The organism is Haloferula luteola, assembly GCF_014201715.1.
Taxonomy (GTDB): domain Bacteria; phylum Verrucomicrobiota; class Verrucomicrobiia; order Verrucomicrobiales; family Akkermansiaceae; genus Haloferula; species Haloferula luteola.
Genome location: NZ_JACHFD010000019.1, coordinates 1 through 56,091, shown reverse-complemented (window position 1 = coordinate 56,091; position 56,091 = coordinate 1). Strand labels below are relative to the sequence as shown.

Sequence of the window (56,091 nt, the reverse complement as noted above, 5' to 3'; positions counted from 1 at the left end):
CGGATGAACTTTGTTGCTCGCTGCGTGATCCGTTGGACGCAGCGCAGCAAGGGCTGGATCGCGCCCAATCCAGCAGCACGCAGGCTGCGGTCGCGCTTGGCCAGTTCGTCGGCGCGGCGGCACTTCTCTGCGACGTTGTCGATGCAGGCCTTGTCGCGGATTTCTTCTTCGAGCAGCAGCGTCAGGGTGTGTGTCAGGCACCGAACACGCGCTGGCACGGACTTGGTGTTGGCGGTCGTCGCCCACGCCTCGGGCTCGTGCAGCTTGCCCTTGAACTGGTCGAAGACTTTCTCGATGCCTCAGAGTCAGTCTGAAAAAAAGTCATACGGCGACTCTGGCGAGCATTCGTCTGGTCATTGACAGATAGATGAGTGCTTCGGAGCGCTCGATTTTCACCACGTGGCCGCGGATCAAACGGTGGGATTGGACCAATCACCCGAAGGTTCGCTCCACGATCCAGCGTTTCGGCAGGACTTTGAAGCCCTTCACGTCGTCCCCTCGCTTCGCGATTTCGAGGTCAATCTGAGGGTGCCTCTTGAGCCGGGCGACTTCGCCCACCAGTTGGCCGGCGTAGCCTCCGTCGGCCCAGATCAGTTTGAGCCAGCCATAAGCGGTGGTGAGGATCGCCATCAGCAAACGGGCTCCGTTCCGGTCCTGCACGTCGGCGGGAGTCACCTTTAGGGAATGGATGAAACCGAGGGTGTCTACCAGGACGTGTCTCTTTCTTCCTGTGATCTTCTTACCCGCATCAAAGCCACGAATTCCGGGCTGGATAGGTGTCCGAACGCTTTGGCTATCGAGGATCGCAGCAGTCGAGGCTTTTTTTACGACTTTGAGCCGGGCCAGATCCCGGACGGCGTGATGGATCCGCTCTCAGTGGACCTGTTTGGCCCACAAGCGGGAGTAGTGGTGGCAGGTCTTCCAAGGGGGGTAGGTCGTGCTGCATTATGCGCCACGCGCCGCCGGTCTGAACGATGTAGAAAATGCCGTTGAGGATGCTGCGCCGCGAGTGCTCCCGCGGACGACCCCGAAATCCCATCGGGCAATCAGGATGAAGCGGGCGGATGATCTCCCACTCAGTATCGGTCAAGCGGCTCGGATACTCGCGCATCCCGAGCTTTTCCAATGCCTAACAAAATTAGTACAGATTAAGGTCCGCGGGGTGACGATTCTTCAGGCCGCCTCTCAGTGAACTTTGGAGAGCAGTGCGATGACGCTGGGCCGAACCTTGCGCGGAAAATTGATCAGATAGACGTAGGTTTTGCCTCTCTCTTTGGGAAGACAATCCGCCTCATTTTGCGGCCGGCGAAGTCGGTGACGTCTTCGTCGGCGCGCACGCCCCAGTTGGCCGGGTCGGTCGCATCGACGGAGTGGGTGGTTTCCACCCGCCCTTGGGCGCGCCCTGACGCACCACGGCGAGGTTCTGTCGTCTGAGCGCGCGCATGTTGTGCTCTTGGCGGCAGGCGTCCTGGTCCCTGACGCAGAGATGGTTGGCGGTGTGACTGCTGAGGTTGAACCTATAGATGTGGCCGACAGGGAAGCGGCGCCCGTCGAACTGACGCGGATCGTGCGCGGCGGAGGGCGATGAAATGGCCGTCGCCGGTGTTGAGCTGGAAGTCGGCCAGCTCGGGGAAGGCCTTGAAAGGATCCGGCATGCGAGCGTCGGCGCGCTTGCGCAAGGAATCGAGGACATCAGCGAGCGATGGAGAAGAGATCGCCGTGGAAGTTCAGGTGTCCAGCGGGGAGTGGGGTTGAGATTGCGGGAACCATCGGGAAATTGCTATGGGCGGTGCCATGCCCCAGCCGCTGCCGAATCTGCATCACCTTGAGTTGTTTTACCACGTGGCGAAGTCGGGCGGAATCACGGCGGCGGTGAGGCAGATGCCGTACGGAATTCAGCAGCCGGCGGTCAGTGGGCAAATCTCGCAGTTGGAAAAAGAATTGGGAGTGCGCTTATTTCAGCGGCGACCATTTCAGCTGACGCCCGCGGGCCAGGAATTGTTTGAGTTTGCGGCGCCGTTTTTTGGCGGGCTGGCTGGGGTGGCGGAACGAGTGGCAGGGAAGGCCTCGCGGCATTTGCGGTTGGCTGCTCCCGCCACGGTGGTGCGTGAGCACTTGCCGGCGGTTCTTTCCGAAGTTCGGGCTGCTTGCCCGGAGCTTGAGCTGACGGTGCTGGATGCCGGGCAACAGGCCGTGTTGGAGTTGTTGGAGCGGGAGGAACTTGATCTGGCGGTGACGGAGTTGGAAGGTCGGCCTCCCGTTGGCAGTCAATGTGAGGTGTTTCTCTCATTGCCCTTGGTCTTGCTATTGCCTCCGGGTTGTCCCGTTCCTCAAGGGGGCTTGTCGGCACTCGTGGCCAGCCAACCTTTGATTCGGACGCCGGATGAGACGGCGCTGTCGCGGTCCTTTGCCAGAGGATTGGCCAAGGTGGGATGCCATTGGCCGGCACGGATTTCGGTGAACACGATGGAGCTGGTCCAGGCGTATGTGGCGGGTGGCTTCGGGGTGGGGTTGGGGGTGAATTTGCCCGGTGCCGAATTGCCCGAGGGAGTGACGATGTTTCCGCTGCCTGATTTCCCCGAATTGAAGATTGCCGCATTGTGGCGGGGCAAGCCGGGACCGATCGCGAAGGCGGTGTTGGAAGGATTGCGTCGGCGGGCGGAGGCGCTCTCCGGAAGTTGATGGAACTCACGCGATTGCGGGATCGTCAGATGAAGAAGGGGTGGTAGTTTCCGCCTTGTTCCCCGGATTCCCTCCTAGGAGGCGATTTCTCCCCACCCATCTCCCCCTTCGTCACATGACTGCCGCATGCCACGCGCGGCGGATGCCGTCTCCCCGAGGGATGTCCCTCGTCGAGCTCACCGTCGTTATGCTTGTTTTGCTTTCGATGCTCTCCATCATGATGTTTGGAGCGCGTGGATGGATTTTGGGAACGGATCGTGCCTGTTGCATTCTTGATCTTTCGAACATCCAGAAAAGCGTCCGGTCGTATCAAAACCTCTATGGATATGCTCCCGGCGATCTCGCTCCGATCGAAGGTCAGACGCGCTCAATCTCTGAGCACTTGTATGCGCGGGAGTTCATATCGGAGCACTTGTATGAACTGCTGACCGGAGGAGGGGCATGCCCGACTGGAGGTCTCTACGAAGTGGCGGTGCCGACAGTGTTTCCGGCGGATGGAGCGTTGTTTGCGCAATGCAGCCTGGCGGATTCGGAGGATCATGTTCCGCCGCCGTTGCGAGGGGGGAGTTGGTAAATGCCTGAGAATTTCGCAATTCGCGGCTTGCACGAAGGGCAGGAAAGCCCTCAGGGTCCGCCTCCGCCGCGGCGCCAAGCCTGATTTTTGAACCGGCGGCTTTTCTTCTTATGGACACGCCTCCATTTTCCGAGCTGGGCTTGCCGGCTCCTCTTCTCGCTGCTGTCGAGTCCCTCGGATTTGAACGGCCTTCGCCCATTCAGGCTTTGTCGATTCCTCCCGCTTTGACGGGCAGCGATCTCGTCGGCTTGTCGCAAACGGGTTCGGGCAAGACGGCGGCCTTTACGCTGCCAGTATTGGCGCGGATCAATCTGCAAGAGCTGTCGCCGCAGGCGATCGTGCTTTGCCCCACCCGTGAGCTGGCTCACCAAGTGTGTGAAGAGGTTCACCGCTTGGGTTCAGAAATGCGCGGTCTGCGGGCGGTACCTGTTTATGGCGGTGCTCCGATCGATCGGCAGTTCCGGGCGTTGCGTCAGGGTGCCCATGTGGTGGTTGGAACTCCCGGGCGAGTGCTTGATCACCTGAGGAGGGGCTCCCTCGATCCACGCGGAATTCGCATGGTGGTATTGGATGAGGCGGATCGGATGCTGGATATGGGCTTCCGCGAAGACATGGAGACGCTCTTGGCGGACATGCCGGAGGATCGGCAGACCTTGTTTTTCTCGGCGACGATGAATCGTCAGGTGCGGTCGTTGATCGACCGCTTCGGACGGGAACCGGAGACGGTTCAGATCGAACAGCAGGCAAAGACTGTGTCGACGATCGACCAGTGTGCCTATGAGGTTCGCGAACGTTCGAAGGTCGAGGTGGTGTCGCGCCTGCTCGATATCGAACCGGCTCGGCTCTCGATCATTTTCTGCAATACCAAGCGTTCGGTCGATGAGTGCACCGAGGCATTGTTGGCGCGCGGCTATGCCGTGGATCGCCTGCATGGCGATATCACCCAGCAAATGCGCGAGCGCGTGCTGAAGCGATTCCGTGATGGGATCGTGGAGGTTCTGGTCGCTACCGACGTGGCGGCCCGCGGGTTGGACATTGATGAGATCGATTTGGTGATCAATTACGATCTCCCGCAAGATCCCGAGGATTACGTGCACCGGATTGGCCGGACAGGGCGGGCCGGGCGAAGTGGCCGGGCGGTATCGTTCGTATTTGGGCGGGAGCTCCACCGCTTGGAGATGATCGAGCGGTACACCCGCCATCCTGTGCGCCGCGAGCGGGTACCTTCCCAAGAAGTGGTGGAAGGGCGTTTGGCGGATCGTCTCTTTGAGCAACTGAAGGATCGGCTGGGTGCCGCCGATTTCCCGTCCTTTGAACAACAGCTGGATCGGCTTTTGGAGCAGGGCTTTACTCCAACGGATGTGGTCAGTGCTTTGTTCGCGATGTTGCGCGAAGAAGGGGGAAGAGAGTTCAGCGAGATTCAGGAGGACCGTGAGGATCCTGCCGACCGTCGTCAGCGTCGGGACCGACGTGAGCCAAGAGAGCCGCGGGAACCCCGTCAGCGGCGGGAGCGGTCGGCTGGGCCGCCTGTGGATGGCGATATGGTGCCATTGTTCTGTTCTCTAGGGAAACGCTCGGGAGTCCGCGTGGGCGACCTGATTGGCATGTTTTACAATGAAGCTGGATTGCCCCAGGGGGCGATTGGCCATGTGAAGTTGTTCGACAAGCACTGTCGGATCGACGTCGCCGAAGAGTTCGCGGGGCAATTGATTGAGATGGCAGGCCGCATGAATCTTCGAGGAAAGCGTTTCGTTCTCGACTACGATCGCGGCCCGGGTGGGCAACGTTGAGTTTCGCTCGAATTTGGCGTGCCTGCGGGGCTGGGAATCGGCCTCAGCGGGCGAGCGGGCGACCGGAGAGTTCGCGCCACCAGGAGCGGACTGCGGTCCACCCGCGGGACCAAGCGGGGTCGCGCACCGCATGGAGTTCTAGGGCATCGGCCACATGATTCTCCTGTCCTCGGTAGCGAGGCAGGAGGAGTAAGGTGCGGCTTTCTTGCCCGTCATTATCGAGGGTGAGGAGAACGGGCATGAGCAGGCCCTTTGCCAGCTCGTGTCGTCCAGAGGGGAGGGCAACACACTTTTCGGGGCCGAGGAAGCCACGGCGGGTGCGGAATTCGAGTTGTCCTGTGGATGATTTGACCACGCGTCCACCGATACGACTCGGGAGCCCCGCGATCTTGCGCAGCAGAAATGCGTGTGGCTGGGAGGGCTCGGCTCGGCGTCGACTGTGGGAAGACCACACCAGATCCCCTGCGAGCCGGGTGCCGAAGATCATGAGCCGGATGGCAGAGGGAGCGAACCACAGGGCGGCGAGTAGAATGCCGCAGCAGACCAGAAGGCCAAGCCAAGGAGCGATCGCGTAGGCGATTGCGACCAGTGCCAGAGCGGTGGTACGCGCGAGTTTCAGGAGAGTATCGACGGATGAAAAGGGGGAGAGAAGGATCAGGACGTTGACCGTGTGGCTGCAAACCCACACGAGAGCAAAGGCAATCACGGCGGCGGGGACGGTCACCCAAGCTGGATCCAAGGCGGCGACAAGAGGCCAGCCCAAGGTGGCGGTAGGGACTTCGACAGGGCCCTGAGCCCGCGCCATTTCGGCGGCGACGAGAGGGACAAAGGCCGCGCTGGCAACCAAGGCGCTGGCTTTGTTCTCGAAAAGCTCGGCCAGATCGAAGGGCTTTTTGAGGATTCCGGGAACAGCCGTGCCGAGGGCGTCCTTGAGAAAGCAGAGCGAGAGGATGACGAAGCCACTGCACCAGGCCCAGGGCTGGCAGTACCAGGCGAGATCCGCACGCTGGTCAGGTGGTGTTTGGTAGTAGGTCCAACTCCCGACGGCAGAGACGCCAAGCAATGGAGAAATGGCGACGCCTGTGATTTCGGTGATGCCTTGTGCCAAGCTGACACCTGGAGGGCGTGGGTCGGCTTTCTCCTCGGCTGCGGAAAGGGGAAGAAGCAGGACCGCAAGAGACACCAAAAGCAGGCACCATCGTTTCATCGTGGCGGAGGCTAGCATACTCAGGGGAGGGATGGGATGCTATAAACTCCTCCAACAGTTGGAATCGTCAAAAGCGGGGCGAAAGAGGCAGGGTTCCGCCATGTTTTTGGAAACCTTTCAACTCGGCAAGATCGATGAGCTGATGCATGCTTCCCAGTGGTCCCGACCGGCCCGCAATGGGGATGGTTCGACATGGGCATATCGGGCCGTGGGGGAGGGGTTGCGCGGTCGAAATGAACGAGTCCAACCCGGCTTGCCGACGAACGCATGGAAGGGAAAGCGGCGTGATCGGTGTGCCGATATTCCTAAGGAACAGTCAGCGATGGAGTTCCCAGCATGGGATCGAAATTCGAATTCTCCCTGAAGGATCTGAGGCTCGGAGATTCCCCCCCTATGGTCTTTAAGAAAACCCATTGATGAGTATCGAACGATTGGAAAAATGGCTGAATGATCGCGGCTTCTCACCGGAGTTGCGCGAGGAACGGCTGGATCAAGTGATCGGTGCCTACGGGGCCCCGGGTCGGCATTATCATAACTTCGACCATCTGCGATCGTCGGTGAAATGCCTTGATCGGTCTTTTGGAGGGGACTGGCGAATCGAGGGTGCCGTCTGGTTCCATGATGTGGTCTATGACGTCCATGCCAGTGACAACGAACTGCGAAGTGCGGAATGGTTTGATGCGCACATTGCGCCTCAACTGCCGAGGGATGAAGCGTGGGTCATCCGAAATCTGATCCTCGTGACCGACATCCGCCGTGGACCGGGGAAGGATCCGCTGGAACAGCGCATGGTGGACATCGATTTGGCGATTCTCAGCGAAGGGCGATCCCGATATGACGATTATCGGAGACAGATTCGGAGAGAGTATGCCCACGTGTCGGCGGCGGATTTCTGTGAGGGCAGAGGTCGGATTTTAGAGCAATGCCTGCGAGGACCGATTTATCGAACTCCGGTGTTTCAAGCGCGGGAAGCGATGGCGTGCTGGAATCTGCGGCGCGAGTTGCGCGACCTGGAACACGGTATGATTCTGGATTGAGGAGGAGGGCGAGGGGAGGCTCACCGAGGGTCACTCGCCCAGGGCTGCCCGGAGGTCGTTGGCCGCTCCTGCATGGGAGGGGGCATCGGCGGCCGAGGTCGCGGGTTCCCGGGCCCTTTTTTCGAGGGGGGTGATTTCCGCCAAATGCTGGCCCTCCGGAGCAGCTTGCAAATCTTCAAATCGGCGGGCGGTGGTGAGCACGCGGGATTCGTAGGAGCCCACGGCGGCATTGTAGTGGGAGACGGCGGCGTCGAGAGATTTGCCCAATTTGGCGAAATGCTCGCTGAGTTTCGCGAGCCGGTCGTGCAGAGTTTGGCCAAGTTTCCAAATCACTTTCGCGTTGTCGGACAGGGCGACTTGGCGCCAGCCGTAGGCAACAGCGCGCAAGAGAGCGATGAGGGTGGTGGGTGTGGCGAGGATGATGTGATTTTCGACGCCGCGTTCGATGAGGCCTGGGTCGCTGGCAAGGGCTGCGGAGAAGAAGGCCTCGCTGGGGAGAAAGAGGACCGTAAATTCGGGCGCTTGCTCGAATTGGGCCGTGTATTTCTTGGATGCGAGCTGCCCGATGTGGGAGCGCACCTGTCGGGCGTGGCGGGTCAGAGCTTCCTCGCGCTGGGTCTCATCCTGAGCTTCCATGGCATCGAGGTAGGCGTCCATGGGGGTTTTGGCGTCGACAACGATGCTGCGTTCTCCGGGGAGGCGGACGACGAGGTCGGGGCGCAGTTGGCGGCCTTCGTCGTTGGTGGTGCTGGCTTGGATTTGAAAATCGCAATGCTCTTGCATGCCGGCCATTTCCACGACTCGGCGCAGTTGCATTTCCCCCCACTGACCGCGTCCGCTGGGTTGGCGCAGGGCTTTTACCAGTTGAGCCGTTTCGCGTTGCAGTCCGAGCTGGGTTTCCGACAAGGCTTGGACCTGGGTCCTCAGCTCGGCGTAGGCACCTTCTCGGGCGAGTTCGATTTCGCGGACGCGGCCCTGAAATTGGTTGAGGGATTCGGCGACCGGCTGGACGAGCTTCGCGATGGCTTCGCGACGTTTTTCCAAATCTCCCCGAGCGACTTCTTGTTGAGCCCCAAGGGATTGCTTGGCGAGGTGGAGGAATTGCTCGGTCGTCGAACGCAGTGCGTCGGCGGAGAGTGCCTTGAAGGTGTGGGAAAGGCGATTTTCGGCGCGTTCGAGCAGGGCTTGTTTTTCCTGCGCCGAACGAACTTCACCTTCAAGTCGAGTGCGCGCCTCGGTGAGCTGGGTCCGCAAGGTGCGCTCCTCACGGTCTCTTTCTTCGATGCCGGAAGTGAGGCGGGCGAGGGAGGCTTCGAGTTCCGCAGTGCGCCGGACTTCCGCTTTCACTTGTTCCTCCAGGCGGGTGCGACGCGGTCGGAGGGCCAGAAAGGTGATCAACCCACCGAGGGTGACGCCTCCTGCGGCGCTGAGAATCCAAGGGAGGAAGGGCTCGAGATTTTCGGGAAGGGCGGCGATCATGATTGTTCCTTGCGGACTCGGCGGTCCGAGCCATCGTGGCGCTGCCCACGCGGCCATCCCGACTAACCTTCAGGGCCGCTCGACGCAAATCTAACCAATTACCACCATGTCACACTCCCTTCCGGAACTTGGCTATGCCTACGACGCGCTGGAACCCCACATCGACGCGCGCACCATGGAGATTCACTACAGCAAGCACCACAATGCCTACGTGACCAACTTGAATGCTGCGCTTGAGGGCACGGGTCTCGAAGACAAAAGCCTGTGCGAACTGGTCGGCGATCTTTCTGTCGTGCCGGAGGACAAGCGCACGGCGGTCCGCAACAACGGCGGTGGTCATGCCAACCACTCGCTTTTCTGGAAGGTGATCGCCCCGGGGGGTGCCTCGTCCCCTTCTGGCGATCTTGCCGCAGCGATCGATGCGGCTTTCGGTTCGTTCGATGCCTTCAAGGAAGCCTTCGGCAAGGCCGCGGCGACGCGATTCGGTTCCGGCTGGGCCTGGCTGGTCAAAAAGGACGACGGTTCGGTGGCCGTCTGCTCGACTGCCAACCAAGACACGCCTTGCATGGGTGAAGCGATTGCCGGTTGCTCGGGCAAGCCGCTGCTGGGTCTCGATGTGTGGGAACACGCTTATTATCTGAACTATCAAAACCGCCGCCCCGACTACATTTCTGCATTTTGGAATGTGGTGAACTGGGACGCCGTGGCCGAGCGCTTCGCTGGCTGATGCGTCGACTAGTAAGCGACGATATCGATATGAGCCGCCTGGAATCCCAGGCGGCTCTTTTCATGGACGGGTTCGGGGCCCTTCGACGTGTACGGCTCCGGCTCAATCCGGAGTTGCCTGGGCCGCGTCTTCGAGGGTGGCGATGTCAATTTTGACCATGGTCATCATCGCTTGCATCGCACGGCGGGCGACATCGGGGTCAGCGTGTTGGATCAGTTCCTGCAGGCGACGGGGGACGATTTGCCAGGACAGGCCCCAGCGGTCTTTGAGCCAGCCGCAGGCGACTTCCTCGCCACCGTCTGCCGTTAGAGCCGCCCACAGGCGATCGGTCTCGGCTTGATCGTCGCAAATAACTTGGAAAGAAACGGCCTCCGTGAACTTGAAGGCAGGCCCTCCGTTGAGGGCCAGAAATGGCTGCCCGGCAATCACGGCCTCCACGGTGAGGACTTCGCCCTCCGCCGTTGAAGGGTTGTCGGCAGGGGACTTCGCGATGCTCACGATGTGAGAATCAGGAAGGTGGTTGACGTAGTAGTTCATGGCCTCCTCCGCGTCTCCGTCGAACCACAGGCAGGGCTGGATTTTAGGATTCATAGGGATTGGGCAAGTTCGATGAGTTGGTCGAGGGCGGCATTCCAGCCAGCCGTGAAGCCCATGGCCTCGTGTTTTTTCATGATGTCCTCGGAGGCATGGCGGGCGGTTGCGGTGTAGCGGGTTCGGCCGCTGCCAAGGTCCTCGAATTCGACGATTGCGGTCATGAAGGGCTCGGGATTGGGGAACCAACCACTGCGATAGAAATCGGTTGTGACCAGCCGCTCGTTTTCAACAACTTCAAGGAACACGCCGATGTTGGGAAAGGCGTCGCCTTCAGGACCGAAGATTTCCGTCTCGAAGCGACCTCCGGGGACGGGCTCGATGACGGTATGGCGGGTGCGATAGGGCCGAGGGCAAAACCACTCGTCGAGCAGCTTGGCATCCGTCCAACAATGGAAGAGCTTCTCGCGAGGCACGTCGACATCGCGAGTTATGGAAAGATCGTAGGACATGCTCTTCAGGATACAGAAGTTGGCGGGACGGTGACCATCCAACGAACGCCGTAGGCATCCTGGACCATGCCAAAGCAAGGCGACCAGAAGGTCGGCCCGATGGGCATGAAGACCTCTCCATTCTCCGCGAGATCGGTAAAGGCCTGGCGAGCGGAAGACTCATCAGGAAGCGTCAAGGAGAGGGAGACGCCTTGAATGGTTTCCGGCTCTGCTCCGCAGCCGTCAGAGGCCATGACACGGGATTCTCCGATGAGGAAGGAGCAGTGCATCACCTTGTCGGCCCATCCATCGGGCAGTGGCATGGGCGGGGCCTCGGGGCTTTCGCCGAAGGTCATGCGCATTTCCAGCACAGCGCCGAGTTTGGATTGATAGAATGCAACGGCTTCGTCGCAGCGTCCGCCGAGGTTGAGGTAGGGTTCGATAAGGGTCTTCATGGGTCAGTTTGGATTCAGGTTTGAGGCAGGAAAAAGAGTGTCGAGATAGTGGCGAGCCATCTCGAGATTGCGGCGAATCATCGCAGGGTCCTGATGGGTCTTAGAGACCAGCATGGAGCCTTGCCACAGGCTGTTGAGAAACCAGGCCACGGAATCGCTATCGAAGTCTTGAGCCACCGGATGCTGGCACTTTGCTTGGTCGAGGAGCTTGGCCACTTGCTGGCTCCAGTGGGCCAACTCTCGATCGGCCGCTTGACGAAACTCCGGTTTCGACTGCGCGAATTCCTGGGACATCATGCCGACCACGCACACGCAGGGAGCCTCCCGTTCGGTGAATTGAATCATGAGATCCAGCATGCGATGGAGGCGCACCAGTGGATCTCCCTCCACATCGTCCCAGGCTGGAGCATAGGCTTGGCTGCCCATTCGGCCCCACCATGCGATGGCGGCGTCACCGATTTCATCCTTCCCTTTGAAATGGTGGAAAAAGGCCCCCTTGGTGACGCCAGCTTCGCTGCAGATTGCATCCACTCGAGTGGCGGTGAAGCCCTGCTTCAAGATCAGCCGTACCGTGGCTTGAACGAGATCCTCTCGGGTCTCTTCTGGACTGCGGCGACGTGAAGTGGATTGAGGCATACCAACTAGACGGTATGTAACAAGGGAAAGGCATGCTTGCAAGGATGTTTTCCAGAGTGAGGGAGCCTTTCCACCTGCCTCGAATTTTTTTGGACTGTAGGGAAGCAGGGTGAGGATCGCGGTATCTCGAGCGGAGGAAGGGTCTCGATGGGCCGTGGGCTCTTGGTGAAATCGAGAAAGTTCGAAAAAATCTGCTAGATAATTTCCCGTTCCAAGACTCTGAGCGGCAGAAGGTCGCAACCGGATGCGATGGAAGCAGGGTCGGGTGATGGCAAGATCTTGTGTCATCGGCGCGACCTTCCGGCGGTTGGAAGGTTGCAGTTCGCGGACTTTCACCCACGACTGCTGGAAAAAATACGCCTTTATAACCTGGCCTGAAAGGGAGGCCTTTTCCTAGTCGTCATGGGTGACGTTATTGTCACCAAGTTTCATGGACGCTCATCAGGACCGCCGCGAATTCAAGTTTCTCTTACCTCGGGAGAAGTTTTCGGCCGTGCGCGCGGCCGTGGAAGAGCATCTCGAACATGATCGAGGAAACGCAGATGGCTACCGGATTTTATCGGAGTATTTTGATTCAGATGGTCGGGATAGCTATTGGGAGAAGATCTTCGGGCTTCCCAATCGGCGACGGATTCGCACTCGGGTGTATGGGACTCCTGGTAGTGGGCGCGATCTCACTCGATTCATTGAGATCAAACACAAGCTCGATGGATTGACGGTGAAGCGCCGAGTGCCCGCCGAGGGTGAAGAGCTCGATGCCTTTCTGCGTGGGGAATTTCCTGCGTTGTCGGACGACGAGGGAGATCGGGTTCGAGCCGAGCTGCGCGACCTGCTGAACCAGCCTCCGAAGAGCCCGGTGGTGAGGATTCAGTACCATCGATTTGCCTACGACAGTGGAGTGGATGGCACCCTGCGAGTGACCTTCGATACGGAGGTGCGGTGTGCGTTTTCATACGAGCCGCTCCTGAGTGATGATGCGGAGCCTCATCTCCCTCTGTTGGAGCCCGGGTGGGCGATCATGGAGGTGAAGACCATCGGCCCGGTGCCCTATTGGTTCCGATCGCTTCTCGGCCGCTACGGCATCGCCCCACGAGGCTTCAGCAAATACGCCGTGGCGTTGGAGCGATACGAATTTCCAAGTTCCGAAAAACCAAAACCCCATGAATCTGGCGAACCTGTTCCATGATGTCTTCCAACCCGGGATCCAAGATCATCCCGGCCCCCTCGAAATTGCCCTCGCGATGGTTTACAGCCTAGCGCTGAACTTGGCCATCGCCTGCATTTATCGCCTGACCTACAAGGGCACCCGGTATTCTCAGGACTATGTTCAGACCCTGATCATGATCGGGGTGGTGACGACGATCCTGATCATGGTGGTGAGCGGAAACGGAGCGATTGCCTTCGGGATGTTCGCCGCGTTCTCGGTGATTCGCTTTCGGCGCACCTTGGGGCAGTCGCGTGACTTGGCCTTCGTCTTCTTCGCCATGGCGATTGGCATGGTGGTGGGTGCCCGGCAGTATGGCATGGCAGCGATCATTTTGGTGATCGTGGGTGTCGCCATTTACGTGCTTTCGGTGACGGATGCGTTCGCACCGCGACGGGCTTCGCATCAACTGACGATGCGGCTGACGAATGACATGGACTTTGAGAAGTTGCTGGCACCGATCTTTGAAAAGTTTGCGGAACGGGCGCAGTTGGTACGGGTTTCATCGGCTCAGGCAGGCATGATGACGGAGCTTCGCTACGGTCTTCAGCTGAAGGAAAAAGTCAGCACCGCTGAGTTTCTGGAGGCCCTTCAGCTCGCGTCTGGCAACAATCGGGTCGTGTTGACTCCCACCTCTGTTGAGTTCGACGCATGAAATCTGCTTTGGTCGGCCTTGCTCTTGTCGGGGTGCCCACCGGCTGGGCGGGAGAATTCATTCCTCCCGCCTCGCCCCCGAAGGAACCCAAGGCCCAATCCTGGGATTTCTGTGAGTGGATTCAAGATGATCCGGGGGTGCTTTATGAGGCCAAGGAGAGCTGGTTTCTGAACAAAGTGCAGATCGGTGGCAGGCTGCACTATCAAGCGGCCTACGTGGGTGGCAAGGATGTCAACGGTCGGCATTTCCACGATACCTACGATGAATACCGTCGGGCACGGTTGGAAACGGAGATCGGCTTCCTGCGCTATTTCGAGGCGGAGGTGAACGTGAACCTCGTGGATGATCGTCGATTTCGGGATGCCTATCCCTACGATCTTGATTGGGGATACGATACTTTCGATACGCTAGCGGTGACGGCCGATTTGGATGATGCCTTCGATCTCGATTTTCTGGACAAGCTCCATGTGACCTACGGGCGAATGAAGCTCAACATGGGAGAGGAAGCCCACCAATCTTCGAAGGATATTTTAACGATCGAGCGGTCTGCACTCTCGGATCGGATTGGAGGCGCGGCCAGCCGTCCCACAGGCGTGACGGTGACAGCGGGGAAGGGTGACTGGGAGCTCACTCTGGGCGTGTTCAGCAGTGAGGACGATTCGGATGTGCTCAGCAATTGGGATGACGGACGGTTCTACTATGGGTCTCTGGAGTGGGAGCCTGCGGATGAATGGCGTTTCGTTTTTGACCAGTCGGTCAATGATCAGAACGGTTTGGATTCGGCGCTGGGATATGCCTGGGCCAGCTCTCTGGCGGGAATTTATGAAACGGACCATTGGGGGGTGATGCTCAATGGTGTGTATGGAGACAATGGGGGGGGGGACGAAGGCAATTCCCAGGCCCGCCGCCAGGGCGACTTCTGGGGCGTGGTGGTGATGCCGTGGTACTGGCTGGTGGAAGACCGCTTGCAGTTTGTCTTTGCGGGGCAGTTTCAGCGCTCCGAAGAGGTGGAGGGAATCCGTCTCGATAGCCGCTACATTCGGGCCCGCCACGACGATGCCCTCGTCAACGTCAGCAATGGTCGAGGAGAGCAGAGCCATGGTCTCTATGCAGGTTTGAACTACTATCTTTGTGAGAACCATGCGAAGATCATGGGGGGCGTGAGTCGCACAAATATTCTGACACGACGAGGGGAGGTTTCCGCGTGGACCTACGCGCTGGCATTCCGCACCTTCTTCTGATTTTCAACAGTCGGCGAGGGGGCGTTGCGCAATCGGCTGGCAAGCCCGTCACTGGGCTGCTTGGGTGGCGCGCACATGACCGATGAACGCCTCTCCACCGCACTTTTCCGGGAAACCCGGGGAGCGGCGTTTTTCCGGGTTCTATCGGGAAAGAATGCGCCGTTTTATGTGGATGTTCTTGATGCCCTAGAGGGAGCGACGGCCGATCATGCGGACGGAATTGCCAGGGAGGAATCGATGGCGATCATATCCGAGGTGCTGGAACGTCATCCCGACTTTGAGCTGGAGCCGGATGGTGAGGGGGATGAACTCCCACAAGCCTCGTCGGATGTGCGGGAGAAGGCTCGGTTGTTGCTTGAGTATCTGTTGAAAGCTCACTGGTTGGAGGAGCCGCCGCGGCGCGATTGGAGGCGGATGGTCCTCTTTGACGCCCACGGGGCCACATTGATGGCGGCGCTTCGCAAGGTGGCTTGGCCGGACGCTGCGGTTTTTACCGACAAGCTCACGGGTGCCTGCGCGATGCTGGCGGACGAAGCCGCTCTTTCTGAGCAACCCTGGCAGACCGTGGAAAACTGTCTCTCTCATGCACGGGAGGGGATCAACGAACTCCGCTCGATGCAGAAGTCGGTGCAGCGCTTTACCCGGCAGCAGTTGGAGGAGGAGACGCTGAAGGGGAATCTTGGCGTGGTGTTCGACGACTACTCGGAAAAGATTTCCCACTCGTGTTATGCGGCACTGGTGCGGGCTCGACTGCCGACGCGCCTTCCGGATGCGGTTCGGCGGATCGGTGAGCGCTTGGCGGACGACCGAGGTGCGCTCCAAGAAATGCAGACCGAGGTGCTGCGAAGGCATCCCGATTTGTCGGCAGAGAGCGCCCGGGCCCGGGTGGCAGCTGCGCTGGAAGAATTGATCGAATTGCTAGAGCGGGTGCTGCCGATGGCGGATGAAATCGATCGCAGGACCGCTGATTTCACCCGGCGTTCGTTGGCCCGATTTCGCTATTTGCAGGATGTCACGGGGGAAAGAAGGACCGAACTGAAGAGCTTTTTCGAGGCGGCGAATCGGCTGTTGGCGGGTCGGCGTTTGCAACGGCATCAAAGTGCGCTCCCGGATCTTCCGGATTTTTTACTTCCCGCGGTGAAGTTGCCAGGTGGATTGGATAGCCTGTATTCGCCGCCAAACCGTCGGCCTCCACTTGAGCAGGAAGCCTTCGACGATGCGGTGTCGGATTCCGATCGGGATTCGGGTCTGCATGACATGCAGCGGACGCTCCGCGAGTCGTTGTCCGTGGCGCGGGCGAATCGCTTTGTGCAGGCCTTGCCGGGAGGGAAGGGGGACCGCATCGAAAGTCGCGACCTGATGGCGTCGGCGGGCCATTCTGCGACGGATTTGATCGCGATGCTCCTGCATGCACAGGCGCCCGAAGCACGATACAGGTTGGAGGTGGACCGGCTCAGTGACGAGCGAGTTGCGCCAGCCGTGGACACCTTGGAAGATCTCCGTGTCGAACGCTTTGCCATCATCAAGAAGTAGGTCGAACCATGAGTCCTGAAGAACCCAGTGCATTCCTGATTGAGCCGGCTAGCTCACTTTTGTCGCTTTCCGAAACCGATCGGGATCGCCTCGCTGAGGCCCTTCAGGAGTTGTTGGCGAGCGGCTCCATCAATGGTCTCGAGGCCTCGCGATCGGCCCTCTATCATTGGGCACGCCAGCACGATGACTGGCTTCGAGAAATGGCTGCTCTTAACGGGCTGGAGGTGGCGGTGCATCATGAGGAACGGCTCATTCAGGCGGTTCCACGGAGTGCAGCGTTGCGGCTTCGGCTGACCCAAGATGCCACCTTGGTTTGGTTGGCATTGTGGTTTGCGGGAGATGTCCGTTGGCGCGATGAGGGTGCCGACCAAGCTTTTCTCTCGGTGATGGAGCTGACCGATCTTCTGCGTGACCAGCTCTTGCCGGATGCCGCCGGATGGGTCTCGAAGGGACGACTGCGTGAGATCCTGCGGCAGGCGTCGCGCCTCAATTTGATTCGTCTGACCTTGGCCGATCCCTTCGAGGAAAGTGGCATTGAGGTGCTGCCTGCCATTCGCCGCGTGCTCCCATTTCGCGAGTTGGCCGCTTGGCAGGAGATGGCCGCCCGTTTCCAGCCAGATGCCCAGGATCTGGAGGAAGCCGAAGAGGTCGATGCCGACGATCCATCCTGATTTTCGATTTTTTCATTTCCCATGAGCCGAGCCATCCGCCTCACCCAACTTCACGCCCTCAACTGGTACGGTTACCGCGATTCGCTTCCGGTTCAGGGGAATCTCGTACTTGCGGGAGTGACCGGTTCGGGGAAATCGATTCTGATGGATTTGCTGATGCTGGTTCTGGTGGGTCCAGAACGAGCCCACCATCATTTCAATCGATCGGCCACCGGCAACAAGAGCGATCGAACGATCAAGGGCTACTGCATGCTCGATACCAAGCGGGAGGAAAATGGAGTCCCGCAGTACTTCCACGACAAGGGGGTGACGACCTACATCGCTGCGGAGTTCAGCTGGCCGGACAGCGACCGAGTCGAGACCTGGGGCCTCCGATTTGAGTTCCGCTCGGCCGCGGAAAATGACGGCACCTCCACGCCGTTTTTTTGCCCGGCGTCCCTGCAGAAATCTGATTTTCTTACCGAAGCCGAGGATGGAAAGCCACGACCAAGTGCGCTCGGTCCGTTCAAGCGAATGATCGAATCCCATGGTGGCCGGTTGTTCTCGTCGTCCCGCGAGTACCTCCGTGACATGGCCAATCCGAGCCACCTGAATTTCAATAAGGACGTCCTCCAACGATTGTTGCCGAGTGCGATGTCGTTTACCAATCTGAAGTCGTTTGACGATTTCTGTCGGCAGTTCGTGTTGCCAGCGGAAGCTGTTCCCATTGAGGACGTGGTTTCGTCGTTCCGAGACTTCCAGTCGTATGAGCGAGAGCTCACCAGCCTCAAGGCGCAGTTGGAGCGACTGACGCGGATTCGCGATCTCGCGACTACGCTGCGTGAGGCTGAAAGAGACCACGCGGTGGCCACCTATTTGGCGGCCGAGTTTGCGCACGAGCATGCGGCAGGAGAAGCGGAGAGGACACGCGTTCGACTCGAGCAGCTCAAGACCGACAATCAGTCGGATGAGGCACGCTTGGCGGAATTGGCGGAACTTTCTGAAGAGACCCAACGCAAGCGGGAAGCCATCATGGCCTTGCTCAATGAGTCATCGGAAGGCCGACTCTACAAAAAGTTGGCGGACGACATTGCCAAGTTGGAAGGAGAGATCGAGCTGCTGAGAGATCGAGCGACGCGGCTCGACGGTGGTCTTGGGAAGCGCATTCGGGCGGCGCGAGGGTGGATGGAGCAGGTGTCGAAGGCGCCGCTGGATCCGATGGTCGATACCACGCGGCTGAAACACGCGATTGAGCACCTGGATTCCTGTGATCGGGAGCAAACTGGGTCGTCGCTTTCGCTGTTGGCGGATGCTGCCAATGAAACCGTCAAAGTTTTGCGTCAGCGGTTTGAGCCAGATCGTGAGGATCTTCGGCGTCTGCGTGCGGAAAAGTCGGATCTTGAGGCGCAGGTTGATTTGCTGCAGCGCGGGGTTTCTCCCGTGCCCCAGCCCTTGCTTGCGGCCCTGAAGTCTCAACTTCCGCTGTTGCCCAATGAACCGGCGCCCCGTGCGTTGCGGGAACTGTGTGAGGTAACGGATGAGCACTGGCGTGCGGCGGCCGAAGTGGTGTTTGAAGAGAAGTTCGCGGTTCTCGTCGACTCCCAACATTATGCGGAAGCCTGCCAAATTCTGCAGCGCTTGCCCACCGCGGATCTCCTTCAGGCTGGACCGCAGCGCTTGATGGATCTGGCTTCGATTCGTCGATCCAAGCCGACCGCGAAGAAAGGTTCACTGGCAGAGTTGTTGGCGACTGGGGATGAGGATGCGCGATTGTGCATGGATGCATTGTTTGGCGACCTGATCCGGGTGCCGGATGTGTCGCAGCTGGATCGTCATGACGCCGCAATTTCCCCTGAGGGGACCCACAAGCGCGAGGGTGCCGTGGTAAGGCCTTTGCCGTATCAGGGAACGCCCTTCATCGGGAAAGAGGGCTTGAAAAGGCAACTGGAGATCAAACGCCAGCGGTTGGGTGAAATCGATGCGGGGATTCGGCGTTTGGAGCCGATCGAAGCGGAGGTGGAACGGCTTTACCGGGAGCGCAATGCGGCGATCCCTGATCATGAGGAGGTGATCAAGGAATTGATCCGGGTTGAAGATCTTCCCAAGAAGCAAGATCTCCATGAGGAGCTGATGGAGCAGTTGGAGGCCATCGCGACCGATGAGTTCGATCGATTGCGCGATGAAATCGAGGTGCTTGCCGAGCGGCACCAGGCTTGCGATGCGGAACGGACGGCGATCCTAAGAAAAGGTCGCATTCGCGAGATCCAAGACACGGAGAAGCTCGTGGCTTCGTTGTTGGAGATCGCCAGCCGGCGGGAAGATGATTTCGCCAAGGCGAAGCTGCGGATCGACATTCACAAGCATCACGAACGCTACGTTTCCTGGAAAAGGGAGGCGGCTGATTTCACGCCTGCCCCGGACGTGCTGGCCAAGGAGTTTGCGAAGGCTGCCGTGGCGGCGGAGCTGGCTGGAAAGGATGCCTCCGGGGAATTGAAGGTCGCGATGCTGGATTTCAAAAAGACCTTCGCCCCCAAATTTGATGATCTGCCTGAAGATGGTGCGGATGCCGCCCCCTATGAGACACGCCTTGAGCAGATCGAGGGAGCAAACATTCCCGAGTACGAAAGGAAATCGGTGACCGAGAGGAAGCGCTGGGAGGCCCTGTTCCGGACGCAGGTTCTGAGCCGGATGCAGCAAGCGCTGAAGAACGTGGAGAACATCATTTCGCTCCTCAATCATCAGCTCAAGAAGCCGATCGGTCACGATCGCTACAAGATCGAAAGGCGGCCGAATCCCGACTATCGACTTTACCGCGAGCTGATTGATTTGAATGCGCTTCATCATGAGGACGAGCTGTTTTTCTCAAGCATGAGCGGGGAGCTGCAGGACGCCCTTCAGGGTTTCCTCGCCTTGCTGGTGCAGAATGCGAACAGCCCGGAGGCGGCGCGCCTGCTCGATTACCGGCAGTATTTCGACTATGATCTGACGGTGACGGATATTCGGGATCTGGATGGTCGATCCATCAGCGTCGACAAGCAGAGTGGCAAGATGAGTGGGGGGGAGAACCAAAGCCCCTATTTCGTCGCGATTCTCGCCAGTTACCTGCATGCCTACAATCGCCACGAAAGTCGGCGCAAAGAACCCTCGCTGGCGTTGGTTCCGATCGATGAAGCGTTCTCGAAACTGTCGGGTGAGCGAATCCAGAACTGCATCGAAGCGATGGCGGAACTCGATCTTCAAGGCATGTTTTCGATGTCGAGCGGCAACATTCCGTATGCGTTCAGTCAGTGTGACGAGCTGATTGTGATTTCCCGAAAGGAGGAGCGTCGAGGCACGCGGGTGGGAGTGCGCAATGTGCCTGTGGTGCTTTATCGCGATTCTCCGGAGGGTCGGAAATGGATCGCCGATGCGGCGAATTCTTGAGTCCGGTTCACGGTCATGATTTACCGGTGATGAAGTCAGCTGTTTCCAAGCGGGGAATTTGAATCCAGCCTGATGGAGTGTCGTTGTCTCCGATCCTGCTAGCACTCGCCGATATTTACCGGGCCTCGGCTGTGGGGCGAGGGGGAGGAGGTCGAGATTTTCAGATCGATTATGAGCAGCTGTTGCGGCGGGCTGGATTGGACGATGGAGATGCTCGAGAACTCGCCGAGCAGGATCTGGTGGTGGCGGAGCAGAGCTCGAATGGCGTGCTAAGGATTGATCGGCACGGTCGATCGGGCTTGCCGCTGAAAGTGCGTCTCGAAGGTTCGAAAGGAGAGAGATGGTTGTTCACGGCGCTTGGTCAGCAGCGCCCCGAGGCAGTTCGTGAGGAATTGGCGCAATTTTTCCGTGAAGCGGCACAACGCCCCGTTCCGGTGAAGATTCGGTCGCAGTGGCTGAGGTGGTTTGAAGGTCTGGCGGAGTCTGCGTTCGCGGGGAGATCGGTGCAGCCGTTTGAGAGGACGGACGGAGAGGCGAATCGTCGGCTCCTGGAAGCACTTCACGGGGTGGTGGAATGGCCCCATGAGAGTCTGATTCGCTACGCCAGTGTGCAGATCGCTGGGAATTCGAAGGCGCTCGAGGCAATGAGGCCGCGATTGGAATCGGCGTTGCGCGAGATGACAGGGGAGTTGGAGATGAGCTTGGAGAGTTTTGGCATCGCGAGTGTCCCTCGGACAGTCACGATGCATGGGCCGATCAAATGGCATCTCGCTGGCGGGGTTGTGGATGTTTCGGTCTGTGAGGGTCCCGTGACGCTTTCGGCGGTCGATCTTCAAGATGCGATCTTGGAATTGGGTTCGGGAACTTTACTGACGGTAGAGAACGAAAGCGTGTTTCTGGAGCTGGTAAGGAGAAACCCGGGAGTTCTTTTGGTGCTTACGAGCTTCCCCGGTGCCGCCACTTGTCAGCTGTTAGGCTGCCTTCCGAGGAGCATGCGGTGTTTTCATTTTGGCGATACGGATCCGGCAGGTTTCGATATTCTGAGGGATTTGAGGGTGAGAACTGGGCGAAGATTCTTGCCGTTCTTGATGGAGCCAAGGCCGGGTCTTGTCGCGTTCTCTGCGACGGAAGGGCGAACCTTGAAGCGTCTGGTTCACGACGAGATGCTGGCGGATGTTCATCCGTGGTTGGTGGAGATGAGAGAGCGTGGATCGCATGGCGCTTTCGAGCAGGAGGGGCTGCCCCTAGATGGGGTGTTGGAGGAACTCAGCAAGTTGCACCGAGAGGAGTTGGAGGGCTGAGGGAGACTGTGCTGCTGATGACGGCGGGGGAGTGGTCTCACTGCAGGCGGCTGGGAATCGGCTCGGGACACGGATCAGCCACCAGTTGCCTCCCTTGATTGTATACAAAAAACTTGCGCTGAATTGGGGCTCTGATAGTCAGGAGGGAATCGGTGGTTTCCCCAGGGGGAAATCGCTGTAGCAAACCCAAGCCTCAACCCAAGATGCAACTCCTCCGCCTTGTTTGTTCCCCCGTTGGCGCGCTTTTGAGCGCAGCCTTTTTTGCCAGTTCAGCACCCGCGGCCTTGGTCGTGGGTAACCGGCTGTTCGTTGACTTTGGAAAAGACGACGGCACCAATGGCAATGCGATGGCCTCTCCAGATGGCAATGGCAACTACTGGAACAATGCGATCTATCCCATTAATGCTGTGGGGGGAGCGGGATCTGGAAGCAATCCCCTGGTGACTTCTTTGGTGGACATGTTCGACGAAGCCCATGCAGCGACGGGGATTGGCCTCAATTTCTCGACGGGTTGGCAGGCGAATGGATTTCTCAACGGTGGTCTGACCAGCCCGAGTGCGGCGCTTCTGGGCGACTTTGCCTTCGGGAACGTGACTGGAGATTATTTCTTCTTCGACACTTCTGCGGGAACTCCTCCGACCTGTTCGATGACGTTCACCGGTCTCGATCCGTCCCTAACCTACGATTTCACGATTTTCGCGACGCGCGCAACGACGGAGGTGCGAAGTAGTTTGTATACGATCACGGATATCAATGGGACCCATACTTATGATCTCCAGACTTCAGGAACGGGGATCGGAGATGGTGGTTACAATGGAAACAACGACACCTTCGCGACCTTTAGTGGAATGGTGCCCACGGCGGGAGGTGAGATCACATTGGTGATGGATCAGTCGGCGAGTGCCTTTGCCTATATTGGCGCGCTGCAAATGACGGCGGTTCCTGAGCCGGGAGGGCTGGTGCTTTCCTTGGCAGGGCTCGGGCTGTTGTTGCGTCGCCGACGTGCCTGATTTCTGGGTTTTCCGGTTCCAGGGAAAAAAACGGGGCCGCGCACTCGCGCGGCCCCAAATGTGTCATGAAACTGGAAAACTTTCCGGGGTTGCCCCTTCGGATGCGGGCAAGTTGCCGGAATTTCGCGGATGTGTCATGTCACCAATTTTTGGGACACGCTTCCACGGGTCGAAGGTCGAGGGCCTCGGCAGGGATGGTGGCTTATTCTTCGCCGAGTTGTTCCTCGCGGGCTTCGACTTGGCGGATCTTGGTCGCGTCGGATTCGAACGGGGCGTGGACCTCGGGCTCCTGATAGAGGATTTCCCCGGATTCATCGGTGACAGTCCGTTCGACCAAACATGCGGAGGTCATGAGAGCAAAGCACAGGAGTGCGAGGTAACGAATCATGGGCGGCATGATGAAGGTCGTTGGGAGCGAAGATCCAAGCTTCAAATCGGCAGGAGAGGGTGCCAGAGGCTCAGAAATTGGGGGTTTTTCCTTATTCCCAAAATTTTCTCCCGAAATGGTGCGACCTCGGTTCGTATGAAGAGGATCCCAAGATGCATTCATGAGACCACTGTTTTTCGTCCTCACTCCTATTGTCCTGCAGGCAGCTGAGCTGCCTTTACCTGCCCGCTACGTGGATCCGATGATCGGCACGGCGGGTCATGGTCACGTGTTTCCCGGAGCCACGGCGCCCTTCGGTATGGTTCAAGCCAGCCCCGATACGGGTGTGCATGGTTGGGACCGTTGTTCGGGGTATCATTACGATGACCCGGGAATCCTTGGCTTCAGCCATACGCACCTCAGTGGCACCGGTTGCGGTGACCTTGGTAACCTTTTGTTCATGCCGATGCAGGGAGAGGTTCGATGGGATCCAACTCCTACCGGTGTCGGAGGAGGCTTGCGGCCGGACACGGGTGCACGAGTTCGTTTCAGCCACGATCAGGAGGAGTCGGAAGTGGGCTATTATCGAGTGACTTTCGATGACCCTAAGATTCAAGTCGAGCTGACCGCGACGGAGCGTTGTGCGGTCCACCGCTACACCTTTCCGGAGAAGGGTGACGCGAGCGTGTTGATCGACTTGAATCACAAGATTTCGCCTCCGGGTGAGCCTGCCTTCGAAGCGGAGCTCAAGGTGATCGATGATCACACCGTGGTGGGCTGGCAAAAGACCGACGGTTGGTCGAATCCAAAGACTTATTCGTTCGTGGCAGAGTTTTCGCAGCCGATTGTTTCCCAGGAACTGCGTGAAGGAGGGAATGAGAAGTCAGGCAAGTCGCTGAAGGGGAAAGCGATCAAAGGGGCCTTTCATTTCGATGTGGACCCTTCCAAACCGCTGGTGGTGAAGGTGGGTGTTTCTCCGATCGATATTTCCGGGGCGAAGAAGAATTTGGCCAAGGAGGTTGGCGATGCGGATTTCGAAGCGGTGCGAAAGGGCACCGTCGAGAAGTGGAATGCGTTGTTGGGCAAGATCAAGGTCGACTCTTCGGATCCCGCCTGGCTGAGCACCTTTTACACCGCGCTCTACCGCACGATGGTGGCGCCGAATCTCTACAATGATGCCGATGGTCATTGGATCGGACCGGATCGTGAGGTGCAGTCGAAGTCCGGCTTCGATCACTACTCGACGTTTTCTCTGTGGGATACTTTCCGGGCGGCCAATCCGCTCTACACTCTGATCGTTCCCGATCGGGTGGATGATTTCACCAGCGGAATGTTAGCTCATTACAAGCATAGTCCCTGGAAACAATTGCCGGTGTGGACGTTGTGTGGGAACGACACTTGGTGCATGATTGGTTACCACTCGATTCCGGTGATCGTGGACGCCTATTTCAAGGGGCTGACGGATTTCAATGAGCGGGACATGCTGGCGGCGATGGTCGACAGTTCCAACCGTCGAGAGTGGAATCGCGAGTATCGGGAGAATGGCTGGGCACCATCTGGTGATGACGGGGCACAGGGCACTTCGCGGACGCTCGAATATGCGTTCGATGATTGGTGCATTGCACGTTTTGCTGAAGCCATCGGGGACAAGAAGGTCACGCGGGAGTATGACAAGCGGGCGCAGAACTACCGCAACGTGTTCGATACGGAATCCAGCCTGATGCGCGGCAAGGATCGCAATGGCAAGTGGCTGGAGCCTTTCAAGCCGACCGTGGTGGATTTCACGTCGTTCACGGAAGCCAATGCGTGGCAGTACACTTGGTCGGTGATGCATGATGTTCCGGGCTTGATCGAGCTGATGGGTGGCCCGGAGAAGTTCGTCGCCAAGTTGGATGAGATGTGGACGATCGAGGGGGTGGAGTCTCATGCACCGGATGTGACCGGCCTGATTGGCCAGTATGCGCATGGCAATGAGCCGAGTCACCATGCGGCCTATCTTTACGATTTCGCGGGTCAGCCGTGGAAAACCCAGAAGTGGATCCGCGACATTTCTACTCAGTTCTACACGGACAAGCCGGATGGGGTGTGCGGCAATGAAGACTGTGGCCAGATGTCGGCATGGTATGTCTTCAGCTCACTGGGGATCTATCCGGTCAATCCGGCCAGTGGGGTTTACATGATCGGAAGCCCCCTTTTCCGCCGTGCGCAGGTGGAACTGAAGGGAGGGAAGACCTTTGAGGTGATTGCCAAGGATAATGGTCCGGACAGCCCCTACATTCAGGAGGCGCTGCTGAATGGGAAGCCGCTGGATCGGGCATGGATCACGCATCGTGAATTGATGGCAGGAGGAACCCTCGCATTTCGGATGGGCTCGGAGCCGAACAAGGCATGGGCGGTGAAGGAATTGCCGCCGGTGTCTGGCTACTGATTGGGTTTGCGCCACCGGGAATCCGGTAGGGATGCGGTCCGATGCAATTCCGGAGGTTCGTCATGCGAGCCTCCGGATTTTTGCTTTTGGAATGGTGATCCGGTGGTTCCCTAAGGCGTTAGAAGGGGGCAGGATGGGATGGCAACTGGGCAAGAAACCCGGGCGAGCAGCCCTTGATTTTGAGCCAGCCATCGCGGTGCTTTACTACCTTGAGTGGATTCGAGGCGATGAAGGCGAGCAGGCTGAAGAGAATCAGCAGGATCGAACCGAGTCCCCACGCACCGATCAAGGCGTCATCCTGCGATGATATCGCCATGGCGATGCAGGTGATTCCACTGATGGCGAGGCCAGTGCCGATCCACCGCTTTTTCGCGGTGTTTTTGCGGACCTCAGGGCTCAGGCTGAGGAGCACCTTGGCCTTCTTTTGGACGATCAGGGCGACGATCAGCATGACGAGGAGATTGACCAGAAACAGGATGAAGATCCATGGAGGAGTCCACGATAGGGTTCGAGTCTTTCGATATCCCTGAGAATCCACTGGTTGACCGGAGACCGGACAAATCTCCGGCAGTACCGCTCCATTGCGGACGTAGAGGAAGGCGCCATTGCTGGCATGGTGGAGGAGCCCATCGCTCATGCCGGGAACGTGGGCGGCGGCTGGAGCTTGGTAGGGATTGAAAGGGGTGGGAGGAGCTGGATCCGAAGTCATCGGCGTGGGAACTAGCGGATTCCTTGGGCCTCGGCAACTTTGGGGATTGGCGGATGACCTTCAGGATTGCACCGTGGGAGGTCTCTGCGGCACCTTGCGGACGTGTCGCCTGCCCTGACCGGACTTTCGAGAGACGAGCTCACCGCCCTGATGAAGGAGTGGGGGCAACCTGCTTTTCGTGCTGGGCAGATCCTTGATTGGGTGTGGAAGAAGAAGGTGGATTCGATCGACGAGATGACGAATTTGCCTGCGGCCTTGCGGGAGAAGCTGGTGGCGACGCATCGGCTGCATGCCTTGGAGGCGGCGCGGACACAGGGCAGCGCGGATACGACGCGAAAGTTTTTGTTCAAACTCCACGATGGCCGTTACGTCGAGAGTGTGCTGATTCCTGCCAATCCTGCCCTGTATGGCGAGCGTTCGGATCGGCGGACGCTCTGTGTTTCTTCGCAGGTGGGCTGCGCCTTTGGATGCAAGTTTTGTGCCTCCGGGCTTGCCGGTTTTTCCCGCAATCTCGGACCTGATGAGATTGCCGGGCAGGTGTTGGCTGCCGAGCGCTTGTCGGGTGAGCGGGTGGACAATCTGGTCTTCATGGGCATGGGCGAGCCGTTCGCCAACTTTGAAGGTTTGATGGCGGCCATTGAAATCATCACTGCCGAATGGGGCCTGCATCTAGGAGCTCGGCACCTGACCATTTCGACATCCGGGTTGGTCCCGAAAATCAAGGCACTTGCCGATCATCCCCAGCAAATCCGCTTGGCGATTTCTCTGCACGGAGCCACCGATGAGGTGCGCGACCTTATCATGCCGGTGAACAAGAAGTGGAAGACGGCGGAATTGTTCGAGGCGCTCGACTACTGGAACTCTCGGAAGAAGCAACACCTCACGCTGGAGTATATCCTGATCCGTGACGTCAACGATGACCTCGAACAGGCACGCATTTTGGCGACACATGCGCGACGATTGAAGGCGAAGGTGAATTTGATTCCGTACAACACGGTGGAGGGACTCGATTGGGTGAGGCCGCCAGAGGACCGCTGCCGCGCGTTCCGCGATATTTTGAAGCAAGCCGGAGTGAGCGCCACCCTCCGTTTGGAGAAGGGGCACGACATCGATGCCGCCTGCGGCCAGCTCCGTCTGAAGCAGGAGACGGAAGAGGGCATCATCGAGGCACCGGTGAAGCGGTAAGGGAGTGCTTGCCGGGTCGGTAAAGCAATTCGTGCGCAGCCAAGGAGCTTGGAAATCCGGCTCGGATTTCGCTAGAACGAGGCTGCCCTCATGCCCCGTACTCGCACCCTTCCCCGTTCCCAACCGGTGTTTCCCGCATCGGTTCACGATCCCGTCCTCGGCCCGGAATTGCTGAAGCTTCATGCAGCGATGGAGCTCGACCCTTTGTGGTCAGCGATGCTTCGCTTGATCGATCTCTGCGTGCCATGCCGCGATGTGATTGCTGCGCTGCCGTGTGAGGGGATTCAACCGATGATCATTCGTTCGACGATTCCTGGGGACCCGGACGAGTATTGGGGGCGCATCAATCGTGCGGAGCCTCCGCTAGGGGCAATGGTGGCGCAGCATCCGGGATTGCGGTTGGCGGATATCGACGAGCAATTCTCGGATGAGGAGCTGAAGGCGACGCGGTTTTGGAAAGAGATCATGGAGCCCGATGGCTGGCGTCATTCAGTGGCTTTGTTGGCTTGGGACGGGCCGCGTTTGGTGGGTCACGTCGGGCTGAACCGGGAAGCCGCGCAAGGAAGGTTCACCGTGGAAGAAAAGGCTCTGTTGGTGGAGTTGCAGCCTCACTTTGAGGTGGCGATGAATCGCGTGGCTGCGTGGTCTCGGGAGCGACGCGTAAGGCAGATGCTGGCCGAGTGCATGGAGCATCCCTTGGAAGGAGTGGTACTGTTGGACCTGCAGGGGCGCCAGATGCATCACAACCGGGCGGCACGAGCGGCGTGCGATCGCTGGAATGATCATCCTAGCGATTCGCGGGGAGCGGTGCATCTGCCACCCGAGATTTCGGCAGCGGCGGCGGAGATTGTATCGGGATTTCTGGAAGCCATGCGGGATCATCCGCGACCGGGGGCCGTGGAAGTGGAGTTGGATCATCCGAGTTTGCCGGGACTTTCGGCGCGGCTGCGGGTGGTGGAGCCCGCGCGCCAGGCGAACTGGCCCTATGTGATGGTGACCTTCAGCCGTCGGGTGGGAGCCGCCCAACACATGCCGGTGTTTCGGCTGACCAGTTCCGAGCATCGGGTGGCGCTTTTGGTGGCCGGGGGTTTGCGCAACGAAGAAGTCGCTCGGGAGCTTTCGGTGAGCGTTCACACGATCCGGTCGCATCTCCGGGAGATTTTTGCCAAGTTGGGAGTTCGGCACCGGGGGGAGCTTTCTCGGCATCTGGCGGTCACGGATGCGAGTTTACCGACGGCGGAGCTGGAGGAAGGTTTTTGACAGGATTGGCAAAGTGAAACGTTTCTTTGGGCATCATGCGGCGATGGCTCCCATGCTGGTTCGGTTGGTGGTTCCTCGCTGCGGCGGGAGCCCAGGATGGTGAACAGCTTTTCACTCTTTATTGCAGTGCCTGTCACGGAGCGGACGGGAAAGGAGCGAATGAGGGGGCGTTTCCGCCGTTAGCGGGAAGCCGCTGGGTGTCGGGCGAGCCGGAGAGGGCCATTCAGATTGTGCTGCACGGGATCCACGGGCCGATTGAGGTGGCGGGCCGGCACTATGAATTGGAGATGCCGCCGCAGGGAGCGATGCTCGCCGACGAGCCGTTGGCAGCCATTTTGAGTTATGTCCGCTCATCGTGGGGAAATGCTGGGAGTGCGGTCACTCCGGAGGCCGTGGCCGCGCAGCGGGCAGCGGGGCTCGATCGTGCCGGCCCATGGACCGCAGAGGAGATCCTGAGCCGATATCCATTGCCTCTGGAAGCATCGGTCCTGCGTGATTTGTTATCGCGGAGCTATGAGGGGGATTGGAGTGAGTTGCCGGATTTTGCGAAATTGACAGCAGCCAATGTGGAAGAAGAGCACGATGGATGGCTGAAGGTGGAGAGTGCGCCGTTCGAGGATCATTTCGCGATGGAGTGGGAGGGGCGATTTGAAGCGCCGGAGACGGGCGAGTATGAGTTTTTGTTGGATGCCGATGATGCGGCGGAGTTGCGGTTGGATGGAGAGTCTGTAGTGGCGGTGACGGGATTGGGACCGATGGATGGGTCGCGATCGCAGACAGGAAAGGTCCATCTGGATGCGGGATCGCATGCGTTTTGGGTGGGCTATGTGGAGGCGGAGGGGCAGCAGGGAATCGCCCTCGGCTGGAAGGTGGGCGAAGGTGGGGGATACCGGTGGCTAACGCCGGTGCAGGCTTCGATCCGGGAGGATCGTTTGCCGATCGTGGTGGGACCGGAAGACGGGCGGGCGGTGATCTATCGGAATTTCATCGATGGTACGACGCCGCGTGCGATCGGCGTCGGTTTCCCGGGAGGAATGAATTTGGCTTGGTCGGCGGATCATTTGGCACCCGAACTGATCTGGACGGGGGCCTTCATCGATGGCGCTGCGAAGTGGGTGGACCGCGGGACGCGCCCTTCGCCGCCTGCTGGGGAAAATGTGGTCAAGCTGTCGGCGGAGCGTTTCCTGCCGGAGGAGGCGAAGTTTCGTGGTTACCAGCTGGATGCGGAGGGAAACCCGACGTTTGTGGCGACGTGGGGGAATCAAACTTTGCGGGAGGGATGGCAGCCGGGGGCCTGCCGTGACGGCGTGCCCTGTTTGGTGCGGAGCTTGTCTTTGGCCGGAGGTTCGGCCTCATTGCGAGTTCCCTTGGGAGAGTTCGCAGCGATCGAGTCGGACGCTGTGATGGCGCGCGATGCCGGCCGCTCGGTGGCGGAGTTGCGACCCGGCCTGACCCTCACTTTCCGATATCGTCTGCCTCACTGATTTTGTCATGTCTGTCTCTACGATGCTTCGTTGGTCGTCTGCTGGGATTCTAGCAATCCCCTGCTGGGCGGCATCGCTGGGTGGCTATGTTCGCGAGGAGATTCCATTGCCTCCCGGGGAGGTGATGGAGATCAGTTCCATCGCGCTGATGCCGGAGGACCAGGTAGCGGTGACAACGCGCCGGGGGGACTTGTGGATTTGCGATGGGGCGTATGGAGAGGATTTGTCTCAGGTGCGCTGGCATCGCTTCGCCCGGGATTTGCATGAGCCGTTAGGGATGTTTTGGAAGGAGGGTTCGTTGTGGCTGACTCAGCGGCCGGAGCTGACTCGAATCACCGATACGGATGGGGATGGGGAAGCGGATCGGTTCGAAACGATCTGCGCGGACTGGGGGCTTACCGGAAACTACCATGAGTATGCTTTTGGCAGCCCGCCGGATCGTGAAGGCAATGTATGGATTGCGCTGTGTCTCACCGGTTCATTCACCTCCGATGCTCCGTGGAGAGGTTGGTGTGTCCGAGTGACGCCGGAGGGGGAGATGATTCCGACATGTTCGGGGCTGAGGTCACCTGGAGGCATTGGATTCAATCGGGAGGGGGACGCATTTTATACCGACAACCAAGGGACGTGGAATGGGTCGTCATCGCTCAAGTGGCTTCGACCTGGCAGTTTTCAGGGGAATCCGGTGGGCAATTCCTGGCACCGTCTGGCGGGATGGCCGGCGCCTCCGGAGCCGAAGGATCCATCACGGATGGTGGTGGAGAGAGCTCGTTTTCCCGATTTGGTGCCTCCGGCGGTGATCTTGCCCCACGGCAAAGTCGGCCAATCTCCCACGGCGGTGGTGCTTGACGACACAGAAGGGCGGTTTGGGCCGTTTGCCGGTCAAATGCTGATCGGCGAGCAGACTCATTCTCAAGTTCAGCGGGTGTGTTTGGAGAAGGTCGGTGAATGGTATCAGGGGGCGGTTTTCCATTTTCTGGAGGGCTTCGAGGCGGGGATCGTGCCGATGCGACTGGCGGGCGATGGAAGTTTGTTTGTCGGGGGAACGAACCGGGGTTGGGGTTCGCGGGGTTCGAAGCCTTTCACCTTTGAAAGGGTGCGCTGGGGAGGTGAGGTGCCGTTTGAGATGCATCACCTTTCGGCCATTCCCGAGGGCTTTGAGCTGACTTTTACCGAGCCGGTGGACGCCACTTCGGCAGGTGATCCGGCGAGCTATGCGATGGATGCCTGGACCTACGTCTATCAATCCGAGTATGGATCACCCGAGGTGGATGCGGTGGCTCCCACGGTGCGCTCGGTGCAAGTGATGGAGGATGGCAGGACGGTCCGGATGGTGATCGATGGGCGTGTCCGGGGGCATGTGCACCATCTGCGTGCGGATGGGGTAAGGTCGGTCACTGGGGAGGCGCTGGTTCACCCAGAGGCTTGGTACACTCTCAATGAGATTCCGGAGGGTTGAGGGAGGGTCGTAGTTCGCCGAGATTTCGTTTTGCCCGGTCGGAATGGAGTTGGTGGGTGCGGATTTTCTCTGCGAGTTCGACGGCGCGTCGAATCTGGGTGTCTTCGCGTTTGGCGCTGGCGACGTGATGGACCAGGGATCTTTGGAAGCCAGGAGTGAAGGTGTCCCATCGCGCCCGGGCTTCTTCGTCCTGTTCGAGGACGATTTGAAATGCCTCGGGAAGGTCGATGCGTGATGGCTCCGGATCGGGTTGAAGGAGGAGCTCGGCGGCTTGTCCGGGGACGAGACCGCAGGCGGCGAGGAGTTGGCGACCGAATACCAGGCACGGTCCACATTCCCGGCTCCATTGGAGCCCGCGGTTGACGGGGAATCCATTCACGGTCCCCGTCAAACGTCGCACCCCGGCGGCCTTCCACGCTTCGCCGATGCCCTCGGGGATGGCCATTCCAAGATAGTTCTGGCCTAACCCGGTTGGCTCGACCCGGCTGGTGAAAGAGAATTGAAGCCCGGACATGAGTCGAAGGACAGGGGATGATGGCGAAGGGGCCAAGTCATCTTTGAAGTGGCGTTGAATTCCAGTGTCACAAACCGGATTCGATTATCTTCTTGGCAAGTGATTCTCAATGCCAGTGTTTGGTGGCATGAGTTGGTTGGGACATGGTGGCGATGGTGCGATGGAGACAGCCTGCTGCATGGCCGGAATTTTGTTGGCGTTAGGGATGCCCACTGCGAAGGGGGAATCGTGGCGGACCTTGGGGGATGTAGCCGTCGATGGAGCTCGGGACATGGCCTACGATCCGACGGCGCAGACGCTGTATGTTTCGACGGATGAGGGGAAATTGCAGACTTTTCAGCTTCCGAGTATGGAGCCAGCAGGTGCGATCCAAATCGGCACTCACTTGCGTGGGCTCGATTTATCCCCCGATCATTCCAAGTTGGCAGTGGGTAATTCTGACAATGGTCGCATCAGTATCTTGCACCTCCCTGAAGGAACGGTGGAGCACTTTCCTTTGGAGGCGAGCTATGGATCCGGCACGGTCAATTCCTGTGCTTTCCTGAATAACGAAGAGGTGATGGTGGGTGCTCGGGTATTGAACCTCCAGAGTGGAGACGCGCGTTCGGTATCGACGAGTTACTACGGGGTGGGAATTGTCGCAGCGAACGCTGATCGGCAGGTGATCGCTTTTACCGAGCCGGGAATTTCTTCCGGAACCGCAGGCTTGTTGGAGGCGGATGGGAGTTTGCGTGCGTCGGTGGGAACCGGCTGGTTTACTTATGATGTGGCCGTTTCCCCTGACGGGAATCAATTGGTGGTCCCGACGTATTCCGGGGCATTTGTGTATGATTGGACCGGCGAAAGGCTCTCCCGTTCGGGGAGCCTTGGCACCTATGCCACTTGGTGGCCGAGAGGGGTGGCGTATGATGTGAGGCATCCGTATCTGTTCATTTCGTTCGCCTCTCACTACAATGGCTATCCGGGGCTCGTGGCCTACGATCCGGTGTCCTTGGAGGCAAAGGGCATCGTCGAGCAGGAGAGTTTGTTTCCCAATCCGGGGAACAGCAGTTTCGCGGCAGGACACCTGCGAGTGTCGGAGGATGGCCACTATTTGTTCGCTTTGACCGAAGCTGGGGTGAGGATTTATGATATTTCCAGTCCGCAGGTCACCCTTGCGGTGACGGCGTCTCCCGAGGCAGGTGGGGAGGTTCAAGGAGGTGGGACGTTCCCGCTTGGGGAGAGGGTGGCGATCGAAGCCGTGCCTCGAGTGGGATGGATTTTCGAAGGGTGGAGCGGGGGAAGTGATGCGACTGCCGCGCAAATTGAGCCGGTGGCGACGGCCGAGCTTCAATTCATTGCCCATTTTGCTCATGACCTTTCCGACTCGGATGAGGACGGCCTGACGGCATTTCACGAATGGACGATCTCGCATACGGACCCTGAGCGGGCGGATACGGATGGGGATGGCGCTGGGGACGGGCTCGACCAGCTGCCCTTGGATCCTCAGGAGTGGATGGATACGGATGGGGATGGCGTGGGCGATCAGGCCGATGAGGACGACGACAATGATGGGGTTTCGGACCTCCTTGAGCTGGAAGTGGGCACCGACCCTCTCGATGCCGCCAGTGTTCCCAGCGATCACGATGGCGATGGGGTGCCGGATTCTTTGGACGAGGATGACGACAACGATGGCTTCACCGACGAGGTGGAGATCGTGGTTGGGACGGACCCCTTCGACGCGACCAGTCGGCCTTCCGATGCCGATAGCGATGGGATTCCAGATGAGCTGGATCCGGACGATGACAATGATGGGGTGTTGGATGGGGAAGATGACTTTCCCTTCGACCCGATGGAGTCCGTTGATACCGATGGAGATGGGATCGGGGATCTTGCGGATCCCGATGACGACAACGATGGGTATCTCGATGATGAAGATCCCGAACCGAGGGTGCCTGAGACGGTGAATGGAACGTATTTCGGGCTGCTAGAGGCGACCGAGTCGTTGACTGGAGGCTATGGAGGAACCCTGGAGGTCCAAGTTTCCCGGAAGGGACGAGTAAGTGGTCGTTTGCGGATGGCTGGAGAAACGTTGCGATTCCGCAGCCGCTTGGAGGAGCAACAAGGTGCCGAGGCTGGATTTACCGTCGAGATCGCTCGGCGAAAGCGGGATTCGCTATTCCTGGAAGTCCAGTTGGGAGCTCGATTGGACGGGGCATTGAGGGCGGGAGTGATCGAGATGGATTATCCCCCCACGATGATTTCAGGATGGAAGGCTCGATGGGCTCCTTTGAGCGAGGAGATCGGGCAAGGATCTGGGATCTATCCGGTGATTTTGGGGGCGACCGACGAGGGGATTTCGAGTGTTCCCCAGGGGGATGGCTATCTGCTCACGCGGGTATCGAAATTTGGAACTTCGCGTTGGTCGGGTCGGTTGGGAGATGGAACGTTGATTTCAGGATCGGGGCCATTGAGTGCGATAGGCGAGTTCCCGGTATGGGCGGCGAAGGAGGGAAGGTATGCGATTCAGGGCCCGTTGAATCTGAGTGGAGACGCAAGTGTGGAGGGGACTCTGGATTGGAGGCGATGGGTCGCAACGAGTCCGAAGGATGGGTTGTATCCGGCAGGGTTCGAGACGTTGATCTTCGCCCGGGGGGCCCAGCATGCGGGGCGTGCTCATTTGGATTGGCTGCGGACATGGGCAGGTCCGGGAAATGTTTGGTTGGGATTCTCAGGAGCCAAGGTCGAAGCTTCCTTCACCTCACCCAGCATTGGAGCGGAGTTGACGCCGTCGGGGAAGGTGATCACGGCCTCGAAAGGTTCGGGCGCGAATCCGGCTGCCGTGGAGGTGAAAATCGATCCGAAGACAGGCCTGTTTCGGGGCTCCTTTGTTTTGAAGGATCTCGATGATCGAGGGCGGGTGAAGAAGCGACGGACGGCTTTTTGGGGAGTGGTTGTCGATGGGGAGGCCAGGGGGTATTTCATCCTCCCCTCGTTGCCTGCTCCTTGGTTACCGGTTTTGGAGGAATTCAGTGGAGCGGTGTCGATCGTGCCGACTTCCTCATGGGAGCCATGAAAGGCAGGGTCATGGCCGTTTTCGTGGCGGGCGGTGTCATCGGGCTGGCGACTTGGAAGGGTTTGAGGGGCCCGGCGACTCAGGAATCGGGGGTGAGCCTGTTGAAGGGACCACAGGCATTCTCTTCTGCGGATGAGTCGGAGGGGGGAGCCGTTTTGCGTCGGCGGACTCCAAGTGAGAAGCGATCGTTGGCGATTCGTGTGGAGGAGGTCTTGGAAGATTCCAGCCTTTCCGAGAACCAGGTGGCGGTGCGATTGTTGGCGATGGTAGGGGAAGCGGATTCCGATTCAAAGGCTCGGGAGGAGGGGCTTCGGCATGCATTGTTGCTCGCGGACGATGCGACATGGAGGGCCCACGCGCTGCCTTTGGCCCTGGAATATCCGTGGGAGTCGGAAGCGCTGATCACGCTGTGGATCGACGATTTGGCGACGCGCTCGGAGGAGATTCAGCTTCCGAGTTTGGCGCTTTTGATGGAGAGAGAAGCCTTTCGTGATGAGTGTGAAATGTCTCTGAAGGTGGGATTAGGGGAGGATGCGCTTGAAGATGGCGCGTCATCGGCTCAATGGCAGCGGGCGGTGTCCCATCATTTGGAGAAGGAGAGAGGTAGCCGCTCTTCGACGAGTTCAAGCCAACGCTGAGCGGCGGGGGATAGGAGGGCGCCGGTTCGCCAGATGAGTCCGAGTCGCCAGCGCAGATCGGATTCATCAATGAGGGCGGTTTCGAGGGCGAGCGGACGGCGGGGTTCGACTTCCAGGCGGGGCAATAACGAGACGCCTAGACCGGAAGAAACGAGAGCGATGACGAAGTCGGCGTGGCGTCCGCGGGCAGCTTCGTGGAGTTCGATGCCCCGCTTCCGACAAGCTCGGGCGAGGACGGCATTAAGGACGAAGCCTTTTTCAAAGAGGATGAATGGGCTGGCCGTCAATTCGTGAAAACGCACGCTGGACCGACCTGCGAGAGGGTGGCCCTTGGGAAGAAGGGCGAGCAGGGGTTCGTCCACCAGTTCGCGCCACTCCATCTCGGGCGGCACGGGCGCCAAGGTGGCCGCCATCTCGATTTCACCCCGCCGGAGTTGTTCCTCCAGGCGTTGGCTGCCTTGTTCGTGGAGTTCGATTTCGATGCCGGGATAGCGCTGCCGGTAGGCGGCGACCAACGGGGCAAAGAGCACGCTACTGCCCAAGACGGGCAATCCAAGGCGCAGGCGACCTCGCTCCATTCCGCGAAGACCCGCCAGTTCTGCTTGGAGGTTTTCGCGTTCGGCGAGGATGGCGGTTGCACGTCGCCACACCAGTTCCCCCGCATCGGTGAGGCGCACTCCATGTCCGAGGCGATCGAGCAAAGGTGCTCCGCAGTCGTGTTCCAATTGCTGGAGTGCCTTACTGACGGTGGGCTGAGTGGTTCCTAGTGAGCGAGCGGCGGCCGAAAAACCTCCGCATTTGACGACTTCCACCAAGCATTCGAGATGGCGCAGTTCCATGAAGGGTATTCCAATAATGGATAAGGAATATTCCAATTATTCATTTCTGAAATAGGGCAGGAAGGTGGGACGATGTCCGCCCGATGAAGTTTCCCATTTCACGTCCTGTGCTGCTTGGCGGAGGTCAGGCTGCAGCGCTGATCGGATTCTGGCTGGTGCTCGAGCTTTTTTCCCGCTGGGGGCATTGGCCGATTCCTGCGAGCGTGGTGGGGGTTCTCGCCTTGTGGGCGATGTTGGACCGGGGCTGGGTGCCGTTGGGTTGGGTGGAGCAGGGTGCCGATCGGTTGCTGGAGCATCTTCTGCTGTTTTTTGTGCCGGCCATGTTGGGGCTGCTGAATCATCCGGAGTTTCTGAGTCTCCTCGGCCTGAAACTCTTGGCTGCGGTGCTGTTGGGCACGCTGGTGGTGATGGGAGGCACGGCCGCGGTCGTGGAATGGGGCTTTCGTTTGGAAAACCGCCATGCTGCCGATCGTGCCTGAGGCTGTCTATTGGGCCGCGCTTACCTTGGGTTTGTATGGCGGCGCGAGGTGGGTTCACCGGCGCTACCCGCGTTGGTGGGCATCGCCACTGTTGGTGACGTGGCTGGGGTGCGCGGGGGTCATTCTGGCGCTGCATGCAAAGTATGAGGACTACCTGGCGGGTACGCGGGGCCTGGTGCTGTTGCTGGGGCCCGCGACGGTGGCTTTCGCAGTGCCGATCCATCGTCATCGGGAGATGGTTCGCCGCCATTGGCGGGTGCTGGGGATGGGAGTGGTGGCAGGAAGCCTCCTGGCGGTTGGCAGTTCGTGGTTGCTGGCCGGCTGGTTTGGGTTTTCGCCAGACGTTCGTGCCAGCTTGTTGCCCCGATCGGTGACAACGCCCTTGGCGATGGCCGCCGCCTCAAGGATCGGAGGAACACCGGAACTCACGGCTGGGTTCACGGCGGTGACGGGCTTGTTTGGCGCAGCGGTCGGCGAGCTGTTGTTGGTGCGATTGCCGTTTCGCTCTTCGTTTGCCCGTGGCGCCCTGTTCGGGATGGGCGCCCACGGGGCGGGAGTGGCCAAGGCTCGCGAGTTGGGAGCCGAGGAGGGGGTGGTTGCCAGCCTCGTGATGATTCTGGCGGGCTTGCTCAACGTGATGGGGGCGGCGGTGTATGCCGCGTGGTGAGACAGCTCAGGCCGCCAACTGGGCGATCGCCTGCTTGGCGGCCGCAATCGAAGGTTCGCGGAGCTCGCTGCGGGCAACGTTCTCGGCGCGGATGACTTCGATGTCGGTGATCCCGATGAATCCCAATACGGTTTTCAGGTAGGCTTCTTGGTGATCGAGAGCGGCCAGTGGTGTGCCTTCGTAGGCACCGCCACGGGAGGAGATGAGAAAAAGCTTTTTGCCTTTCACCAGGCCTTCTGGGCCGTTCTCAGTATAATGGAAGGTTTTGCCGGCAACGGCGATGCGGTCGATCCATGCCTTGAGCTGGCTGGGGATGGAAAAGTTGTACATCGGCGCTCCCAGCACGATGAGATCGGTCGCGAACAGTTCTTCGAGGACCGCGGCGCCGGTGGCGGTGTCGAGGCCCTCGGATTCGGGCGCCATCAGGTGGGTTCCGCTCAGGTGTTGCAAGGGATCGGCCGCCAAGTCGCGGTAGGTCACTTGTAGGTCTGGATGAAGTTTGCGTTGGGCTTCGACGACTTCGGCCGTCAGCGCGCGGCTGACCGAACCGGTTCCCAGAATGCTCGAGTCGAGATGGAGGAGTTTCATGTTTCAGACAGGTTGGAATTGAGATGAGGACATTTGTTCTTTAGTCAACAGATGTCGAATAATGCGGCAGGAAAGGTTTGGCAAGTGGAAAAGCGACAAGTGTTGATTTGTGGACTTTTGTTGTGTTTGTGGCAGATCGGGGTAGTTTCGTGGGCATGGTTGCGATGGACGAGCTGGATCCCCGGGTGAAACGGACCCGTCGGATGCTTTTTCAAGCCTTGGAGGATCTATTGGCGGAGAAGGAGTTCGATGCGATTTCGATGCAGGATTTGGCTGAGCGATCCACGTTGAACCGAGGGACGATCTACTTGCACTTCAAGGACAAGTTCGCGCTTTTGGAGGCGATGATCGGGGACAAGTTCCAGGCCCATTTCGAGGCTCGGATGGCGGGGGCGGGAGCAGGCTGCTTGGGGGCGGTGCGGGTCCTGATCTTGGCCGTGTGCGACTTTTTTGGAGGGATGGGATGCCGTGAACATCGGGGCCCTTTTGCGCCGATTGTGGAAGCGACGGTGCGAGGAATCCTGCGGGAGTATTTGATTGAGGGGCTGAAAAAGGGGGACAAAGCGACCTCGTGTGCGGACGCTGAGTTGCGTGCGACGGCGGTCAGCTGGGCGGTGTGCGGGACCGTTCAAGAATGGAGCCGAGAGCAGTCGATTCCAGCCGAGGAGTTGGCGGGATCGGTGCTGCCGTTGGTGGCCGGGACTCTGTATTTGGATTGAGACGCGAGCTGGCGGTTGGTTTTCCGGTTCCGTCATGCAAGGATCCGCCGGCCCGCGATGGACGACAACGGATTCAGCATTTTCACGACACGGCTGCAGGTGCGTCCGGACGACATCGACCTGAATGCTCATGTGCATCATAGTCGGTATCTCGACTATGTGTTGGCGGCACGGTTCGACCAGATGGAGCGTTGCTACGGGATGTCCATGGGGCAGTTTCTGGAGCGGGGACTGAGTTGGTTTGTGCGGACGGCGCACATCGAGCATCTGCGTCCCTTGGCGATGGGTCAGTGGATGACGGTTGAAACCCGGATTGGGAATATTGGCCGTCGCGGGGTTCGGGTGGACTTTGAGATACATCGGGAAGTCGATGGGCGGCTCTGTGCGGAAGGCTACTTTGATTACCAGTTGGTTTCCCGGGATTCGGGGCGGCCGGTGACGCTTCCAGAGGACATTGTGGAACAATATTCCCTGTGATCGCTTAGGCCGCGGCTTCGGAGAGAAGGGCCTGGAGGTCGAGGGGATGGCTGTGCATGGCGAGGCGACCATCGGCGAGGCGCGGCCATTCCTCGGGTGCTCGATCGCGGTAGAGCTCGAGGCCGTTGCCATCGGGATCGGTGAGGTAGAGGGCCTCGCTGACGCCGTGGTCGGAGGCGCCTTCAAGGGGGATTCCGGCTTGGGTGAGTCGCTTCAGGGCATTCCCCAGGGATGGCCGATCGGGGTAAAGAAAGGCGGCGTGGAACAGCCCGGTGTGACCTGCTGGCGGCGGAGACCCGCCGCGGCTTTGCCAGGTATTGAGGCCGATGTGGTGGTGGTAGCTTCCTGCGGAGAGGAAGGCGGCAGACGAGCCCCAGCGCTGGGTCACCTCAAATCCAAGAACGTCTTGGTAGAAGGCAATGGCACGGTCGAGGTCGCTGACCTTGAGGTGGACGTGGCCAACCTGGACCCGGGGGTCGATGGGAGAGCGCTGCATGCCCGAATCCTGCCGGATGACGGGGATTTCGGCCAATGCCGGCGCGGGCTGCTGAGCATGCAGGAAAAGCATGCTCCAGGGCCATGAGCCATCACTAGAGTTTGGCTGGATCGATCCAGTTCAAGGTGACTTCCCCCAGTCCGCTAAGCATGAACTGGACGCCAATGGCGGCGAGGATGAGGCCCATCAGGCGGGTGGCAATGTCGAGGCCCATCGGGCCGAGCAGGCGTCCGATGCGCTCGCTGACCAGTAGGAGCAGCCAGACGGCGACCGCCATGCCGGCGATGACCGCGGACATGGCGATGCGCTCGCCCCAGGACCCGGCCTGACCGGCGAAAAGGATGACGGTGCTGATCGATCCCGGACCCACGAAGAGTGGTACTCCAACGGGAATGAGGAGGTTGCGAAAGCGGTGTTCGGCCTCTTCCAATTCGGATTGCTCGCCGACTTGGTCGGCCATTTGCCCGACCTTCTTGCCTTCCTGGCCGCGGACCATGCCGATGCCACTGAGGAGCAGAAGGATGCCGCCAGCAATGCGAAAGGCCGAGAGGGAGACGCCGAAGAAATCGAGGATGCTATTTCCGAACCAGAAGAAGACCCAGAGCATGACGAGGATGAAGGCGGCAAGGAAAAGGGCCACATATCGCTGGGCAGCGGGTCGTTCTCCAGTAGTGGCCTGAATGTAGACCGGCAGGTTCCCGAGGGGATTCATGATGGCGAACAGTGCCGCCGCGAAGTGGAGGATGGGGGTTTTATCCATGGCGCAGGCGACGACCTTTCCCCTCTGAAGAGGGACTGGCAAGTCTGCGACTCGCGCTTTCCGATCGGGGTGCGTTTTGCATGCATCAGGTGCAGAATGGGGAGATGGACCGATCGGAAGAGGTTTTCTTTGGGCGTTTTGAAGATTCAGAAATCAATGGGTTAGCTCGTTGAGGACGGGCTGGTCCGGGGGATGCGATCGAATGCGCTCCGCCGGAGAGCCGTCTCTCCTGCCAGAACCTTTCTTTGATTCTGACCCATGAAAACGAAACCAAACCTGAACTCGATGCGTCTGTTGGTGCTGGTGGTCGTTGCCTCATTCGGTTGGGCCGCCGCCCAAGAGGATGTTGAGGTGCTGACCCGCGGGCCGATGCATGAAGCTTTTGCGGAAGCGGTGTCTTTCGAACCGGAGCCCGGTCTGGTGGTGGCCTCGTCCCCGCCAGAGTGGATTGATGAGTTGCCACCGGACCAGCGTCCGGAGGGGGACAATGTGGCTTGGATTCCTGGCTATTGGGGCTGGGATGATGAGCAAAATGACTACCTGTGGATCAGTGGTGTGTGGCGGGATGTGCCTCCCGGTCGCCAATGGGTTCCTGGGTATTGGAACTCGGTCGACTCGGGGTACCAGTGGATTTCCGGTTACTGGGGAGATGTGGAAACCGAGGAGGTGACCTATGTTTCTACGGCGCCTCCGACGACATTGGAGGTGGGGCCGAATGTAGCTGCCCCGAGTCAGAGCCATGTCTGGGTGCCTGGAAACTGGCGTTGGTCGGAAAGCCGCTATGCGTGGCGTCCGGGTTACTGGATCGAGCCTCGCAGCGGTTGGACTTGGGTTCCGGCCCGTTATGTGTGGACGCCGCGAGGGTTTGTTTACGTGAATGGTTATTGGGATTACGGGATCACCCGGCGTGGGGTGCTGTTTGCTCCGGTATCGTTCCGGCACTCGGTGTGGAATCGTCCTGGCTACCACTACACGCCGCAGGTGGTGATCGATTTGGGCGTGGTTTCGGCACACTTGTTCGTGCGGCCGAGACTTCATCACTATTATTTTGGTGACTACTATGCTCCCCGTTATCGGGATGCCGGGTACTATGCGAATTTCCAATGGCATCAGCGCCACGGCGGGTATGATCCGATTTTTGCTTACCAGAGCTGGCAACATCGTGGGGATCGTCATTGGGCGCGCATGCGGGCTCAGGAATACGATTTCTACCGGAAGAATGATCGCTATCGTCCTCCCCACACTTGGTCGGTGATGAAGGGTTTGACCCAAATGTGCTTGGAGAAGCCTTATGATCGTCAACGCTTGTTTGCTTCGACTTTCGAAGCGGCGACTCGGTCCAGCTCAGGTCCTGCTCGGTTCCGGCCTTTGGAGTCGGATCGCAAGTCTCGAATCGTGTCTGAACGCGCCCAGTTCCAACAGTTCACTTCCATGCGTCGGGAGATGGAAAGGTCGAAACCTTCCGCTGCGGGGAAGGTGAGTCATGATGGACGGATGAAGGCATCTCCTGTGGCCAGCCGTCAGCGGATGGGACAGGGTGGGCTTCCTGCGCGTCCTCGTCCTGCGGCTCCTAACGCCTCGCGAGCTCAGAACCGCCCTCCTGCCGCAATGCCTAAGCAGAATCGTCCGGGGGAAAGGAAGGCTCAGGACCGTAAGGCGGCTCCTCAGCAACCGCAGCAGCAGCGCAAGGCGGCTCCCCAGCGCCCTCAGCAGCAACGCAAGGCGGCTCCTCAGCAACCGCAGCAGCGCAAGGCGGCTCCTCAGCAACCGCAGCAGCGCAAGGCGGCTCCTCAGCAACCGCAGCAGCGCAAGGCGGCTCCCCAGCAACCGCAGCAGCGCAAGGCGGCTCCCCAGCGCCCTCAGCAGCAACGCAAGGCGGCTCCTCAGCAACCGCAGCAGCAGCGCAAAGCCGCTCCTCAGCAACCGCAGCAGCAACGTAAGGTCGCTCCCCAGCGCCCTCAGCAGCAGCGCAAGGCGTCTCCCCAGCGCCCTCAGCAGCAACGCAAGGCGGCTCCCCAGCGCCCTCAGCAGCAACGCAAGGCGTCTCCTCAGCAACCGCAGCAGCAACGTAAGGTCGCTCCCCAGCGCCCTCAGCAGCAGCGCAAGGCCGCTCCCCAGCGCCCTCAGCAGCAGCGCAAGGCGGCTCCTCAGCGCCCTCAGCAGCAACGTAAGATGGTTCCTCAGCAGCCGCGTAAAGATCGCGGCAAGGATCGCTGAAACCGCTGAAATCTCAACGGACGCCGATGCGGGTCGCCCAAGCGGTCCACTCGGCGTCCATGTCTTTGACGGTTTCGGGCCGCTCGGGAGCGAGGTTGTGAAGCTCCAAGGGGTCGTTCGCGAGGTCGTAAAGTTCCCAAGGGGCAGTGGCTTGGTCGCGAACCACTTTGAGGCTTCCTTGTCGCCAAGCGGCATGTCCGAGGTGCTCCCATCCGAGATGCCGATCGGTCCCAGCTTCCCCTTTGAGAATGGGAATCAGCGATTGGCCCTCCAGTGCTTGGATGGGTCGACCCTGAAGGGTCTTCGGATAGGAAGCTCCGGCGGCTTCACAGAGGGTGGGCATGATGTCGATGACGTGGCCTACGGCATCGGTGCCATGACCGGATTGATGACGAAGGGTGAGCGGCCAGGAGATGATCAGTGGAGTTCGGCAGCCACCCTCCTCAGTGAACTTTTTGAATTTCCTCAGTGGAGTGTTGGCGGTCGCGGCACCGGAGCGTCCGAAGCTTTGGTAGGAATCGACGGAGCCGATCGGCCCGGTGAGATCGGGTCGGAAGTTTTTGCCGAGGGGGCCTTCTTCCGCAGAGGCACCATTGTCGGAGAGAAATAGGATGAGGGTGTTTTCGAGGCGGCCGCTGCGGTGCAGTTCATCGAGGACGCGTCCGATGTTTTGGTCCATGCGCTCGACCATGGCGGCGTGGGTGGCGAGCTTGCGGCTCATTTGTTTCCGTTGGGATTCCTCGAGGTCGTTCCAAGAGGAGACTTCGCCTGGAGGAAGGGGGGTGTTCGGTGGCAGGAGCCCGAGATCGAGGAGTCGCTGGTGGCGGGCTTGGCGGATCGGGTCCCAGCCCTGAGCATAGCGGGGAAGGTATTTCTGGATGAGAGCCTCGGGAGCGTGGAGGGGCCAGTGGGGAGCAGTGTAGGCGAGGTAGAGGAAGAAGGGCTGGTGGTCTGGAGTGGCACGGAGCATGGCCAGGGCGTGGTCGGTAAAGTCGTCGGTCACATAATAGTCCGGGTGGGCCACAGGCTGGATTTCTCGGTCATCTTCAGCGAAGATGCGGTGGGTGTTCGGGGTCTTCCCCTTGCGGATGTCGAAGTAGTTCATGGCCCCAGAAATGAGACCGTAGGAGTGATCGAATCCACGATCGATCGGCCAGTTCGGGCGTTGTTCTCCGACGTGCCATTTCCCGGCAAGGAGGGTGCGGTAGCCGACGGGTTTGAGGACTTCGGCCAGGGTGACACAGCGATCATTGAGATAGCCTTGATACGGGCCAGGGGAGCCATCGCCGGAATCCACCATGCCGCCCATTCCAGCTTGGTGGGGATAGAGGCCGGTGAGGAGGGCTGCGCGGGACGGACAACAGCGGGCTCCATTGTAGAATTGACGAAAGCGGACTCCCTTGGCGGCGAGCGAGTCGAGAACGGGGGTTTCGATCTCCCCTCCGTAGCAGCCGAGGTCCGACCAGCCGAGGTCATCGGCCAGGATGACGAGCATATCGGGTTTCCGCAGAGGAATGGCTCCAGCGGAAACCAGCGAAAGCAAGAGGATGAGAAGGCATTTCACGCCGTGCAGGGTAGTGGTCCCTGTCACGACGAAAACTCAAAATCCGAGGCCAGGGAAATCAGCGGCTAAAGTGGTTCAGAACCCAAGAAATCAACAGCACCTGAGGCGTTGTCAGGAGGGGCAGGGCGAGGGTGGCTTTCCACGAGCGAGTGGTTTCGCGAAGTGCCATGATCTCGGTGTAGTCCGTGGCGGCGCCAGCCATCAGGAAGGTGAAAGCATTGCCCGGGGCACCGGCCCGACGAAGCAGGTCCGCCGCGATCGGGCTGGAGCCTTCGGAGCAGACTTCAATGATGGTGGTGGCAATGAGGGTAAGCAGAAGTCCCAACAGGCTGGGTCCGAAAAACTCCTGGAAGGTGTGGTCGGGGACGAAGGTTTGAATGGCAGCGGCCATGACGAAGCCGAAGAAGATCCAGCGGAGAATCATCCGCGATTCGCTCAGGCCCGCCTTGAGCATGCGGCGGAGGTTTCCATCTCCTGGCCGGATGTTGCGCCAGACTTCGGCGAGGCCGTCGCGCAGACGGTATTGCTCGGGGATGTCGATGGCGTGGGGATTCTGCGGCAGGGTGCCTCGCTTGACGAGGAGGTCGGTGACGCGGCCGCTGATGATTCCGATCACCATCGAGAGGACGATGAAGGAAAGGGTCCACTTCCAGCCGATGAGCCCGATGAGGATCAGGGTGAGAGAGAGGGAGTTCCACGGACTGGAAACGAGGAAGGCGATGACCTGACCGAGCGAGGCTCCTTTGCGGTAGAGCTGCATGCCGACCATGAGAATGCCATGGTTGCAGAGGTCGAGCAGGGTGCCGGCAAAGGTCGCGCGGAGGATTCCGCTGGTGGTGCCCCCTTGTCCGAGGAGGCGGGCGACCACTTCCTTCGGTACCTGCCCCAGCACTCCGACGGCGGCAATCCCCACGAGAATGCCCCACCAAGATTTGGCCATCAGCTCCCAGGTTCCGTCGGCGAAGGTTTGCCATTTTGCGGGCCCGCCGCCGATGAAGTGGGCGATCACGCCGACAGCCACTACGATGAGCGAACCCCAGAGTAGGAAGTCGACGCGTCCGCCTCCACCGCAGCAGGAGGCTTCGCCTTCACTCCCCCCGCAGCAGGAGGCTGCCGCAGGGGGGTGTGTTTCGCCGCTGTGTTCGTGCTTTCCTGCACAACAAGACGAGGCGGAATGGGCGGCGGAAGAAGTTTCTTCGTGGTGGTCTCCCCCACAACCGCAAGACGCGGGCTCCGCGGAGTGGCCCCCGCAGCACGGAGACTTGGCGTCCCGCTTGGAGTGGCATTCCGAAGAAGAGGGATCGGAGGGAGAGGGGTGGGATTTCATGACAATCGACGGCGGTAGAGTTGGATGAGTTCTTCCAGACGTTGCTCAAGGCGTTCGGCATCCTCGGTGGCGTCGGTCACGCAGTGGCGGACGTGATCTTCGAGCAGCTTGGCTTCGAGCCCGCGCAAGGCGGAGTGGATGGAAGAAATGGTGTGAAGGACTTCCGGGCATTCGCGGTTTTCCTGAATCATGCGACCGACTCCTTGGAGCTGGCCGACGATGCGATTCACACGACCGATCAGAGGCTTCGACTGGGCGTCATCGCGATGCATGCGAAATAGGTAGGGGGGGTATATGGAAATGTCCAACAGGAATTTTTGGAGGAGGCTTGGCAGGGCGGGGAAAGGCTTGCAGTCTGGGGATTGTGGAGATCGAGCTGAAGCAAGTGGTGAAGCGGTTCTCCCGGACTCTTGCGCTGGATGGAATCGACTTGCGTCTGGGGCCGGGAGTGGTGTCGGTGATCGGTCTCAATGGGGCTGGCAAAACGACCTTGTTGAATTGTTTGGCGGGGTTGTTGAAACCGAGTTCGGGGACGATCACCTTCGATGGGCGGCCGTTTTCCAAAGAGGATCTGGCCTTGGCTCGGCGGATTGCCTGGATGCCGGATTTTCCGCTGGCCTTCCAGAATCAGACGATTCTTGAGCACATTGCCTTGTGGGTGAGGTGCTATGGTGGGGAACGACCGGGCTTGGAGGACCGAGTGCTCGAGGTGTTGGAGGCACTGGGGATTTGGGAGATTGCGGAGCATCCGATGGGAGAGCTGAGCCGCGGTCAGCATTACAAGGCGGCCTTGGCGGCACAGGTGGTGGTGGAGCCCGAGTTGTGGGTGCTCGATGAGCCCTTTGCCTCGGGAATGGATCCCCGAGGTCTGCAGGCATTTCGGAACTGGGCGGAGGAACGAGTGGCGAGCGGGGGGACGGTGGTGTTCTCGACGCAGATTTTGGAGATGGCCGAGGGTTTTTGCGATCGTTTGGTGGTGCTGGAGGATGGCAAGCTGGCCTATGATCTCAGTCGCGAAGAGCTGGCTGCCATGCCGGTGAGGGGTTCGGGAAGTTTGCGCGAGCGATGGTTGGAAGCGGGGGAGGCATCGCCATGATTCGTGGAGACCGGGCTTGGCTCCGTCTTCTGAAGGCACGTTCGCGGACCGGTTTGGCTCGGCATCCGGTGCTACGGAGGAAGCCGCGGAAGATCGATTGGAATCGATCCATTTCGGTGCTGAAGTGCGGCCGTTGGTGGTGCCTGTCGTGGCCATCGCGGCCCTATGCTGGGGCGAGGTGGAGGGCTCTTGGAAGGACATGGCGACGCTGTGGATGGGCTGGATCTCGATTGGAATCATGATCCGGGTGGCAGCGGTGTTCGGAGATGAAGGTGCGTTGGCATTGGTTGCCTGCTTGCCGTTGAGTTCCCGCGAGGTGTTCCGCGAATGGATTCTTCATTGGACGAAGGCCGCAAAGTGGATGTTGCTCGACGGAGTCCTGATTTTCTGGACCTTGGCGTGGCTGCGAGACGACCGGGAATGGGAATGCATCGTGGGTGGGGTGATCGGGGCCTTCGCGTGGACCTGCTTGATTCTGGCAGTGACGATGTCCTGGAGAAGTGGGATGCTACGTTTGAAATCCGGAAAGCTAAGGTTGGCGGTATGGGGAGTGGTCTTGCTCGGGTGGGGAGCGGTTTGGTTCCGGCCGAGAGGCTCGCTGGGGGAGATTTGCTTGGAAGCGGTTCGTCACACGCCGGTGTTTTGGGTGATCGAATGGGTCGAGCGAGGATGGGGTGGCCTGCCCTACCTGCTGGGAATGGTGGGGGTCTCGATCATCGCCTTTGCTGCAGCCTACAGGGATCAGGAGCGACGGTATGAGAAGCCGGAGGACTTGCCGAGAGAGCATGATCCGCTGGACGAGGAATTGGACGAGAAGAACGGCGATCGCGAGATGGATCGATCATCCAAGCTGGGAAGGATTCGTGAAATCCTGTTCCGCGATTCTGCGGCGGAGTTTGCAGATAAGGGAAGGCTGGACGAGTGGATGGTGGCGGGGATGGACCCCGAAGGGCTGAAAGCCATCGACGTGGCGGGAAATAGCGACGTTCCGTGGATGAAACGTGGGGTCTGGGGGCTGGGATGGTTGGTGGTCGCTGGGGTGGTGAAGGGGGCCTTGCCTTCGTTTTTGGTCAAGGAAGTCCTGGTGATCTGCCTGGGCGCGATCGGTGTGTTGTTGGCGGCGCCAGTGATCGGTGGCTCTTGGGGCGGACTGGTTCCGATGGGAAGGGGGGGCCTTGCGGTCGCTTTGTGGTCGGTGTTGCCGGTATCTCCCCGGCGCGTGGGATGGGGTGTTTTGAGGGTGAATGTCCTCCGCGTTCTGTCTGCCAGCGGCCATCTTTGGCTCTTCTCATGGTTGGTGGTGGAACCCGCCCGAGTGCCGGGTCTTTGGATGGGGATGTTGATCGTCTTGCTGGGGCTTCAGCCGTGGGCGGTGGTATTTTGGCTGGGGAGTACCAGTCGACCGGTGCGTCCCCGGCCGTGGCTCCGGCTTGCCACGATCTTGCTCTTCGTGGGGGCGGGTAGCGCCTCGTTGATTTTGGGGCTGACAGCGCCTTTCGAGGAGGGGTCCGGCGTTCATCGATGGCAGTTCATCGTGGCGGGGTGGGGAGTTTTGGGAGGAATCTCGATGTTCAAGCTCCTTGCTGACCTTGAGAGGGGTCGATGTGACCTGCGAGGCCGACCCTGAGGCTTGGGCGTCGGCGGCTCTCGTCCTTCACCCTTGCATTCGCCGGGTCGCTGGCGTTCTCTCCGCCTCTGCGTATGGCTGAAACCCGAACCGTTGACCTCACGACGCTCGATACCGAGGCGCCTCGCAAGCGCATCGCCGAGCTCGGGAGGTATCTTTGACGTCCCGCGACTCGAACGCGAACTTGCCACCATCGAAGAGGCCATGGGTGCCCCAGATTTCTGGGACAATCCCGATCGCGCCCGCGACATGAATACGAAGGCTTCCAGCCTCAAAAAGAAGCTGGAGACTTATCAGAAGCTTGGTGGAGGCCTTGATGACGTGTTGGCTGCCATTGAGCTGGCGAAGGAATTCGATGATCAGGCGTCCGCGGTCGAAGCTTTCGAGCAAGCGGACCAGCTCAGCCGGGATATCAGTGCATTCGAGCTGCTGACTTTGCTGGATAAGCCGAACGACTCCGCCAATTGCTACCTGCAGATTCAGGCGGGGGCTGGAGGCACGGAGGCCTGTGATTGGGCTCAGATGCTCCAACGGATGTATGTCCGGTGGGCGGAAAAGAAGGGATTTTCCTGCGAAACGATTGACTGGGAAGATGGCGATGAAGCGGGCCTGCGCTCGGTGACCGTCAAAATCACCGGTGAAAACGCTTATGGATTTCTCAAGAATGAGCGAGGTGTTCACCGTTTGGTGCGGATCTCTCCCTTCGACTCTGCGGGCAAGCGCCATACCTCATTTTCATCGGTCGATGCGACCCCGGAAGTGAATGACGAGATCAAGATCGAGATCTCCGAAAAGGATATCGAGATCACCACCGCTCGCTCGGGCGGCAAAGGCGGTCAGAACGTCAATAAGGTGGAGACCGCGGTGTTGCTCCGCCACCTTCCGACCGGGATTTTGATCAAGTCCACTGCGGCGCGAACTCAGGGTCAGAACCGGGAACTCGCCTTTCAGATTTTGAAGGCCAAGTTGCTTCAGATCGAAGAGGACAAGCGCGCTGCTGCCGCCGAACAGGCCTATGGTGAAAAGGGCGAAATCGCTTGGGGAAATCAGATCCGCTCCTATGTGTTCCAGCCCTATCAGAAGGTCCTCGACCTCCGAACCGGCGAGGAAAGCGGAAACATCCAAGCGGTGATGGATGGCGACATCGATGGGTTCATCGAAGCCAAACTGCGGGGAAAAGTCCGGGTGAAGGGCGCGAAAGACGAAGATTAGGATCCAGAGCGGAGCGGGGCGGAGCTTGATCACTCAGGCACTCCCCCTCCTTCCATTGGTTTCGGATCAAGCGAAGCGAGCACAAAAGATTGGCGGTAGGTGGGCGGTGATGAGTTGCCAATCGTCGCCGCCATTTTCAGAGATCCACAACGAGCCGGTCGTCGATCCCATGACAAGCCGTTCGCCGCTGGAGTCGATATCGAGCCCGTGACGGTAAATGAGATCCCAGGCAGGCCCCTCGGGCAGCCCTCGCGATAGAGTTTCGAAGGATTTTCCTCCATCGCGAGTTCGGGTGACCACCAACCTGCCGTCGACCGGGTAGCGGAACTCATCTTTTTTGGCCGGAACGAACCAAGCCGTCTCGGGATCCGTGGGGTGGACGGCGACGGCAAAGCCAAAGGCAGAGGGCTCGACTTGCGAGATTTTGGACCAGGATTGCGCGTCATCGTCTGAGCGATAGATGGAGCAATGATGCTGGACCCATAGGCGGTGAGGAGCCGCCGGACAGCGGACCATGCGATGGGGGTCCTGGCCTTCTGGATTGGCTCCACCCTGATCTTCTGGAAGGAAATCGTAGCTCATCCCGTGAGCTCCCTGGCTCCAAGTTTCCCCGTCATCCTGCGTATTCCACACCCCACCACAGGAGATAGCGACGGCCACTCTACGGGGGTCATCTGGGTGGACACAGATCGAATGGATGCCTGGCCAGTCGTAACCTCCGCCCGCCCATTGGGCCCGTTCGGGCCGATCCCACAAGCTTCTTACCAATTGCCAACTGGAGCCCCCATCGTGGGACCGAAAGAGTCCACCGGGCAAGGTGCCGCACCACAGGCCATCGGGCCGGCCATCGGATTCGAGGCACCAGATTTTCTCCAATGACCATGGAACCGGAACTTGCCGCCATGGATCGAGAATATCAGGGACTTCATCCGGTTTTGGCGGGTAGGCAGGGGGGGCGAGTTCCTCCCAACCACATCCACCATCGGAGGACCGATGGAGTTTGGTGCCGAAGTGGCCATGTTCGACTGCGGCCAGCAGGCGTCCATCGTGGTGGAGAAGCATCGGCACTTGGATGCCGAGAAATGCTTGCCCGCAGGGGATCCATCCTGCGGAGGTGCGTTCGAATGAGAAGAGTCCTTTGCGGGTCCCGAGGTCAATGCGGTCGCTCATGATCGAGGGTGGAAGGTTTTCAGCCGCCGGAGAGGGCTTGCATCAGGAAGATTTCTCCCGCGGCGGGGAGCGGATCGGAAAGATTTTGGCGGTCGCGAACGGACTCCCCATCGAGGAAAACCACGACGTGTTTGCGAACGGCTCCCCGATCATCGAGGAGGTAGCTGCGAAGCCGGGGATTGGTCGCGAAGAACCCCTCCAAGGCCTCCCGCACGGTGGCACCCGTGACTTCGCCGGGCTCGACGTCGACGTGGGTTTGAATGTGCTGCGACATCGAGAGCGAAGCCATTCTGCATCTATCTCCCACGTCTCCGGGGGAGGTCAAGGCCGCGCTTTCTCCTTTGGCCTGAACGAGCATCTCCGAACTTGACTCCTTCGCGCTGAGTTCGTGGGCTATCCGAATGCTTGGATCCTGTTCCCTCGGGATGGGTGCGGGCATGACAACCCATCAACCCATGACACAACCCATGAAACCCAGTGTCCCTCCGTTCCGGAGGGTTCCTACCGGATCGTGCGCAGTAATTGCCGCGTGCGCCCTCCTTGGAAATCTCCACGGAGCAGAAAAAACCTACACGTACTTCCGATTTGAGCCGACGCAGATCATTTCTGGAAGCACCCAGATTCAGCTATCGGAGTTTACGTTCTCGCTTGGTGGAACGCTGCTCAATCTGAATGACAACAACGGCAGCGGCATCGATGCCGTGACGGTTGGAGTGACCTGCGGCGCCCAGGATCCCGATGCGGGTGAGGGTCCGAACAAAGTCGTCGATGGCGACGTGAACACGAAGTGGTTTCACGGCTCCCCATTGGAGGATCTGATCTTCACCTTTGGCTCGGCGGTTACGATCGACAGCTACAACTGGGCGAGTGCCAACGATAGCGTTGGCTTCAATCGCTCTCCGGTCTCCTGGAACTTCTATGGAAGTGATGACGGCGAAACCTGGACCTTGCTGGATGCGCGCAATCAATACCCCATCACCCATCAGAATCTGACCTATCAGGATGGGTTTGCAATTCCCGACGAGGTCGCACCCTACGTGGGCTTGTTTGCGCTGGATTTCGCCGAGGCGGGCAATGTTCCGGCAATCGCTCTGAATGGCTCGTCATTCGATCTCGCGTGGGAAACGGAGTTTGCCGATGAAGTGACGATTTCTCCGGCTCCCGGCTCGGTGGCGGGCGACGGCTTCGATACCGTCACTCCTCCTGATAACAGCACGACGCTCTACACGATCACTGCGGCACAAACCAGCACCGGAGCTGAAGCCACGGCGGTGCTGCCCTTGCGGACGGTCGCTCCGGGAACCGCCAGCTATCAATACCTCAGATTTACCGCGACGCAGCTGCGATCTGGAAACAACACGGGATTGATTCAAATCTCGGAATTCGACTTCTACTTTGAAGATGGCGAAGTGGTGCCCGTGGCGGCGACGTCGGTAGGGGGCAACACTCCCGCTAATGAAGGTCTCGACAAGTTGTTCGATGGCATTGAGGGAGATGGAAATAAGTGGCTCGATTTCGGCAATGCTGCGGTCGTCTTCGATTTCGGAGAAGTGGTCACAGTGGACTCCTATGCTTACTTCCTGGGCAATGATGCGCCAGACCGTGATCCGATCCAATGGCGCATTGAGGGAAGCAATGACCAGGAAAGTTGGACCCTGGTCGACCATGTCGATTTTGACTATCCGCATCCCACCGTGCGCAACATTGGGACGGGGGTCATTCCCATCCCTGGCAACTCCCTGCCACCGCTGATTCTATCCTTCACCGGAGACGCCAAGACGGTCGTGCAAGGGGAACCATGGGTGCTGTACTGGGCGACGGCGGCCTCAGACGGAGCGACGATTTCCCCCGACCTCGGGGCTGTAGCGGCCGAAGGTTCATGGACTCTTCACCCTTCGACCTTGGGGACCTTCACCTACACTCTGGAAGCGACGTCCACCGGAAACGCTGCAGTTGCCACGGCGAGTGTGTCGGTTGAGGTGATTGCAGCACCTTCGATTACTGAAATTGATTACGACGATTTTAGTAGTTCGAGCGATGAGCTGGAGCACTTGGGGCCTTCTGGCATCGACAATGCGCAGCTGCAGCTCACGCCGGCCGAAAACAGCCTGAATGCGGCTTCGTGGTTCCGGTTGCGGAAGTCCGTCGCAGGGGGCTTTGAGGCCAGGATTGGACTCAATTTGACGACCGATTCCACTGTCTCGGCCGCCGACGGCTTGGCCTTTGTGGTGCAGAATCATCCTGAAGGGTCCGCCGCCACCAACCCAGGACCCGCCGAGAACGGCTTGGGAGAAAATGCGCTGAACCTCAAGATTGAGAGCTATGGGGGCGATCCCAATGATGGTTCGACGATTGAAGTTCGAGCGGGCAGTGAGGTGCTGGCCTCGGTATCGGCCTATCAAATTCCTGGAGTTCGACTGCGTGGTCTGGCGGAGAATCCGTACACTTTGGCCACGCCTACGGGCAGTGCGCCCTATGAACTTCGGATGGTGTATGTGCCAGGTGACCTTGATGTTTACCTGGACGGCATTGCGGTGATTCAGAATGTCGATGTCGACCTTGCTGAGATCGGTGCGGTGGATGCGGAAGGCACTGCCTACCTCGGTTTCACGGGCAGGACTGGGGGGATCAACCAGCGCAACGCAATCGCCTATTGGAAAATGGCATATGGGGACTTCACGGAGAGTCATGATTTTGAAGTCGTGACGACCTTACCGTTCTTCGATCCAGAGACAGGAGAGCTTGCGGGTTACGATCTGGTTTGGTGGGGCACCGAAGGCATGGAATATGAAATCCACTACACCGAGGATCTCGGGCAGTGGGAGTATTTCGATTCGGTTCCCGGAATCGATGGGCAGGGAGGATATCGAATCCCGAGCCTTCCCGGTGATTTCCCGCGGGAGTTCTATCGGGTCGAGGAAGTTTCTTCCGCTCCGTGAGAGAGAGCAAACACACCTGTTCTCGGTAGATCGTACCGGGAACAGGTTCCCTTCTTGCGCCAGAGTGGGCTCATCTCCACTCTGGCGCCATGCGTTGGCTCGTTTGGTTTTTGTGGCTATCGGTGGCATCGGCCAATGACACGGCCATGCATGATGGAGGGAGTGGTCCGGAACCCGTGGGCTGGACTGGGACGGAGGAGAGCATCATTCGGATGGTGCGCGAGGAGGTGGAGGTGGAAATGAATCCCTTCGATTCCGCCGTCAGCTGCCGATTTGTGCTGGTGAGCGGGAAGAGTCAGGGCCCAGCCGTGCAGTTTTTGGGATTCCCAGATCTCACCCGCAGCTCGGCGTATGAAGGAGACACCGTTGGACCGTTGCGGGAAGTTCGAACCTACGTCAATGGACGGGAAGTACCCAGTGTGCGGATGAGCAAACGTCTCGATCGCGACGGGCAATGGATCGAGCTTCCCCACCCTGAACCTCCCTGTGAGACGTGGCATGTGGTGAAGGTCACTTTTCCTCCTGGGGAGGAGGTGGTGGTGGAGAGGCGGTTTCGCACCGATAACGCACGCACAGCGGGTGGTCCGGTGTTTTTTGCCTACACGACCCGGACCGGAGGGAATTGGCGCGGAACGATCGGGCGCGGCACCTTTGTGGTCCGGTTGTCAGAGGGGCTGGAGGCAGCCCAATTGGATTTGGAGCCGACCGCAGGTTGGCAGCGCAGCGCCGATGGACGCACGCTGCAATTGGTTTGGCAGGATTTTGAGCCCCGCGACCAATCCGAGCGTTCGGGTTGGTCCGTGGGGTGGTTTCCCAAGCCGGGCACCGTTGCCGACGAGGCCGAAACGAAGCGCCAGCTCCGAGCGGTTTTTGCCGAATCAGAGACTCCTGCTGTGAAGTAGCGGTCAGGGCTGGAAGAGCACTTTGCCTTGGCGATCAGGTGCCTCGAGGCGTTCAAGCGCGGCGGAAAAGTCTCCAAGTGGGTGAGTGGAATCGATCGGAACATCGAGTTTTCCATCGGCCATCAACTGGGCAAGCAACCCGTAGGTGCGATGGACTTCGGGGAGCCGGGCATTTTCCAACCACTTAGTCATCCAGAATCCATGGAGGCTGATGTCTTTGAAAATGAGCAATCCGTTGGGCACTTTGAGAGGCTTGCGTCCCATGGCACCGTAGGTGACGTGACTTCCCCCTTCGGCGAGAAGATTCATCAAGCGGAGGGCACTATCGCCGCCCACCGCATTGAGAGCCAGCACAGGGCGGTCATCGCCAAGAAGCGCTTTCGCGGCGTCGACGGCGTCGCCCTCATCGAGGAGGACTTCATCAGCTCCCAGGTTCTTCAGCTCCGTCATGAGTTCGGGACGGCGAACCAAGTTGAGGGTGCGCCAGCCAAGGACTTTGCAGATCTGGATGACACACCGACCGACTCCTGAATTGGCCGCGTTTTGCACCACCCAGCCACCCGGAGGTGGGGCGACGAAGCCGTGAAGCATCCGGAACGCGGTGGCGGGGTTGACCTTCAGCATCGAGGCCTGAAGGGGATCGATGCCTTCCGGAAGTTTGAACAGCACGTCGCCAGGAAAGATTGTCTCTCGGGCCCACATCGCACCGCGAGACAGCACAATGACGCGGTCGCCCGGTGAAAAGCCTTCGTGGAGACTCTCGGTAACTTCGGCGCAGCCTTCGATACCCGGTGTGGCGGGCAACTCAGGCTTCACGCCGTAGGTGCCCTCAATGAAATTGAGGTCCGCTGGATTGATCGGTGAGGCCAAAACTTTCAGGCGGACGAAGCCATCGGGAAGCGAAGCGGGTGGATCTTCCGTGAGGCCGAGGACGTCGGCAGGCACACCGCAGGCGGAAAAGGAAAGTTTCATGGCCCTTTCTCGTGCCTCCAGGGGGACGGGTCAAGGGGAGGGCAGGAGATGCGGACCGAATGCGGGAATGTTCCCACACGTCTCAGGAGGCGGGATCCGCGCTTTGTCGTCGACAGATGAGTTCAATCATGACCCTGTCAGCAGCTGATCCTTGATAAAAACCATATCTCTCATTTTCGAATCAAAATAGGCATTTTATCCCACTAGTGCATCGTCAGGAAATTAACAGGCATACGATCTGCTTTAGCGAAGCATGCCCAAAGCGTTACCGCCCTTGAAAGTCAGCAAAAAGCAACGCGGCGAACTTGAAGCCAT

53 protein-coding genes (1 of these 53 only partly in view) are annotated in these 56,091 nt (G+C 59.4%); 31 read left to right on the top strand and 22 right to left on the bottom strand.

What is annotated here, in order from left to right; translation table 11 throughout:
• The 3 genes from HNR46_RS16015 to HNR46_RS21550 form a co-directional block, all read right to left on the bottom strand.
• Positions 1–218, bottom strand: partial view of a hypothetical protein gene (locus HNR46_RS16015; protein WP_184020583.1) — the 5' portion only. The gene continues 82 nt to the left of window position 1, outside the view; the window shows 218 of its 300 coding nt (coding positions 1–218); its start codon is at positions 216–218; its stop codon lies beyond the left edge, outside the window.
• A 214-nt stretch (positions 219–432) separates the two neighbouring features.
• The gene (locus HNR46_RS16010; protein WP_343076056.1) at positions 433–804 is read right to left on the bottom strand and encodes a transposase; all 372 of its coding nucleotides are present in this window, start codon (positions 802–804) and stop codon (positions 433–435) included.
• Positions 794–1,111, bottom strand: coding sequence for a transposase (locus tag HNR46_RS21550; RefSeq protein ID WP_184020581.1), 318 nt, complete (start codon positions 1,109–1,111; stop codon positions 794–796). The genes HNR46_RS16010 and HNR46_RS21550 overlap by 11 nt, the downstream gene beginning before the upstream one ends.
• Before the next feature lie 473 nt (positions 1,112–1,584).
• Here HNR46_RS21550 and HNR46_RS20675 point away from each other — a divergent pair, with 473 nt between their 5' ends.
• From HNR46_RS20675 to HNR46_RS15990, 4 genes are all read left to right on the top strand, one after another.
• Positions 1,585–1,755 carry a hypothetical protein gene (locus HNR46_RS20675; protein ID WP_221285216.1) on the top strand — a complete coding sequence of 57 codons (171 nt, stop codon included), beginning with the start codon at positions 1,585–1,587 and terminating at the stop codon, positions 1,753–1,755.
• A 39-nt stretch (positions 1,756–1,794) separates the two neighbouring features.
• On the top strand, positions 1,795–2,682 hold the full coding sequence (locus HNR46_RS16000; RefSeq protein ID WP_184020579.1) for a LysR family transcriptional regulator: 888 nt from the start codon (positions 1,795–1,797) through the stop codon (positions 2,680–2,682).
• Between the two features lie 115 nt (positions 2,683–2,797).
• A complete protein-coding gene (locus HNR46_RS15995; RefSeq protein ID WP_184020577.1) occupies positions 2,798–3,256 on the top strand; it encodes a type II secretion system protein in 459 nt (152 codons plus the stop codon).
• 110 nt (positions 3,257–3,366) lie between these two features.
• Positions 3,367–5,046 carry a DEAD/DEAH box helicase gene (locus HNR46_RS15990; RefSeq protein WP_184020575.1) on the top strand — a complete coding sequence of 560 codons (1,680 nt, stop codon included), beginning with the start codon at positions 3,367–3,369 and terminating at the stop codon, positions 5,044–5,046.
• 43 nt (positions 5,047–5,089) lie between these two features.
• Here the strand turns inward: HNR46_RS15990 and HNR46_RS15985 are convergent, their stop codons facing one another.
• Entirely contained in the window at positions 5,090–6,253 is a 1,164-nt protein-coding gene (locus tag HNR46_RS15985; RefSeq protein ID WP_184020573.1) for a hypothetical protein, read from the bottom strand.
• Positions 6,254–6,669: 416 nt separating this feature from the next.
• Between HNR46_RS15985 and HNR46_RS15980 the strand changes: the two genes are divergently transcribed.
• A complete protein-coding gene (locus tag HNR46_RS15980; protein WP_184020571.1) occupies positions 6,670–7,290 on the top strand; it encodes an HD domain-containing protein in 621 nt (206 codons plus the stop codon).
• A 30-nt stretch (positions 7,291–7,320) separates the two neighbouring features.
• Here the strand turns inward: HNR46_RS15980 and HNR46_RS15975 are convergent, their stop codons facing one another.
• Positions 7,321–8,769, bottom strand: coding sequence for a DNA recombination protein RmuC (locus HNR46_RS15975; protein ID WP_184020569.1), 1,449 nt, complete (start codon positions 8,767–8,769; stop codon positions 7,321–7,323).
• 106 nt (positions 8,770–8,875) lie between these two features.
• Between HNR46_RS15975 and HNR46_RS15970 the strand changes: the two genes are divergently transcribed.
• A complete protein-coding gene (locus tag HNR46_RS15970) occupies positions 8,876–9,496 on the top strand; it encodes a superoxide dismutase (RefSeq protein WP_184020567.1) in 621 nt (206 codons plus the stop codon).
• A 102-nt stretch (positions 9,497–9,598) separates the two neighbouring features.
• Here HNR46_RS15970 and HNR46_RS15965 read toward each other — a convergent pair whose 3' ends face one another.
• From HNR46_RS15965 to HNR46_RS15950, 4 genes are read right to left on the bottom strand one after another with little or no spacing between them, the layout of a single operon-like run.
• Entirely contained in the window at positions 9,599–10,087 is a 489-nt protein-coding gene (locus tag HNR46_RS15965) for a VOC family protein (protein WP_184020565.1), read from the bottom strand.
• The gene (locus tag HNR46_RS15960) at positions 10,084–10,539 is read right to left on the bottom strand and encodes an SRPBCC family protein (protein WP_184020563.1); all 456 of its coding nucleotides are present in this window, start codon (positions 10,537–10,539) and stop codon (positions 10,084–10,086) included. Before HNR46_RS15960 ends, HNR46_RS15965 begins: the two co-directional genes overlap by 4 nt.
• Before the next feature lie 5 nt (positions 10,540–10,544).
• Positions 10,545–10,973 carry a VOC family protein gene (locus HNR46_RS15955; protein WP_184020561.1) on the bottom strand — a complete coding sequence of 143 codons (429 nt, stop codon included), beginning with the start codon at positions 10,971–10,973 and terminating at the stop codon, positions 10,545–10,547.
• Between the two features lie 3 nt (positions 10,974–10,976).
• Positions 10,977–11,609 carry a TetR/AcrR family transcriptional regulator gene (locus HNR46_RS15950; protein WP_184020559.1) on the bottom strand — a complete coding sequence of 211 codons (633 nt, stop codon included), beginning with the start codon at positions 11,607–11,609 and terminating at the stop codon, positions 10,977–10,979.
• 430 nt (positions 11,610–12,039) lie between these two features.
• Here HNR46_RS15950 and HNR46_RS15945 point away from each other — a divergent pair, with 430 nt between their 5' ends.
• The 8 genes from HNR46_RS15945 (at position 12,040) to HNR46_RS15910 (ending at position 22,626) form a co-directional block, all read left to right on the top strand.
• Positions 12,040–12,795 (top strand): polyphosphate polymerase domain-containing protein, encoded by a 756-nt coding sequence (locus HNR46_RS15945; RefSeq protein ID WP_184020557.1) that lies wholly within the window; start codon positions 12,040–12,042, stop codon positions 12,793–12,795.
• Entirely contained in the window at positions 12,770–13,468 is a 699-nt protein-coding gene (locus tag HNR46_RS15940; protein ID WP_184020555.1) for a DUF4956 domain-containing protein, read from the top strand. Before HNR46_RS15945 ends, HNR46_RS15940 begins: the two co-directional genes overlap by 26 nt.
• Complete coding sequence (locus tag HNR46_RS15935) at positions 13,465–14,709, top strand: porin (RefSeq protein ID WP_184020553.1); 1,245 nt, start codon at positions 13,465–13,467, stop codon at positions 14,707–14,709. The genes HNR46_RS15940 and HNR46_RS15935 overlap by 4 nt, the downstream gene beginning before the upstream one ends.
• A 75-nt stretch (positions 14,710–14,784) precedes the next feature.
• Positions 14,785–16,242 (top strand): Wadjet anti-phage system protein JetA family protein, encoded by a 1,458-nt coding sequence (locus tag HNR46_RS15930; protein ID WP_184020551.1) that lies wholly within the window; start codon positions 14,785–14,787, stop codon positions 16,240–16,242.
• Positions 16,243–16,250: 8 nt separating this feature from the next.
• Positions 16,251–16,913 carry a DUF4194 domain-containing protein gene (locus HNR46_RS15925; protein WP_184020549.1) on the top strand — a complete coding sequence of 221 codons (663 nt, stop codon included), beginning with the start codon at positions 16,251–16,253 and terminating at the stop codon, positions 16,911–16,913.
• Between the two features lie 21 nt (positions 16,914–16,934).
• Positions 16,935–20,315: an SbcC/MukB-like Walker B domain-containing protein gene (locus HNR46_RS15920; RefSeq protein WP_184020547.1), complete on the top strand. Its 3,381-nt coding sequence runs from the start codon at positions 16,935–16,937 to the stop codon at positions 20,313–20,315.
• Positions 20,316–20,392: 77 nt separating this feature from the next.
• Positions 20,393–21,616, top strand: a complete 1,224-nt coding sequence (locus HNR46_RS15915; RefSeq protein ID WP_184020545.1) for a Wadjet anti-phage system protein JetD domain-containing protein — start codon at positions 20,393–20,395, stop codon at positions 21,614–21,616.
• Between the two features lie 203 nt (positions 21,617–21,819).
• Entirely contained in the window at positions 21,820–22,626 is an 807-nt protein-coding gene (locus HNR46_RS15910) for a PEP-CTERM sorting domain-containing protein (protein ID WP_184020543.1), read from the top strand.
• Positions 22,627–22,828: 202 nt separating this feature from the next.
• Here HNR46_RS15910 and HNR46_RS15905 read toward each other — a convergent pair whose 3' ends face one another.
• Entirely contained in the window at positions 22,829–23,023 is a 195-nt protein-coding gene (locus HNR46_RS15905; protein WP_184020541.1) for a hypothetical protein, read from the bottom strand.
• A gap of 151 nt (positions 23,024–23,174) precedes the next feature.
• Here HNR46_RS15905 and HNR46_RS15900 point away from each other — a divergent pair, with 151 nt between their 5' ends.
• Complete coding sequence (locus HNR46_RS15900; protein WP_184020539.1) at positions 23,175–25,421, top strand: GH92 family glycosyl hydrolase; 2,247 nt, start codon at positions 23,175–23,177, stop codon at positions 25,419–25,421.
• Positions 25,422–25,539: 118 nt separating this feature from the next.
• Here HNR46_RS15900 and HNR46_RS15895 read toward each other — a convergent pair whose 3' ends face one another.
• On the bottom strand, positions 25,540–26,130 hold the full coding sequence (locus tag HNR46_RS15895) for a hypothetical protein (RefSeq protein WP_184020537.1): 591 nt from the start codon (positions 26,128–26,130) through the stop codon (positions 25,540–25,542).
• Between the two features lie 102 nt (positions 26,131–26,232).
• Here HNR46_RS15895 and rlmN point away from each other — a divergent pair, with 102 nt between their 5' ends.
• From rlmN to HNR46_RS15875, 4 genes are all read left to right on the top strand, one after another.
• On the top strand, positions 26,233–27,315 hold the full coding sequence (gene rlmN / locus HNR46_RS15890) for a dual-specificity RNA methyltransferase RlmN (RefSeq protein WP_343076055.1): 1,083 nt from the start codon (positions 26,233–26,235) through the stop codon (positions 27,313–27,315).
• A 90-nt stretch (positions 27,316–27,405) separates the two neighbouring features.
• On the top strand, positions 27,406–28,575 hold the full coding sequence (locus tag HNR46_RS15885) for a helix-turn-helix transcriptional regulator (RefSeq protein WP_184020536.1): 1,170 nt from the start codon (positions 27,406–27,408) through the stop codon (positions 28,573–28,575).
• Positions 28,576–28,610: 35 nt separating this feature from the next.
• Complete coding sequence (locus HNR46_RS15880) at positions 28,611–30,059, top strand: PA14 domain-containing protein (RefSeq protein ID WP_184020535.1); 1,449 nt, start codon at positions 28,611–28,613, stop codon at positions 30,057–30,059.
• A gap of 7 nt (positions 30,060–30,066) precedes the next feature.
• Positions 30,067–31,518, top strand: coding sequence for a DUF7133 domain-containing protein (locus HNR46_RS15875; RefSeq protein ID WP_184020534.1), 1,452 nt, complete (start codon positions 30,067–30,069; stop codon positions 31,516–31,518).
• Here the strand turns inward: HNR46_RS15875 and HNR46_RS15870 are convergent.
• Positions 31,496–32,032 (bottom strand): YdeI/OmpD-associated family protein, encoded by a 537-nt coding sequence (locus HNR46_RS15870; RefSeq protein WP_184020533.1) that lies wholly within the window; start codon positions 32,030–32,032, stop codon positions 31,496–31,498. The genes HNR46_RS15875 and HNR46_RS15870 overlap by 23 nt on opposite strands.
• Before the next feature lie 127 nt (positions 32,033–32,159).
• On the opposite strand from HNR46_RS15870, the gene HNR46_RS15865 reads away from it, so the two are divergent.
• Together HNR46_RS15865 and HNR46_RS15860 are read left to right on the top strand one after the other, a co-directional pair.
• On the top strand, positions 32,160–35,087 hold the full coding sequence (locus tag HNR46_RS15865) for an InlB B-repeat-containing protein (protein WP_184020532.1): 2,928 nt from the start codon (positions 32,160–32,162) through the stop codon (positions 35,085–35,087).
• Complete coding sequence (locus HNR46_RS15860) at positions 35,084–35,725, top strand: hypothetical protein (RefSeq protein ID WP_184020530.1); 642 nt, start codon at positions 35,084–35,086, stop codon at positions 35,723–35,725. The genes HNR46_RS15865 and HNR46_RS15860 overlap by 4 nt, the downstream gene beginning before the upstream one ends.
• Here the strand turns inward: HNR46_RS15860 and HNR46_RS15855 are convergent.
• Complete coding sequence (locus HNR46_RS15855; protein WP_184020529.1) at positions 35,671–36,564, bottom strand: LysR family transcriptional regulator; 894 nt, start codon at positions 36,562–36,564, stop codon at positions 35,671–35,673. The genes HNR46_RS15860 and HNR46_RS15855 overlap by 55 nt on opposite strands.
• A gap of 83 nt (positions 36,565–36,647) precedes the next feature.
• On the opposite strand from HNR46_RS15855, the gene HNR46_RS15850 reads away from it, so the two are divergent.
• Positions 36,648–37,043 carry a CidA/LrgA family protein gene (locus tag HNR46_RS15850; RefSeq protein ID WP_184020528.1) on the top strand — a complete coding sequence of 132 codons (396 nt, stop codon included), beginning with the start codon at positions 36,648–36,650 and terminating at the stop codon, positions 37,041–37,043.
• Entirely contained in the window at positions 37,024–37,710 is a 687-nt protein-coding gene (locus HNR46_RS15845) for an LrgB family protein (RefSeq protein WP_184020527.1), read from the top strand. Before HNR46_RS15850 ends, HNR46_RS15845 begins: the two co-directional genes overlap by 20 nt.
• 6 nt (positions 37,711–37,716) lie before the next feature.
• Here HNR46_RS15845 and HNR46_RS15840 read toward each other — a convergent pair whose 3' ends face one another.
• Positions 37,717–38,298, bottom strand: a complete 582-nt coding sequence (locus HNR46_RS15840; RefSeq protein WP_184020526.1) for an FMN-dependent NADH-azoreductase — start codon at positions 38,296–38,298, stop codon at positions 37,717–37,719.
• A 155-nt stretch (positions 38,299–38,453) separates the two neighbouring features.
• On the opposite strand from HNR46_RS15840, the gene HNR46_RS15835 reads away from it, so the two are divergent.
• Both HNR46_RS15835 and HNR46_RS15830 read left to right on the top strand, forming a co-directional pair.
• Positions 38,454–39,017, top strand: coding sequence for a TetR/AcrR family transcriptional regulator (locus HNR46_RS15835; RefSeq protein ID WP_184020525.1), 564 nt, complete (start codon positions 38,454–38,456; stop codon positions 39,015–39,017).
• A 57-nt stretch (positions 39,018–39,074) separates the two neighbouring features.
• Positions 39,075–39,494, top strand: coding sequence for an acyl-CoA thioesterase (locus tag HNR46_RS15830; RefSeq protein ID WP_184020524.1), 420 nt, complete (start codon positions 39,075–39,077; stop codon positions 39,492–39,494).
• Between the two features lie 4 nt (positions 39,495–39,498).
• Here the strand turns inward: HNR46_RS15830 and HNR46_RS15825 are convergent, their stop codons facing one another.
• Together HNR46_RS15825 and HNR46_RS15820 are read right to left on the bottom strand one after the other, a co-directional pair.
• Complete coding sequence (locus tag HNR46_RS15825) at positions 39,499–39,990, bottom strand: VOC family protein (protein ID WP_184020627.1); 492 nt, start codon at positions 39,988–39,990, stop codon at positions 39,499–39,501.
• A gap of 94 nt (positions 39,991–40,084) precedes the next feature.
• A complete protein-coding gene (locus HNR46_RS15820; RefSeq protein WP_184020522.1) occupies positions 40,085–40,750 on the bottom strand; it encodes a MarC family protein in 666 nt (221 codons plus the stop codon).
• Positions 40,751–41,008: 258 nt separating this feature from the next.
• Here HNR46_RS15820 and HNR46_RS15815 point away from each other — a divergent pair, with 258 nt between their 5' ends.
• Positions 41,009–42,967 (top strand): YXWGXW repeat-containing protein, encoded by a 1,959-nt coding sequence (locus HNR46_RS15815; RefSeq protein WP_184020519.1) that lies wholly within the window; start codon positions 41,009–41,011, stop codon positions 42,965–42,967.
• Positions 42,968–42,980: 13 nt separating this feature from the next.
• On the opposite strand, the gene HNR46_RS15810 is transcribed toward HNR46_RS15815, so the two are convergent.
• Genes HNR46_RS15810 through HNR46_RS15800 form a run of 3 tightly spaced genes read right to left on the bottom strand, consistent with a single transcriptional unit; the run spans position 42,981 to position 46,130 of the window.
• The gene (locus HNR46_RS15810; RefSeq protein WP_184020517.1) at positions 42,981–44,531 is read right to left on the bottom strand and encodes a sulfatase-like hydrolase/transferase; all 1,551 of its coding nucleotides are present in this window, start codon (positions 44,529–44,531) and stop codon (positions 42,981–42,983) included.
• A 58-nt stretch (positions 44,532–44,589) separates the two neighbouring features.
• Positions 44,590–45,858, bottom strand: coding sequence for a permease (locus HNR46_RS15805; protein WP_184020515.1), 1,269 nt, complete (start codon positions 45,856–45,858; stop codon positions 44,590–44,592).
• On the bottom strand, positions 45,855–46,130 hold the full coding sequence (locus HNR46_RS15800) for a metal-sensitive transcriptional regulator (RefSeq protein WP_184020513.1): 276 nt from the start codon (positions 46,128–46,130) through the stop codon (positions 45,855–45,857). The genes HNR46_RS15805 and HNR46_RS15800 overlap by 4 nt, the downstream gene beginning before the upstream one ends.
• 92 nt (positions 46,131–46,222) lie before the next feature.
• Between HNR46_RS15800 and HNR46_RS15795 the strand changes: the two genes are divergently transcribed.
• From HNR46_RS15795 to prfB, 3 genes are all read left to right on the top strand, one after another.
• Positions 46,223–46,954, top strand: a complete 732-nt coding sequence (locus HNR46_RS15795; RefSeq protein ID WP_184020511.1) for an ATP-binding cassette domain-containing protein — start codon at positions 46,223–46,225, stop codon at positions 46,952–46,954.
• Positions 46,955–46,970: 16 nt separating this feature from the next.
• The gene (locus tag HNR46_RS15790) at positions 46,971–48,581 is read left to right on the top strand and encodes a hypothetical protein (RefSeq protein ID WP_184020509.1); all 1,611 of its coding nucleotides are present in this window, start codon (positions 46,971–46,973) and stop codon (positions 48,579–48,581) included.
• 74 nt (positions 48,582–48,655) lie between these two features.
• Positions 48,656–49,793, top strand: a protein-coding gene (gene prfB / locus HNR46_RS15785; protein ID WP_343076054.1) for a peptide chain release factor 2 whose coding sequence is annotated in 2 segments (ribosomal slippage) — positions 48,656–48,739 and positions 48,741–49,793 — 1,137 coding nt in all. Because the reading frame shifts where the segments join, the coding sequence is not laid out codon by codon here.
• A gap of 66 nt (positions 49,794–49,859) precedes the next feature.
• Here the strand turns inward: prfB and HNR46_RS15780 are convergent.
• Together HNR46_RS15780 and HNR46_RS15775 are read right to left on the bottom strand one after the other, a co-directional pair.
• Positions 49,860–50,963, bottom strand: coding sequence for a WD40/YVTN/BNR-like repeat-containing protein (locus tag HNR46_RS15780; protein ID WP_184020505.1), 1,104 nt, complete (start codon positions 50,961–50,963; stop codon positions 49,860–49,862).
• 19 nt (positions 50,964–50,982) lie between these two features.
• The gene (locus tag HNR46_RS15775) at positions 50,983–51,237 is read right to left on the bottom strand and encodes a ubiquitin family protein (protein ID WP_221285214.1); all 255 of its coding nucleotides are present in this window, start codon (positions 51,235–51,237) and stop codon (positions 50,983–50,985) included.
• A gap of 193 nt (positions 51,238–51,430) precedes the next feature.
• Here HNR46_RS15775 and HNR46_RS15770 point away from each other — a divergent pair, with 193 nt between their 5' ends.
• Entirely contained in the window at positions 51,431–53,902 is a 2,472-nt protein-coding gene (locus HNR46_RS15770) for a discoidin domain-containing protein (RefSeq protein ID WP_184020501.1), read from the top strand.
• Between the two features lie 89 nt (positions 53,903–53,991).
• Entirely contained in the window at positions 53,992–54,804 is an 813-nt protein-coding gene (locus tag HNR46_RS15765) for a hypothetical protein (protein WP_184020499.1), read from the top strand.
• Between the two features lie 3 nt (positions 54,805–54,807).
• On the opposite strand, the gene HNR46_RS15760 is transcribed toward HNR46_RS15765, so the two are convergent.
• A complete protein-coding gene (locus tag HNR46_RS15760; RefSeq protein ID WP_184020497.1) occupies positions 54,808–55,776 on the bottom strand; it encodes an MDR family NADPH-dependent oxidoreductase in 969 nt (322 codons plus the stop codon).
• Positions 55,777–56,091: the final 315 nt, after the last annotated feature.

Coding starts and splice junctions, on each gene's coding strand:
- HNR46_RS15950 (WP_184020559.1), bottom strand. CDS start 11,609: ATGCCTCAATCCACTTCACGTCGCCGCAGTCCAGAAGAGACCCGAGAG.
- HNR46_RS15860 (WP_184020530.1), top strand. CDS start 35,084: ATGAAAGGCAGGGTCATGGCCGTTTTCGTGGCGGGCGGTGTCATCGGG.
- HNR46_RS20675 (WP_221285216.1), top strand. CDS start 1,585: ATGAAATGGCCGTCGCCGGTGTTGAGCTGGAAGTCGGCCAGCTCGGGG.
- HNR46_RS15905 (WP_184020541.1), bottom strand. CDS start 23,023: ATGCCGCCCATGATTCGTTACCTCGCACTCCTGTGCTTTGCTCTCATG.
- HNR46_RS15875 (WP_184020534.1), top strand. CDS start 30,067: ATGTCTGTCTCTACGATGCTTCGTTGGTCGTCTGCTGGGATTCTAGCA.
- HNR46_RS15920 (WP_184020547.1), top strand. CDS start 16,935: ATGAGCCGAGCCATCCGCCTCACCCAACTTCACGCCCTCAACTGGTAC.
- HNR46_RS15880 (WP_184020535.1), top strand. CDS start 28,611: ATGCGGCGATGGCTCCCATGCTGGTTCGGTTGGTGGTTCCTCGCTGCG.
- HNR46_RS15900 (WP_184020539.1), top strand. CDS start 23,175: ATGAGACCACTGTTTTTCGTCCTCACTCCTATTGTCCTGCAGGCAGCT.
- HNR46_RS15945 (WP_184020557.1), top strand. CDS start 12,040: ATGGACGCTCATCAGGACCGCCGCGAATTCAAGTTTCTCTTACCTCGG.
- HNR46_RS15985 (WP_184020573.1), bottom strand. CDS start 6,253: ATGAAACGATGGTGCCTGCTTTTGGTGTCTCTTGCGGTCCTGCTTCTT.
- HNR46_RS15865 (WP_184020532.1), top strand. CDS start 32,160: ATGAGTTGGTTGGGACATGGTGGCGATGGTGCGATGGAGACAGCCTGC.
- HNR46_RS15970 (WP_184020567.1), top strand. CDS start 8,876: ATGTCACACTCCCTTCCGGAACTTGGCTATGCCTACGACGCGCTGGAA.
- HNR46_RS15960 (WP_184020563.1), bottom strand. CDS start 10,539: ATGTCCTACGATCTTTCCATAACTCGCGATGTCGACGTGCCTCGCGAG.
- HNR46_RS15845 (WP_184020527.1), top strand. CDS start 37,024: ATGCTGCCGATCGTGCCTGAGGCTGTCTATTGGGCCGCGCTTACCTTG.
- HNR46_RS15910 (WP_184020543.1), top strand. CDS start 21,820: ATGCAACTCCTCCGCCTTGTTTGTTCCCCCGTTGGCGCGCTTTTGAGC.
- HNR46_RS15895 (WP_184020537.1), bottom strand. CDS start 26,130: ATGACTTCGGATCCAGCTCCTCCCACCCCTTTCAATCCCTACCAAGCT.
- HNR46_RS15940 (WP_184020555.1), top strand. CDS start 12,770: ATGAATCTGGCGAACCTGTTCCATGATGTCTTCCAACCCGGGATCCAA.
- HNR46_RS15770 (WP_184020501.1), top strand. CDS start 51,431: ATGAAACCCAGTGTCCCTCCGTTCCGGAGGGTTCCTACCGGATCGTGC.
- HNR46_RS15830 (WP_184020524.1), top strand. CDS start 39,075: ATGGACGACAACGGATTCAGCATTTTCACGACACGGCTGCAGGTGCGT.
- HNR46_RS15820 (WP_184020522.1), bottom strand. CDS start 40,750: ATGGATAAAACCCCCATCCTCCACTTCGCGGCGGCACTGTTCGCCATC.
- HNR46_RS15850 (WP_184020528.1), top strand. CDS start 36,648: ATGAAGTTTCCCATTTCACGTCCTGTGCTGCTTGGCGGAGGTCAGGCT.
- HNR46_RS15930 (WP_184020551.1), top strand. CDS start 14,785: ATGACCGATGAACGCCTCTCCACCGCACTTTTCCGGGAAACCCGGGGA.
- HNR46_RS15765 (WP_184020499.1), top strand. CDS start 53,992: ATGCGTTGGCTCGTTTGGTTTTTGTGGCTATCGGTGGCATCGGCCAAT.
- HNR46_RS21550 (WP_184020581.1), bottom strand. CDS start 1,111: ATGCGCGAGTATCCGAGCCGCTTGACCGATACTGAGTGGGAGATCATC.
- HNR46_RS15965 (WP_184020565.1), bottom strand. CDS start 10,087: ATGAATCCTAAAATCCAGCCCTGCCTGTGGTTCGACGGAGACGCGGAG.
- HNR46_RS15870 (WP_184020533.1), bottom strand. CDS start 32,032: ATGTCCGGGCTTCAATTCTCTTTCACCAGCCGGGTCGAGCCAACCGGG.
- HNR46_RS15805 (WP_184020515.1), bottom strand. CDS start 45,858: ATGAAATCCCACCCCTCTCCCTCCGATCCCTCTTCTTCGGAATGCCAC.
- HNR46_RS15855 (WP_184020529.1), bottom strand. CDS start 36,564: ATGGAACTGCGCCATCTCGAATGCTTGGTGGAAGTCGTCAAATGCGGA.
- HNR46_RS15835 (WP_184020525.1), top strand. CDS start 38,454: ATGGTTGCGATGGACGAGCTGGATCCCCGGGTGAAACGGACCCGTCGG.
- HNR46_RS15975 (WP_184020569.1), bottom strand. CDS start 8,769: ATGATCGCCGCCCTTCCCGAAAATCTCGAGCCCTTCCTCCCTTGGATT.
- HNR46_RS15955 (WP_184020561.1), bottom strand. CDS start 10,973: ATGAAGACCCTTATCGAACCCTACCTCAACCTCGGCGGACGCTGCGAC.
- HNR46_RS15925 (WP_184020549.1), top strand. CDS start 16,251: ATGAGTCCTGAAGAACCCAGTGCATTCCTGATTGAGCCGGCTAGCTCA.
- HNR46_RS15990 (WP_184020575.1), top strand. CDS start 3,367: ATGGACACGCCTCCATTTTCCGAGCTGGGCTTGCCGGCTCCTCTTCTC.
- HNR46_RS15935 (WP_184020553.1), top strand. CDS start 13,465: ATGAAATCTGCTTTGGTCGGCCTTGCTCTTGTCGGGGTGCCCACCGGC.
- HNR46_RS15825 (WP_184020627.1), bottom strand. CDS start 39,990: ATGCAGCGCTCTCCCATCGACCCCCGGGTCCAGGTTGGCCACGTCCAC.
- HNR46_RS15980 (WP_184020571.1), top strand. CDS start 6,670: ATGAGTATCGAACGATTGGAAAAATGGCTGAATGATCGCGGCTTCTCA.
- HNR46_RS15780 (WP_184020505.1), bottom strand. CDS start 50,963: ATGAGCGACCGCATTGACCTCGGGACCCGCAAAGGACTCTTCTCATTC.
- HNR46_RS15760 (WP_184020497.1), bottom strand. CDS start 55,776: ATGAAACTTTCCTTTTCCGCCTGCGGTGTGCCTGCCGACGTCCTCGGC.
- HNR46_RS15800 (WP_184020513.1), bottom strand. CDS start 46,130: ATGCATCGCGATGACGCCCAGTCGAAGCCTCTGATCGGTCGTGTGAAT.
- HNR46_RS15995 (WP_184020577.1), top strand. CDS start 2,798: ATGACTGCCGCATGCCACGCGCGGCGGATGCCGTCTCCCCGAGGGATG.
- HNR46_RS16000 (WP_184020579.1), top strand. CDS start 1,795: ATGCCCCAGCCGCTGCCGAATCTGCATCACCTTGAGTTGTTTTACCAC.
- HNR46_RS15885 (WP_184020536.1), top strand. CDS start 27,406: ATGCCCCGTACTCGCACCCTTCCCCGTTCCCAACCGGTGTTTCCCGCA.
- HNR46_RS15775 (WP_221285214.1), bottom strand. CDS start 51,237: ATGTCGCAGCACATTCAAACCCACGTCGACGTCGAGCCCGGCGAAGTC.
- HNR46_RS15815 (WP_184020519.1), top strand. CDS start 41,009: ATGAAAACGAAACCAAACCTGAACTCGATGCGTCTGTTGGTGCTGGTG.
- HNR46_RS15840 (WP_184020526.1), bottom strand. CDS start 38,298: ATGAAACTCCTCCATCTCGACTCGAGCATTCTGGGAACCGGTTCGGTC.